We start from the raw sequence: 56,706 nt of genomic DNA on the forward strand, positions 1-56,706 counted from the left end.
CGCATCCATCCCGAGGACCGCGCACGCATCGACGCGTCGCTCCATGGGGTCATCGACGGCGACGGCGCGACCTGGACGGACGAGTACCGCTTCCGGCGCGCCGATGGCTCCTACGCGCACGTGCTCGACCGTGGCCACGTGCTGCGCGGCGAGGACGGGCGCGCCTGCCGCATGATCGGCGCGATGCTCGACCTGACCGCGCGCAAGCGGTCGGAGGATGCCCTGCGCACGAGCGAGCGCCAGCTTGGGCTTGAGCGCGGCCTGTTGGAGGCGATCTTCCGGCAGGCCCCGGTCGGCATATCCATCGCCGGGGCCGAAGCCGGCATGCCGTCGTCCCTGAACGCCAAGGCCGAGGAACTCCTCGGCCACGGGATCGGGACGGAGGGGGACGCCCGCTACGTCTCCTACGGCGCCCTGCATCCGGACGGTCGCCCGTACGAGCCGGCCGAGTACCCCACCCTTCGCGCCCTGCGGAAGGGCGAGACGGTTCGCGGTGAGGAGATGCGATACCGCATCCCCGGGACGGGTGAGGTCCGCCTTCTGGAGGTGTCGAGCGGCCCCGTGCGCGATGACGAGGGCACGATCCAGGCCGCGGTGACCGTGCTGGTCGACGTCGGGGACCAGCGTCGGGCCGATGCCGAGGCGCGCCGTCTCGCCGCCCTGGTCGAGCAGAGCCAGGATTTCATCGGCTTGGCGGCCCCCGACGGGAGCGTCGATTTCGTGAACGAGGCCGGCCGGCGTCTCATCGGCCTGCCCGACCGCGCCGCGGCCCGGGCGATGCCCATCGTGGACTACTTCGTGCCGGAGGAGCGTGCGCGCGTCCTTGCGGAGGTGCTGCCGGCGGTCGAGCGCGACGGTTTCTGGGAAGGCGAGCTGAACTTCCGGCACGTGGTCACCGGGGCGGCGGTCCCGGTCCTCTACAATCTTTTCCCCGTGCGCGGTGCCGACGGGCGCAGGCTCGCCTACGGCACCGTCACGCGAGACCTCACGGAGCAGAAGCGGGCGCGCCAGGCCCTGCAAGCCAGCGAGGCGTCGCTCCGGGCGGTCCTCGATACCGTGCCGGTCGGCATCCTGTTCGCGGCGGCGCCGTCCGGCCGCATCATCGGCGGCAACCGGCGGCTGGAGGATATCTTCCGCCACCCGGTTCTACCCTCGCCCGACGTCGACAGCTACGGCGAGTGGGTCGCCTTCCATGAGGATGGACGCCGGGTCGAAACCGACGAGTATCCCCTCAGCCGCATCATCCGCGAGGGCTTGGAGCAAGCCGAACTGCGGTGCGAGTACCAGCGCGGCGACGGCAGCCGCCTCTGGATCGAGATCGTCGGCGTGCCGATGCGCGACGAGGCGGGGACAATGGTCGGCGCGGTCGTGGCGGTCGCGGACATCGACGTCCGCCATCGGGCTGAGGAACGGCAGGAACTGCTCAATCAGGAACTCTCGCACCGCATGAAGAACCTGCTGGCGATGGTGCAGGCCATTGCCGCCTCGACCCTCCGCGGCGCCACCGACATGGACGCGGCGCGCGAGGTGCTCGGCAGCCGGCTGGTCGCGCTCGGCAAGGCGCACGACGTGCTGCTCGGGGGGGCCGCCGAGAGCGCCCCCCTGGCCGCGGTGGTCCGGGAGGGTGTCGGCGTTCAGGAATCGGCCGGTCGTCGCGTCGCGTTCGAGGGGCCGGTCGTCGAGATCGGCGGCAAGGCCGCGCTGTCCCTGGCGCTGACCCTGCACGAACTGACGACAAACGCGGTCAAGTACGGCTCGTTGTCGGTTCCCGACGGTGCGGTGGCGGTGACGGCCTCGCTCGTCGGGCCGGATGAGGAGCCGCGGCTGCGCATCGCCTGGATCGAGCGCGGTGGCCCGCAGGTCGTACCGCCATCGCGAAAAGGGTTCGGGTCGCGGCTGATCGAGCGCGGGCTGACGGCGCAGGTCAACGCCAGCCTCTCCCTCGATTATCGCCCGGAGGGCGTGGTGTGCGTCATGGAGGCGTTGCTGGCCGATTTCCAGGCGGTCGCTTGAGGGGGCGGGGCAACGATGGGTCGGGCGGCCCGCTGCCGCTCGCCATGACCGATGCCCCGAACGCGGAGACGGCCCCGGTGGTCGAGGACGGGATGCTGGTCCGCATGGACGCCCGCCACGTCCTGTAAGCGGATGGCTCTCAGCCTTTGTGTTGACGCGCGCTCTTGCGCCGAACCGGTGTCCACTTCGGCGCAGAGCGCTCTCGATCTATGCGGCCCTCGGTCCCCTGTGACCACGCCTCAGGGCGCAACAGGCATGATGGACACGTGGGCGGACACCACCTTCCAGCCGAGGTCGGGCAAGCGCATCCAGGTCTGGCTCTGACGCCCGATGCCGGCCTTGCCGCGCGGCTTGAATTCCAGATTCACGGTGGCGAAGTCGCGCCCGATCGTGAGGATCTCCAGCCGGATCCGAGCCTCTTTGGTCCCGCCCGCAGGTGGATCGGCCGCCACGCGGGCGGCATGCACCTCGGCGAAACCGTAGCAGTTCTCGTTGAGGGCGTAGCGGATCGTGTGCGGACTGTCCCAGAAGGTCGCGTCGAGGGTTGAGACGTCCTTCTCGACGAGCGCCTGCTCGTAACGCTCGAACAAAGCCGCGACCTCGGCCACGACCTCGGGGCGGTTCACCGTCACGTCCATTCAACCCTCCAGGGCGACCGCGAGGCGGATCAGATCGAGGTCGGTCCCGCGCGCACCGAGGATCGACAGGCCGACCGGAGCGCCGTCGACGTGGGCGCCCGGCAGATTGACCTGCGGGACGCCGGTGAGCCCGCCATGGCTCGTCAGGCAGGCAATGCGCTCGCGCAGGGGATGCAGCGCGCCGAGCGGCAGCCCGCGCGGGGGCGCCGGGAACGGCGTGGTCGGGAGGCACAGGATCGTGCCGGGGGGCAGAAGCCGGGCGAGGCGCGCCCGGGCTTCGATCCGCATCAGGCTGGCGGCGCTGCGCTCGGCGTCGGTCATCATCGAGCCCTGGATCAGCGAGCGGGCGACCGAGAAGGCCATGCGTGGATTGCAGGCATCGAGCCAGGGCTCGAAGGTCTGCCACGCCTCGCTGCTCTGCAGGACGCGCTGCGCCCGCTGCCAGACCGCGAGGCCCTGCGGCGCCAGCGTCACGTCGCGCCGGTTGCCGATCAGGGCGGCCAGACGGTCGATCTGCGGGGCCAGCGCCTCCTGCACAGAAGCGTCGGCGAAGCCGAGCGCGTCGGCGGCCACGAGCAGCGTGTGCGGCGGGCGGTCCGGCATCGCCTGGCCGAACAGCACCTTGCCGACCCGCGCGAAGGTGCGAGCATCCCGGGCGAACCAGCCGCAGGTATCCGAACTCGGCGCCTGGACGCAGATCCCGGAGAACTCGATCCGGCCGTGCGTCGGCCGGATGCCGTAGAGGCCGCAGAAGCTCGCCGGCACGCGCACGGAGCCGCCGGTATCGGTGCCCAGGGCGAAGTCGCAGGCGCCCGCGGCCACCGCGGAGGCCGAGCCGCTGGACGAGCCGCCGGGCACCCGATCGGGCGCTGCGGGATTGAGCGGCGTCCCGTCATGCGCGTTCTCGCCGAGGATCCCCAGCGAGACCTCGTCGGTGACCGTCTTGCCCACCACCGAGGCGCCCGAATCGAGCAGCCTCTCGACCACGCCGGCATGGCGGGTCGGCGTCGGGTAGACGCGCGGCCAGTCCGGGTTGCCGCCCCCCGTGGGGACGTCGGCGACGTCGATCAGGTCCTTGACGGCGAAGGTGAGGCCGGCGAGCGGCCCCGTCGCGGATCCGGCGACGCGCACGCGCGGCCCGGGCAGGAACGGGTCCGTCGAGAGGGGCTGTGCGACTGTCATGCGGGGATCGGTTCCTGCCAGTGGGCGCCGGGCACGGCGGCGAACAGCGCCTTCGTGTAGGGGTGCTTCGGCGCGAAGAAGATCTCGGAGGTCGGCGCGACCTCGACCACCTGCCCGGACCGCATCACCGCGATCCGGTCGCAGACCTGCAAAGCGACCCGGAGATCGTGGGTCACGAACAGCATGCTGAGGTGCAGCCGCGCCTTGATGTCGGCGAGCAGCGCCAGGACCTGCGCCTGAACCGAGACGTCCAGGGCCGAGACCGGCTCGTCGGCCACCAGGATCTCGGGCTTCATGGCGGGCGCCCGGGCGATGCCGATGCGCTGGCGCTGGCCGCCGCTGAACTCGTGCGGGTAGCGCTGCGCCGCCGCGGGATCGAGGCCGACCAAAGCCAGCATCTCGCAGGCCTGGACCCGCGCGATCCCGGGTTCGGTGCCGTGGATGATCGGCCCCTCGGCGACGATGTCGACCACGCGCTGGCGCGGATCGAGGGAGCCGTAGGGGTCCTGGAACACCATCTGCACGCGCCGGCGGTGCGGGCGCATTTGGCGGCGGCTCAGCGCGGCGACGCTGTGGCCGGCCAGCAGGATCTCGCCGCCATCGACCGGCATCAGCCGGGTGATCGCCCGCGCCAGCGTGCTCTTGCCCGAGCCGCTCTCGCCGACGAGGCCCAGGGTCTCGCCCCGCCGCAGCGTGACGTCCACCCCGTCGAGGGCCCGGGTGACGCGGCCGCCGAACAGGCCGCGGGCACCGTAGGTCTTCTCGACCTGTCGCGCCTCCACCACCAGGGGTGCGGTGCTGACGGGGCGCCGCGGCGGCGGGCCGAGCTTCGGCACGGCGGCGATGAGCGCGCGCGTGTAGCCATGCTTCGGGGCGCCCAGCACCGAGGCCGCCGGCCCCTGCTCGACCAGGACGCCCTTCTGCAGGACCGCGACCGTGTCGGCGATGTCGGCCACGACGCCGAAATCGTGCGTGATGAACAGGACGCTCGTGCCGTGCTCGCGCTGCAGCTCGCGGATCAGGTGGAGGATCTGCGCCTGCGTGGTGACGTCGAGCGCCGTGGTCGGCTCGTCGGCGATGAGCAGCCGCGGGTTCAGCGCCAGCGCCATGGCGATCATCGCCCGCTGGCGCTGGCCCCCCGAGAGCTGGTGCGGGTAGGAGCGCAGCAGCCGGGCCGGGTCCGGGAGGTGGACGCTGTCGAGCAGCGCCAGGATGCGCGCCCGGCGGTCGGCGCGCCCGAGCGTCGTATGGATGCGCAGGACCTCGTCGATCTGCCGCCCGATCGTGTGGAGCGGGTTCAGGGCCGTCATGGGCTCCTGGAAGATCATCGCGATGCGCGCACCCCGGACCTTGCGCATCTGACGCGGGGTGATCGCGGCGAGATCCGCGCCCTCGAACAGGATGCGCCCGCCGGCCACGCGCACCCGTGGCCCCGGGAGCAGGCCGAGGATCGCGCGCGCCACCATCGACTTGCCCGATCCGCTCTCGCCGATCAGGCAGGTGACCGCGCCGGGCCGCAGGACGAGATCCAGATCGGTGACGGCATTCGGCCGGTCCGCGCCGGGCGGCAGCGTGATCGTCAGATTCTCGATCTCGAGGACGGCGTCGCTCATCGCTCTCGGAGCCTCGGGTTCAGGACCTCGTTCAGGCCATCCCCGACGAGGTTGATGGCGAGGACGGTCAGCAGGATCGCCAGCCCGGGGAAGGTGCAGATCCACCACGCCGACCGGAGGACCGCGCGGCCCGAGCTGATGATCAGGCCCCAGCTCATCACGTTGGGATCGCCGAGGCCCAGGAAGGCGAGCCCCGCCTCGATCAGGATTGCCGTGCCGATCAGGAGCGTGCCGACCGCGATGATCGCCGCAGTGCAGTTCGGCAGCATGTGGCGGAAGACGATGCGGGCGTCGCCCGCCCCGAGGCCGTCGCAGGCCAGCACGAACTCGCGGCCTCCGAGCGCCACGAACTCTCCGCGCACGAGCCGGGCGATGCCCGGCCAGGAGACCGCCACGATGGCCACGACCTCGCTGAAGAGCGACGGCGACAGGATCGCCACGATCAGGATCGCCAGCACGAAGGCGGAGATCGTCTGGAAGAACTCCGTCAGCCGCATCAGCGCGACCTCGACGCCGCCCCGGTAGTAGCCGGCGAGCCCGCCGATCAGGGTCCCGAGCAGGATCGCCGCCCCGGTCGCGCTGAGGCCGATGATCAGGGAGGTGCGGGCGCCGTACGCGATCTCGGCGGCGACGTCCCGGCCCAGCGTGTCGGTGCCGAGCAGAAACGGGCCGCCTGGCGGCTGGAGGGCCGGGCCGACGAGGGCGAACGGATCGCCCGGATAGAGGAGCGGCGTCAGCGCCACGAGGACGACCAGCCCGAGGAGAACCGCCGCCCCCGCGAGCGCGAGGCGGTTGCGCGCGAACCGCGCCAAGCCCATGCGCATCGCTAGAGCTCCAGCCGCGGATCGAGGCAGACGTAGACGAGGTCGACCGCGAGATTGATCACGACCACGAGGCAGGCCGAGACGAAGAAGATGCCGAGGAGCAGGTTCAGGTCGCGCGACTGGAGCGCGTTGAAGGCCAGCGTGCCGACCCCGGGCCAGCCGAACACCGTCTCGACCACGATCGAGCCGCCGATCAGGTTACCGGCCTGCACGCCCGCCATGGTGACCACCGGCAGCAGCGCGTTGCGCAGGACGTGCCCGGTCATCACCCGGGCCTCGGTCTGGCCCTTGGCGCGGGCGGTGGTGACGTAGTCCATGCCGACCTGTTCCAGCACGGAGGCACGCATCACCCGGGCGTAGACGGCGAGGTAGAACAGCGCGAGCGCGACGGCCGGCATGACGAGGTGGCGGCCGACGTCCCAGACCTCGTCCCAGCCCTCATTGTCGGCGCCGACCGTGTCGTAGCCGCTGGTGGGCAGCCAGCCGAGGCGGATGGCGAAGACCACGATCATCATCAGCCCGAGCCAGAAGCCCGGGGTCGCGTAGGCCACGAGGCTGATGAGGGAGATCACCGCGTCGCGCCAGGCATTGCGCCCGGTCGCCGCCACGAGGCCCAGCAGCGTGCCGATCAGCAACGCGGCCGCGAAGGCGGTGAGCATCAGCAGCCCGGTGGGCCAGAGCCGGTCGACGATCAGGCTCCCCACCGGGCTGTCGTTGCGGAACGAGTAGCCGAGATCGAGGTGGAGCATGTTCAGCAGGTAGACGCCGAACTGCGTGGCGAGCGGCTGGTCGAGGCCGAACTTGTGGCGCAGCTGCTCCATGTATTCGGGGCTGGCCGCCCCGCTCTCGCCCGCCAGCACGGAGGCCGCATCGCCGGGGGCGAGGTGGATCAGGAAGAAGTTGAGCACGACGATGCCGAGCACCACCGGGATCGCCAGCAGCAACCGGTAACCGAGGAAACGCGCGAGCCGCACGGGACTACTTGTCCATCCAGGCCCGCTCGAAGGCTTGCTGGGTTCCGAGGGGGCCGGTCGTGTGGTCCTTGAGGCGGCGGTTGAAGACGCTGACGTATTGCACGTCGATGAGCCAGATCATCGGGCTGTCTTCCGCCAGGATCTGCTGGACCTTCTTGTAGAGCGCGGCGCGCTTCTCCGGGTCCGGCTCGCGCGCGCCCTCGCCGAGCATGCGGTCGACCTCGGGATTGCTGTAGAAGGTGTCGTTGACGAAGGTCACGCCCTTGCGGATCTGGCTGGTGAGGAACTGCTTGTTCAGCCCGTAGACCGGGTCGACGCCCTGGCTGAGGAAGGGCTCGTTCAGGTCGTAATCGTAGTTCGTGTAGACGCGCCGCAGCCAGGTCGCGGTGTCCTCGGAGCGGAGCGTCACGGCGATGCCCACGATGGCGAGCGCCTGCTTCAGGTACTCGGCCTGCCGCAGCCACTGCTCGCCGAAGGAATTGACCTCCAGGTGCAGGGCGAAGCGGGTTCCGTCCGCGCCGCGCGGGGCGCCGGCCTGATCGAGCAGCTTGTTGGCGATGTCCAGCCGGTCCGGCACGTCGTACTGGCGCACGTCGTCGGTGTAGAGGCCGGCGGTCTTGAATTTGCGGCTGAGCGGGCCGGTGGCGGGCTGGCCGTAGCCGAACATCACGTCCTTGAGGATGACCTTGCGGTCGATGGCGTAGGCGATCGCCTGGCGCACGTCCTTCTTCTGGAGATGCGGGTGACGGCCGTTCAGCTCCAGGACGCTCTGGGCCGGCGTCATCTCGTAGCCCTTGGTCGTCAGGTCGAGGATCGGGTTGGTCTTCATCCGCGCGAGGTCGGCGTAGTTCACCGCGCTGTAGCCGGCGAAATGCGCCTCCCCCGCCTCCATGGCGGCCGAGCGCGTGGCCGCGTCCGGGATGAACCGGGCGACGATCCGGTTGAGATACGGCAGGCCGGGCTTCCAATAATTCTCGTTGCGATCGAGGCGCACGAACTGGCCGCGTTCCCAGCTCGTGAACTTGAACGGGCCGGTGCCGATCGGCTTGTTGGCGCTGGGGTTCTGCAGGACGTCCGTGCCCTCGAAGACCGAGCGGCACAGGATCGGCAGGTCGCGCCCGGACAGCGCCTTCATGATGTAGGGCGCGGGATTGGCCAGCCGCAGCACCGCGGTCATCGGGTCCGGCGTGTCGACGGCGACCAGCTCCGCGAGCATGACCGGCGCGATCGGATTGTACTTCTTCAGGATCTCCATGAAGGAATACTGGACGTCGGCGCTGGTGAACGGCTTGCCGTTGTGGAAGGTCACGCCGTCCTGAAGCTTGAACGTGATGGTCTTGCCGTCGGGCGCGACCTCCCACGACTTCGCGAGGTTCGGCTGCGGGTTCTGGTCCCAGTCGTAGGTGCACAGACCCTCGTAGACCTGCGTGGCGATCGGCGGGATGTTGCCCGCCGACACCGCGTAATGGGCCAGGGTCGAGGGTTCCGGATGGACGATCATCACCATCGTGCCCCCGCGCTTCGGCTCGGCGGCCTGTGCGCCGCTCGCGGCCACCGCCAGGCCGAGGGGAAGCGCCAGAACCGTGCGGCGGGAAAGATCAGTCGCGTCGAACGTGCGGGACAAGCCAGAGGACTCCTGAAGCGTCCAGCCCGTTCGCAACACGCGTGCCATACAGATGCGATGGAGACGAATCCGTTACGTCGCAAGAGTGTGGGTATTATTTCGCGCAACAGTCGCTTGCGCTGAAAGATCAAGCACATCATCGAACCGACTGTGCTCGATACGGGGGTCATGATGGCCAGTTCGGCCGACCGGCGGCGGGCCGGCACGACGCCATCCCGACGATCAGGCGGCGCGCATCCGAATGCGAGACGGGCGCATGCCTAAGAACCGGGGAAACGCCACCGCCACGGGTTCAATACGATCACGTCCGCGCCTCCCGCATCCGCCGCGCGAGGTTCTCGCCGATCATCACGCAGGTGAAGTGCAGGTTGGCCCGGCAATCGCTCGGCATGATGGAGGCATCGCACACCCGCAGCCCGTCGAGTCCCCGGACCTTGAGGTCGGGATCGACGACACCGGACGCGTCCTGCCAGCCGGTCATCCGGCACGTGCCGGCGGCGTGCTGGATGTCCCCGGCCTCGGCGAGCATCAGGGCGTCGAGCTCATCGTCAGGGAGGCGCGCGGCGTCGCCGATCGGAAGCGGGCTCTCGCCGAACCGGATCGCCGTCGCGAGACCGGCCAGGGCCGGATGCTGCGACAGGCCCGCGAGGCGGCGCACCGCGTCGCGCATCCGCAGGCGGTCCCGCGGGTCGTCGAGCATGTTCTCCTCGATGACCGGGTTGGCCTCCGGATCGGCCGCGGTGAGGTGCAGCGTCCCGCGCGAGAACGCGTCGTAGAGGCCGACGCCGATCGCGCCCTGCGGCGTCGGCTCCGGGCCGGTCAGGGTCCGGTGGTTGTAGGAGACGAAGATCATGTCGCGCTCCCCACCGCCCGCGAGGCCGCTCGAATAGGTAACGCAGCAATTGGTGTGGCGCGCATCCAGGCCGAGGGCCCGGTGTTCCGGCTTCAGATCGAGGGTCGCCCGCAGGATCGGATGGTCCATGAAGTTGCGGCCCACTGCCTCCTGCGCCTGCCGGACCGGGATGCCGAGGGCCCGCAGCGGCTCGGCCGGTCCGATCCCGGACCGCATCAGGATGGCCGGGGAGTGGACGGCTCCGGCGCACAGGACGATCTTCCGGCCCCGGATCTCGGTCCAGGGCTCCGTGCCGAAGCGGACGCGCAGGCCGACCGCCCGGCTTCCCTCGAACAGGACGTGGTCGACCAGGGCTTCGCAGCGGATCTCGAGATTCGGCCGGTCGCGCGCCGGTTCCAGGTAGCCGTCATTGGTGGTGACCCGGTGACCGTCGCGGCTGTTGATCGGGTTGCACGAGGCGCCCTCGCCCGTCGGCGCATTGAGGTCCGCCTTCCAGGGATGGCCGGCCGCCAGGGCGGCCGCACGTAGCCCCAGATCCACGGCGCCCCAGGCCTCCGGCCTGGCGCGGTAGACCGGGAGCGGACCGCCGCGCCGGGCGCCGTCCGCGGTGCCGAACTCGGCATCGTCCTCGATCCGGTCGAACAGGGGCATCACATCCGCGGCCGACCAGCCGGTGCAGCCCTGCGCCGCCCAGGCGTCGAAGGCCGCGGGCACGCCGCGGATCGCGATCTGGGCGTTGACCGTCGAGCTGCCGCCGAGCGCGCGGCCGCGCCAGTAGAAGCGGGGCTCCTGCACGCGGGTCCGCCGGCTCATCAGCCCCGGCCATTGCCAGTCCGCCTGATGGGCCAGGTCATACATGAACGGGATGATGTTGGCGGAGCGCAGCGCCGGCGGCGCATCGGCGGAGCGCCAGTCGCGCCCGGCCTCCAGCAGGAGCACCCGGCGGTGCGGATCCTCCGAGAGGCGGGCTGCCAGAGCCGCCCCGGCGGAGCCGGCGCCGACCACGATGACATCGTACGGGGCTGCGCTCATGGCTTGGCGACGTTCCAGAAGAGCGGGATGGCGGAGGGGATCAGCCCGGTGAGCGACGTCCGGTAGGCTGCGGGCTGCGCGAACTGGCCGAACGGGACGACCAGCCCCTCGCCGTAGACGATGGTCTGGATCTCGCCCGCGATGGCGCGCCGTCTGTCGAGATCCGGCTCGCGGGCGAAGCGGTCGAACAGGGCGACCATACGCGGGTCGCACATGAAGCCGGAACTCGCCGCGTCCTTGCAGTTGAAGTTGATCGCGGAATTCGTCAGCGGCGAGCTCAGGTCGAGGCCCAGCGCGTGGATGCCGAAGAGGCTCCAGCCGGTCTTCTTGGTGCGCCGGGCGAGCAGGGCTGCCCAATCCATGACCTGCAGGTCCACGGTGAAGCCGGCCTGCTTCAGCCGGTCGGCCAGGATGGTCGAGGATACGCGCGCCGCCTCGAGATCGTTGGCCACCATCACGATCACCGGCTCGCCCTTGTAGGCGGTCGCCTTCAGGGCAGCCCGGGCCGCCGCCACCGAGGGGTCGTGCAGGAGCTCCGTCCCGACATGGGTCTCGTAGGGCGAGCCGCAGATGAAGAAGGCGTCGCAGGTCTGGGAGAAGCGGGGGTCGAGGCCGAACCCGTCCAGAACCTCGCGCTGATCGACGAGCCGCAGCAGCACGCGCCGGATCGCCGGATCGTCGAAGGGCTTGGACGCCGTGTTGATGCGATAGTGGCCCGTGAACCTGTGCGGGCCGGTGAAGTTCATCACCGCCAAGCTCGTATTGGCCTCGATCTGACCGATCAGGTCGAACGGCGCGTACTGCATGTAGTCGATCTCGCCCGCGCCGAGGGCGCCCGTCGCCGTGGCCCCGTCGGGGATGACGCGGATGTCGAGGGCGTCGACCTTCACGACCTTGCCGCCCGCGAGGAAGTCGGCCGGCTCGGGACGCGGCCGATAGTCAGGGTTCCGGCGCAGCCGCATGTGGTCGCCGGGGATGTGGGCCGCGCGGTCGTAGACGAACGGACCGGATCCCACGACCTCCGTGAGCTGCGTCGTGGGGGGCGTCGCGGCAAGCCGCGCCGGCATGATGAACGGCGTGGGGCTCGACGTCGTACCGAGCGTGTCGAGGACGAGGCCGTAGGGCTCCCGCAGCGTCAGCACGAGGGTCCGGTCGTCCGCGGCCTCAAGGCTGGCGGTCACGTCCATGAGCCGGCCGCCCAGCGCGCTGCGGGCCGCCCAGCGCTTCAGTGAGGCGACGCAGTCGGCGGCCCGGACCGGCGCGCCGTCGTGGAAGCGCAGCCCGTCGCGCAGGGTGAAGCGCCACGTCAGCCGGTCATCCGACACCGACCACGTGTCGACCATCTGCGGCCGGAACACGCCCGCCGCATCCGGCGCGAACAGCGTGTCGTACACCATGTAGCCGAAGGTCCGCGTGATGTAGGCCGTGGTGAAGTAGGGATCGAGGGTGACGATCTCGGCTTCCAGCACCGCCTTCACCGTCGTTTCCGCGCGGCCGGAGACCGGCGCAAGCAGCGCCACGGCCGCGAGAAGGCCGGAAAACCAAGATCGTCGCATTTTGCATTCACCCTTTGCCTGGGCCGTATAGGCAAACCGGATACCAAGCCGATCCCGCGTGTCGGCTCGTGATCGGCGGCTTCGGCATGGATGATGCAGAGCCCTTACGGTTTCGAGGTGCGCGCACGATCCAGGGGAAGGCATGGCCTCCGCGAGCGGACGAATTCTTACTGGGGCCGAGGTGAAAGCGCTGTCGCAGCGCTCGGACGGGCGCGGTGCCGTCCGCCTCGGCGCGCATCTCCTCATGCTGGCCGGATCCGGCTGGCTGGTCTGGCGCGCGGGGCCCTGGACGCTGCTGCCCGCCATGCTGCTGCTGGGCATCGTGCAATCGGCCCTGTTCGCGCCCATCCACGAGACCATCCACCTGACCGCCTTCCGCGCGCGCAGGGCCAATGCGGTCGTCGGCTGGCTGGTGGCCTGCCCGTCGCTGCTGAACTGGCACTTCTACACGGCCTTCCACCTCGCCCATCATCGCCACACCCAGGATCCCGCGCACGACCCGGAACTGGCGCTGATGCCGCCCTCCACCTTGGACGCCTATGTCTGGCGCGTGCTGGCGCTGCCCTACTGGCGAACCCGCCTGCAGGTGGCCGCAGCGGGCCTGCGCGGCGATCTGTCTGCCTACCCGTTCATCACCGATCGCGCCGCGCCGCGGATCATCCGCTCGATCCGGGCGATGTGCGCGGTCCTGCTCGTCGGGGCGGCCCTCGCCGCGGTTCTGGTCGGCTGGTGGGCGCCCCTGGTCTTCTGGATCGGGCCGCAACTCCTCGGGCAGCCGTTCCTGCGGCTCTACCTGCTCACCGAGCACACGCTCTGCACGATGGACGACAACGGCCTGACCAACACGCGCACGACCTTGACCAACGGCCTCATGCGGCTCCTCATGTGGAACATGCCCTTCCACACCGAGCACCACCTCTACCCGTCGATCCCGTTCCACCGCCTCCCGGATGCCCACGCGGCGATGCGCGCGCGCCTCGGCGTGCTGCAGCGGGGCTACGCCCGCTGGCATGTGGGCTTCGTGCGGACATTGCGCCCGTGAGCGGCTGGGCGACGGCCACCGGAACCTTCGAACTCGGCGACCTGACGCTTCAGTCGGGGTTGATGCTGCCGGGCGCGCAGCTGCGCTGGAAGACGCACGGCACCCTGTCGCCCGGGCGCGACAATGTCGTGCTCTACCCGACGAGCTACGGGGCCCAGCATCCGGACCTCGAATGGCTGATCGGCCCCGACGGGGTGCTGGATCCCGGCCGCTGGTTCATCGTCATCCCCGACATGTTCGGCAACGGGCTGTCGTCGAGCCCGTCGAACACGCCCGACTGGCCCGCCCTCGTCACCGCCTGGGACAACGTCCACGCGCAACGTCGCCTGCTCGCCGAGATGTGGGGGATCGAACGCCTGCACGCCGTCTACGGCTGGTCCATGGGGGCGCAGCAGGCCTATCATTGGGCGGCCCTGTTCCCCGGGCAGGTGGCCCGCGCGGTGATCAATTGCGGCAGCGCCCGCACCGCCACCCACAACCGCGTGTTCCTGAAGGGCCTCATGGCGGTGCTGGAAGCGGCGCCGGAGCATCGCGGCGGGGGCCGCTTCTCGGCCGAGCCATCCGCTGCCCTCCGGGCCTTCGGGCGCATCTATGCGGGCTGGGCGCTCAGCCAGGACTTCTACCGGGCGGACCTCCACCGCACCGCGCTCGGCGCCCCGGACCTCGACAGCTTCCTGCGCACCGACTGGGAGGAGCGTTTCGCCCGCCGCCCCGCGGCCGATCTCCACGCGCAGCTCTGCACCTGGGAGGCGGGCGACATCAGCCGCGATCCGCGCTACGGCGGCGACCTCACCCGGGCGCTCAACGCGATCACGGCCCGGCTGCTGCTGATGCCGGGCGAGACGGATCTCTACTTCCGCGTCGCCGACAACGCCGCCGAACTGCCGCACCTGCGCGACGCCGTCCTGCGGCCGATCCCGAGCCTCTGGGGCCATCGCGCCGGCAACCCGTCGACCAACCCGGCCGATGCCGCCTTTCTCCGCGACACCGTGCGGACTTTTCTCGCCACGGCCGAAGCGGGCGCGGCCTGACCGGGCCCATCTCCGTCAGACCCACGCGTCGCGCAGAATCCCGGGCACCGGTTGCCACCGGCATCAAGGCTCGGGCGTGGCGCGCGTCAGACCGCTTCCCGGTTGAGCCGAACGACGAGCTGATCGGCAAACTTCGCCGCCGCGACGGAGAGCGATCGCCCGCGCAACTGCGCGAGGATCAGGGTCATCGGCGTCAGGTCGCGGAGGTCGATCGGGCGGCTGTGCAGGCGCGGATCCTGGGGAATCCCGCTCGGGATCTGCAGGCTGACGAGATCCTCCCGCAGGACGAGGTTGCGCAAGAATTCCAGCGAGCCCGACTCGACGACCGGCCGGAGCTCGACCCCGCGCCGGGCCAAAGCGTGCTCGATGTGATGGCGGATGGCGAGCGAGTGGTCGGGCAGGGCCAGGGCATGGCCGAGGCATTCGCGCAGCCGCACCGGCCCGCTCTCCGACGCCAGCGGATGCCCTGTGCGCATCAGCGCGCAGAGGATCTGGTGTCCGGAGAAGAGCGGATGCAGCTCCGCCGAGGGCGGTGGTTGCAGGATCAGGGCGAGATCGGCCTCGAAGGCCGCCAGGGCCGTCACGGCCTGCGCGTGATCGCGGACCTGGACCATGAAGCCGACCTGGGGAAACCGGGCCCGGTACGCCTCGACCTCCTCGGGCACCACCTGCGTCACGAAGGCTTGGCTGCAGGCGAGCGACACGTGACCGCGGCGCACCCCCGACAGATCGGCGATCTGCGAGCGCACCCGGTCGAGATCCGCCACTTGGTCGCGGATGTGCCGGGCGAAGAGCTCGCCGGCCGCGTTGAGCCGCATGCCCTGCGGCAGGCGCTCGAAGATCGGCGTGCCGAGTTCGTATTCGAGGTCCTGGATCTGCCGCGTCAGGGCCGAGGGCGTCAGATTCAACCGCTCCGCGGCGCGCCGGATCGAGCCGGCACGGGCGACCTCGGCGACGTAGGTGACGGTGCGCAGATGCTTCACACCGGCATCCTGCGGACCCGTTGCTGTAAATGCAACGACATGCTCAGAAAATAGCACTTCCATGCAACAGGGGGTGCCCCTAGCGTTCGGAGCATCGGGACTCGTCTGGAGCCGTTCGATGATCAGCCGCCGCACCCTCCTGGCCGGTCTCGGGACCGGCCTCGCCCTCGGTCCCCTATCCCGGGCCCACGCTGCGGGCGCGCCCGTCACGATCCGGATGGGCTCGCTGAAGCTGATCCACTCGATCGCGCCGAGCTTCTACGAGCGCTTCACCCCCGCGGGCGTGACGGTCGAGGTGGTGCCCTTCGAGAGCCCGACCGAGTGCAAGAACGCCGTGGTCACCAAGTCGGTGGATTTCGGCACCTTCGGGATCGCCGCCGCGACGCTGGGCGCCGCCGCCGGCGAGCCGCTCGTGGTGATCGCCTCCACCTGCAATCGCGGCATGGCGGTGATCGCCAAAAAGGGCTCCGACATCCACGCCATCAAGGACCTGCGCGGCAAGCGCGTCGCGATCTGGCCCGGCAGCACCCAGGAGGTCTTCGTCCTGGAGCGGATGCGCATGGAGGGGCTGTCCGTGAAGGACATCACCCCGGTGCGGGTCTCCTTCTCGGAGATGCACATCGCGCTCGCCCGCGGCGACGTCGACGCCTATGTCGGCGCCGAGCCGGGGCCCGGCGTCAGCCTCGCCTCGGGCGTCGGCCAGCTCGTCGAATACCCCTACGGCACCGAGATGGGATCGCTGAACATGGTGTTCGGCGCCCACCGCGACACGCTGGCCGAGCGGCCCGATCTCGTCCGGACCATGCTGGAGATCCACCGCAAGGCGACCGACTTCGCGGCCGGCGACCGCAACGCGATGATCGCCATGGCGGTGGCCAAGCTCGGCCAGAAGCGCGAGGCGCTGGAACTCTCGGCCCCGAACGTCGAGCTGACCTGGCGCCTGGGCCCGGACGAGGTCCGGCAGGCCGGGGCCTATGCGCAGCACATGTTGGCGCTCAAGCAGATCAAGCGCCTGCCGGAGCCGGGCTTCATCGATACCCGCTTCGTCGACGCGATGGGGCGGGCGTGAGCACGGGGATCGAGGCCGGTGCCCTGCCGGTCGCGGCGCCGGTGACTTCGCCGGTGACTTCGCCGGTGACACCGGCCCCGGCCCGCGGGGCCGGGGCGGGGCTCGCCCATCTGCGCCGGCTGGCGCTCGCCTGCGTGGTGCCGGCCGCGCTCGTCGCGGTCTGGCAGGTCACCACCGCGGGCCGGCCCTACAGCCTGATCCCGCCGCCCGCGGAGGTCTGGGCCGAACTGCGGGATCTCGCCGTCGGCGGCGTCAACGACGACGCCTTCAGCGGCACCCTCTGGACCCATCTCGCGGCCTCGCTCGGCCGGGTCTATGGCGGCTTCGCGCTGGCGGCCGCCGCCGCCCTGCCGCTCGGCCTGATGATCGGCCGCGTGCCCCTGATCCGGGCGCTCCTCGACCCCGTCCTGCAGGTGCTGCGGCCAGTCCCGGTCACCGCGTGGCTGCCGCTCGCCATGATCCTGTTCGGCCTGGGACCCCGCTCGGCCTTCTTCCTCGTGTTCCTCGGGGCGTTCTACCCGATCCTGGTCAACACCGTGTTCGGGGTCCGCTCGGTGGAGCCGCGCCTGTTCGAGGCGGCCGCGATGCTGGGCTGCACCGGGCCGGCGCAATTCGTCCGCGTCGTGCTGCCGGCGGCGCTGCCGTCGATCTTCACCGGCCTGCGGCTCGGCCTCGGCTTCGCCTGGGTGGTGATCGTGGTCGGCGAGATGACCGGCGTCCAGACCGGCCTCGGCGCGATCATCATGGAGGCGCGCCAGCTCTCGCGCACCGAGATCGTGATCTGCGGCATGGCGGTGATCGGGGTCGCGGGCTTCGTCTCCGACTGGCTGGTCATGCAGCTCGGCCGCCGGCTGCTCGCCTGGAGCCCCAATCATGGCTGACCCGACGATCCCGATCCTCGACATGCGGGCGGTCTCCAAGACCTACACGGCGGGCGGGCGCCGGACCGAGGCCCTGCGCGAGGCGAACCTCACCGTGTCGCGCGGCGCGTTCGTCTGCCTGCTCGGCGCCTCGGGTTGCGGGAAGTCGACGCTGCTGCGGGTCGCCGCCGGCTTCGAGGCCCCAACCGCCGGGGAGGCCCTGATGTGGGGCAAGCCGATCGCCGGGCCGGGGCCGAGCCGCGGCATGGTCTTCCAGGATTACGGCCTGTTCCCGTGGCTCACCGTGCGCGACAATATCGGCTTCGGTCCAAAGGCGCGTGGGCGGCCCGCCCTCGAGGTGCGCGACACCGCCGAACGCTACATCGCGCTCGTCGGCCTCCAGGCTTTCGCCGACGCCTACCCGCACCAGCTCTCGGGCGGGATGAAGCAGCGGGTCGCCATCGCCCGGGTGCTCGCCAACGAGGCCGAGGTGGTGCTGATGGACGAGCCCTTCGGGGCGCTCGATGCCATGACCCGCGAACGCCTGCAGGACGAACTGCTCGACCTCTGGTCGCGCACCGGGCTGACGATCCTGTTCGTCACCCATGCCATCGAGGAGGCGATTTTTCTGGCCGACCGCATCGTGATGATGTCGCCCGGACCGGGCCGGATCGAGGCGATCCATCCGGTCGAGCTGCCGCGGCGCCGCGACGTGTCGAGCCCGGCCTTCAACGACCTCCGCCGGATGCTGGCGGCCCAGCTCCACAGCCACCACGCCCCGCGGGCCGCCGCCTGATGGACATCGCCTTCGACGATCCCCGCCGGCCGGAGAACCGGCTCGCCTACCGCGCCACCGTGGACCGGCCGCGCCTGGCGCTGCCCGGGGGCAGGCACGTCGCCGTCTGGCCCGTGGTCAATGTCGAGCACTGGCTGATCGACCATCCGATGCCGCGCCAGATCCTGGTGCCGCCGACCGCCGCGAGCCTGCTGCCCGATCTCCCGAACTGGGCGTGGCACGAGTACGGCATGCGCGTCGGCTTCTGGCGCTTCCTCGAAGCCTTCGCCAGCCGCGGCATCCGCCCGACCCTGTCGATCAACGGCTCGGTCTGCACCGCCTATCCCCGCATCGCCGAGGCCGCCCACGCGGCCGGCTGGGAGTTCATGGCCCACGGCTTTCATCAAGTGCCGACCCACCGGGTCGAGGACCAGCCGGGGATGATCGCCCGCACGGTCGCGGCGATCACCGCGACCACGGGGCACCCGCCGCGCGGGTGGCTGGGGCCCGGCCTCACCGAGACCCTCGACACGCCCGACCACCTGCACGCGGCCGGCATCGACTATGTCGGCGACTTCGTGGTCGACGACCGCCCCTGCCGCGTGGCGACGCGCACGGGGCCGCTCGTCGCCCTCCCCTACTCGGTCGAGCTGAACGACATCCCGCTGCTCGCCATCCAGCACCACCGGGCCGACGAGTTCGTGGAGCGGGCGCTCGCCAACCTCGACCGCCTCGCCGCCGAGGCCGCGGGCCCCGGACCGCTGGGCGGCGCCAAGGTGATGAGCTTCGCGATCCACCCCTACATCACCGGCGTCCCGCACCGGATCGGCCTGCTGGAGCGGCTGCTCGACGCCATCCTGGCCCGCCGCGACGCGGTCTTCATGCAGGGGACCGAGATCCTCGACTGGTACCGCGCCTCCGGCGACGCATCCTGAGCGGGATTGCGAGGAATGACCGTGCCCCCCTTCCCGACGATCCCCGTGCTGCACGCCGCCTATGCAGCGGGCCAGGACCCGGGCACCGTCGTGGCCGAGGCCTACCGCCGGCTCGCCGCAATCGACGATCCCGGCATCTTCCTCGCGCTCGTGCCGGAGGCGGTGGCGCAGGCTGCCGCGGCGGCGCTCCCGCCCTTCGACCCCGGGGCGATGCCGCTCTGGGGCGTGCCGTTTGCCGTCAAGGACAACATCGACGTCGCCGGCCTGCCGACCACGGCGGCCTGCCCGGATTTCGCCCATACGCCGGCCGAGACCGCGCCCGCGGTGGCCCGTTTGCAGGCGGCCGGCGCGATCCTGATCGGCAAGACCAACCTCGACCAGTTCGCCACCGGTCTCGTCGGCCTGCGCACCCCTGGCCCGGCCCCGCGCAACGCGATCGACCCGACCTACGTGCCCGGCGGCTCCAGCAGCGGCTCGGCCGTCGCGGTGGCCCACGGGATCGTATCCTTCGCCCTCGGGACCGACACGGCGGGATCGGGCCGGGTGCCGGCGGCGCTCAACAACGTCGTCGGGTTGAAGCCCTCCCTGGGGGCGGTCTCCAGCCGCGGGATGCTGCCGGCCTGCCGGACCCTCGACACGCTCTCGGTCTTCGCCGGCACCGTCGGCGACGCCGACGCGGCCCTCCGGGTCATGCTGGGCTTCGACGGCGCCGATCCCTGGTCGCGGGCCTTGCCGGTGCCGCCAGCACCGGCCGCCCTTCCGCCGGGCCTGCGCCTGGGGCTACCGGATGCGGCGAGTTTGCGCTTCGGCGGCGACGGCCTCTCGGAGGCGGCCTTCGCGGCGTCGGCCGCCGACCTCGAAACCCTCGCCGGGGCGGCGGCGGCGGTCGATCTCGCGCCGATGTTCGCCGTCGCGGCCCTGCTCTATGACGGGCCCTGGGTCGCCGAGCGCTACGCGGCGATCCGGCCGATCATGGAAACGCGCCCCGAAATCCTGCACCCGACGACGCGGGCGGTGATCGCCGCCGCCGGGCGCTACAGCGCCGCCGATGCCTTCGCGGGCCTCTACAGCCTCGCGGAGCTGCGCCGGCACGTGGACGCGCTCTGGGACCGGATCGACGTGCTCGCCGTGCCGACCTATCCGCGTCCGCAGACCTGCGCGGGGGTGCTCGCCGACCCGATCGGCGCGAACAGCGAGCTCGGCACCTACACCAACTTCGTCAACCTGCTCGACTGGTGTGCCCTCGCGGTCCCGGGGCGGCCCCGGGCCGACGGCTTTCCGTCCGGGATCACCCTCCTCGCGCCGCGCGGCTCCGACGGGCTCCTCGCCGCCCTGGGTGCGCGCCTGCACGCGGCCGCGGCCGGACGGATCGGCGCGGGGGTGTCGCCGGTGCCGGCCGTGGTGCCGGGTCCGGCCCGCGCACGGCCCGGCGAGATCGAATTGGCGGTGGTCGGGGCGCATCTGTCGGGCCTGCCCCTGAACCGCGAACTCGCCGCGCACGGCGCCCGGTATCTGCGGACGGTGGCAACCCGATCGGAGTACCGCCTCTACGCCTTGCCCGGCGGACCGCCGCATCGTCCCGGCCTCCTCCGGGTGACCGCCGATGACGGTGGCGCGATCGAAACGGAGGTCTGGGCGCTGTCGCCCGCCGCCTTCGGGGCCTTCGTGGCCGCCATCCCGGAACCCCTCGGGATCGGCACCCTGCGGCTCGCCGACGGAACCGCGCCGAAAGGCTTTCTGGTCGAGGCGGCGGGCGTCGCGGATGCGGTCGACATCACGCGGTTCGGCGGCTGGCGCCGCTACGTGGCCGGCCGTGAAGCGGCCTGACGGATTGGCCGATACCGCCACGCGGACACCTCCCCGCCGTGTACAGGAAGCCCTGCTCGGCCCCGCCCGCGTGGCGTATCGGTCCGGACACCGGAGCCCGCACGCCGCTCAGTGCAGCTCGGCCTCGAGCAGCCGGTTCGTGTCGGTGAGCTTGCCGGCCAGTTCCAGGATCAGGAAGCGCTGGACGTGCAGCGCGAGGCCGGGGCGCTCCCGTTCCATGCGGGCGAGGCCGTCCCGGTCGATGCCGGCGACCCGGCAGGGGCTCTCGGCGATGGCCGTGGCGGTCCGCTCGCCCCCCTGCGCCAGCGCGACCTCGCCGATCACCGTGCCCGCCGTGGTGGTGCGCAGGCGCAGGTGCGGACGCCCCGGCACCGTGATCTCGACCGAGACGACGCCCTGTTCGAGGAAATACAGGGCGTCGGCCGGCTCGCCCTGGCGCATCAGCACCGCGCCGGCCTCCAGGGCGCGGACGGTCACGTAGGGCGCGAGGTCGCCGGGCTCGATCGTGCAGCCCAGCTGCTCCGACAGGTGCCGGGCGAAGGGCGCGGCTGCGCCGGACCCGGCGATCCCCGCCTCCGAGAGCAGCGTCGCCTCCGCGTCCCGCAGGGCCTCGTCGAGGGTCGGCCGGACACGGATCCGGGGTCCGGTGGTGAGGCCGTTGCGGGTGAACTGCCGGAGCATCGTCGGCCCGGGATGGGCCAGGAGCACGTCGAAGCCGCGCGCCTCGGCGAGCTGCCCGATCTTGCGGAACGCCACCAGGGCCGAGCTGTCGAGGCCGACGCAGTCGCGGACATCCAGGATGAGCACGCGCAGGGTCCCGGCCTCCGCGGCGACCCGCCGGTAGATCGCCTGGCCGTTCAGGAAGAACAGGAAGCCCTGCAGCGTGTAGATCCGCGTGCGGGTTCCGGCCGCGCGCAGCCGGGCGGCGGTGTCGGGGTCGCGGATGATGCTGCTGCGCCGCTCCGCCCCGGACAGCGCCCGGCGGATGGTCGGGATCTGGGCGTACTGGACCGCGAAGATCAGCATCGCCATCAGGATGCCGGTCAGGAAGCCCGCTGTCGCCCCGAACAGGGCGGTCGCCGCGCAGACGGAAGCCGCCACCGCGACCTCCCAGGGCAGCAGGGTCCGATGGGCGCGGGAGAGGTTGACGAGGTGCCCCAGCGCGATGGCGATCAGCGCCCCGCCGGCCAGCGGGCGCGGCAGCAGGCCCAGGGCACTGGCCCCGCAGGCCAGCAGGGCGGCCATGACGGCCAGCGTCAGCCATCGGCCCAGCCACTGCCCGCCGCCGATGTTGTGCAGATACAGCGTCGAGGTCCGGTCGAAGCCCATGACGGGGCTGCCGAACAGGCTGCCGAGGACGTTCATCCAGCCCGAGGCGACGAAGACCCGGTCGATGTCGAACGTGCGCCGCAGGTCCAGCTCGACGCTGACGACATAGAGGATCTGGATGATCACCGCGACCAGGATCTCGGTGGCGATCTTCGGCAGGACCGGCAGCAGCAGGGCGGGATCGAAGGCTGGAAGGCGGCCGATCGCCGGGGCCCGGAGCAGGGGCCCCGGCGGCAGCGGATCGATCAGCCAGCCGGCGGCCTGCGCGGCGGCCGTGTCGAGGCCCTGCGCGGACAATCCGAGATGCACCAGCGCGAAGCTGGCGATGACGATGGCCGGGAAGGTGCCCCAGTGCGGGAAGCGCCGGGGCAGGTAGAAGGCGCAGGTGCCGATGCCGAGGGTCAGCGCGATGCGCCCGAGCGTGCCGGGATCGATCGGGCTCGGCGTCGCCGGATCGAAGAGGGCGAGCACCGCCGCAACCGCGTCGTCGATATGGGCGCCGATCTGCACGCCGCTGCGCAGGAGCAGCAGGCCGACGCCGGCGAGGAAGCCGGTGAGGATCGGATAGGGCAGGAGCTGGGCCACCAGCGAGGCGCGCAGGGTCCCGAGCAGGACGAAGACGAGGCCCGTCAGCAGGGTCGTCACGCCGCAGACGAGCAGGACGACCTGCACGACCGCGTCCGGATCGGTCACGCCCGCCGCGTGCAGCTGCCCGGCGACCGTGGCGGCGATCGCCGCCTGCACGATCGCCGCCGCCCCGAAGAACGACAGGGAGACCACCACGTCCCGCTTGAGCGCCGCGAAGACGAGGCCGCCCAGGAGGTAGGCCGGGAGCATCGCCGCCACCCCGGCGGTGCGGTTCTCGGCGAGCGGGCCCGAGAAGATGAGCTGCGAGAACACGATGAGATCGAGCCCGATCATCATGGTGGCCACGCAGCCGCCCAGGATCGTCCGCGACACGCGCGCCGACGCGGCACGCACCGCACGTCCGGCGGAGGTCATGTCGGTGGTGGTCATCGGCGCGGGATCCGGGTCAACGAAGCTCCGACGGGCCCGGGCGACAGGTCCCGCGCGGCCGCGCGGGACCGATGGAATCGGGCTTGTCTGAACTAACGCCTTGCCATGGCGGCCGCACGCTTAAAATTTCGTGATGATCGCGGGTTTAGGCCAGATCTCGTGGCTCTGCCCATGCGGATAAATCTGGATGCGGTTCAGAAAAACGGGTTCAGATCTGAAAGATGAATTGATATTGGCAGCGTAAACTAATAATAAACTGTCTATCTATCTGAGAACAGTATCGCATCCTGTGATTTCAGAGAAATGCCGAATTTGGCGCCTTGACATACGCGACGCCCCCTCGCGCCCGGTGCGGGGAGCTGGCGGCTTCGCACGTCCCGGTCTGACCCACAGATCGTGCAACGGGCGCGCTTTCCCCTCCCCCATGGGGAGGGGCTGGGTCAGGATCGAGGGGCCGGTGCCGTCTGCATCACCGCGAACGCCTGCCCACGAGGGCTGCGGGCGACACAGGCCCGCGATCCCAGCGGCCTCGCCCACCAGCGTGACGGAGGAGCGCGCGTCGGCGCAGCTGTGTGACCACCGTGGCCCGCACGGGCGAGGCACGCCGAACGGCCGCCGGGTGTCGCGGGTGGCGCGACCGCTCAGCGCGCTTCGCTGACCCGCTTGGTCGCCCGCTGTTCCTTCTTGTAGGCGGTGATCGCCGCCGAGCAGCCGGCGGAGAGGTTCTTCATGTTGGCCTTGAAGCAAGCCTCGACCTCCGGTCCACCCGGCGCGTAGGCGCTGCAGTAATCCATGTAGTCGCCGGTGCAATGTTGCTTGAGCGCTTCCCGGGCGGGGGATTGCTCGGCGAAGGCCGCCATGGGGCTGAAGATGGGGCCGAGGCACAGGGCGATGGCCAACAGGGCCGTCTTGGTCGAAGTCATGGACATCCTTCACGCGTCCAAGCCGCGCGAGCGTGTCGCGCGGCGATGGGTGGGTCGGATGAACGCCAAGGATGGCCTCACCATGACCTTCGGGTGACACGAATGCAGATCAGCCATGCCCGATACTGAAGGGCATGGCTGATTCCCGGGGTCAATGCGCCCCGACGCGCCGGGCCGGCACGAGGTCGTTGGCGATGATCTCGCCGAACGGGCCGTCGTTGCGGACGTTGCTGGCCGGGCGGCCGGTGGTGGCGCGCAAGGGCAGCTTCGGGAAGACCAGTTCGGCGAAGCGGTAGGCCTCCTCCAGGTGCGGGTAGCCCGAGAGGATGAAGCGGTCGATCCCGAGATCGATATACTCCTTCATCCGGTCGGCGACCTGATCGGCCGAGCCGACGAGCGCCGTCCCGGCCCCGCCGCGCACGAGGCCGACGCCGGCCCAGAGGTTCGGCGAGACCACGAGCCTGTCGCGCCGGCCCCCATGGAGCGCCATCATGCGGCTCTGGCCGACGGAATCCTGGCGCTTCAGGGTCTCCTGCGCCTTGGCGATGGTGGCGTCGTCGAGCCGGGAGATCAGCGTCTCGGCCGCCTCCCAGGCCTCGGCTTCCGTCTCCCGGGCGATCACGTGCAGGCGGATGCCGTACGAGAAGGTCTTGCCCTTCGCTTCGGCGGCCTGGCGGGCGATGGCGATCTTCTCGGCGACCTGGGCCGGGGGCTCGCCCCAGGTGAGGTAGACGTCGCAATGCTCGGCTGCCACCGCGATGCCGGGCGCCGACGACCCCCCGAAATAGAGCGGCGGATAGGGCTTCTGCACCGGCGGGTAGATCAGCCGGCCGTTCTCGGCGCGCAGGTGCTGGCCCTGGTAGGTCACGGTCTCGCCCGCGAGCAGGCCGCGCCAGATCGTCAGGAACTCGTCGGTGACGGCGTAGCGCTCGTCGTGGGACAGGAACACGCCGTCGCCGGCGAGCTCCACCGGGTCGCCGCCGGTGACGACGTTGATCAGCAGGCGCCCGTCCGAGATCCGGTCGAGGGTCGCGGTCATGCGGGCCGCCGCGGAGGGCTCCATCAGGCCCGGCCGGACCGCCACGAGGAAGCGCAGGTTCTTCGTCAGCGGCGCCAGCGCCGAGGCGACGATCCAGGAATCCTCGCAGGAACGCCCGGTCGGCAGCAGCACGCCGTAATAGCCGAGGTCGTCCGCGCCCTGCGCGATCTGGCGCAGATAGGAGAGCGAGACCTCCCGGGCGCCCTCCTGGGCACCGAGATAGCGGCCATCGCCGTGGGTCGGCAGGAACCAGAGGACGTCGGCGCGCCCATCGTTTGGTGCGGTCATCGGGGTTGTCCTTGTTGATCAAAAATCAGGTTTCAAAAGGTCTTCGACCTTTTGCGGGTGCAGGGCGGAGCCTGCTGGGCTCGGGCAAAGCCCGATATCGGGGCTCCACCCCGATACCCCGCCAAAGGGCTCGCCCTTTGGGAACCCGTCACGCCGTCGTCTCGGAGCCGCCGAGCAGATGGTCGAGGATACGGCCTTCGAGGCGCGCGAGATCGAGGTCCCCGCGGCGGCGCGGACGGGGCACGTCGACCCTCAGGTCGAGGGCGATGCGGCCTGCCTCGACCACGAGGATCCGGTCGGCGAGCGCCACCGCCTCGGCGACGTCGTGGGTCACGAGGAGCGCCGTGAACCCTTGCGCCCGCCAGATCCGCTCGATCAGGTCCTGCATGCCGATGCGGGTCAGGGCGTCCAGCGCCCCGAGGGGCTCGTCGAGGGCCAGCAGGCCCGGCCGGCTCACCAGCGCCCGGGCCAGCGCCACCCGCTGGCGCTGGCCACCCGAGAGCGTCGCGGGCCATTGCCCCGCCTTGTCGGACAGGCCGACCTCGGCGAGCGCGGCCAAAGCCCGCTCCCGGCGCGCGGCCCGGCTGCCCTGGCCCGACAGGCCAACCGCCACATTGTCGACGACCCGCGCCCAGGGCAGCAGCCGCGGCTCCTGGAACATGATCCGCCGCGGCGGCTCGGACCGGCGGGGGCTGCCGGCCGGACCCTCCAGATCGATCCGGCCGCCGGTCGGCGTCTCCAGGCCGAGGATCAGGCGCAGCAGGGTGCTCTTGCCGCAGCCGGACCGGCCGACCACCGCGGTGAACCCGCCCGCCGGCAGGAACAGGTTCAGGCCTTCGATGACCGGAGGGCCGTCGAAGCTCTTGTGCAGGTCGCGGACGGTGACGGCGACCCCGCGCTGGCCGGGCTCGGCGAGCGGACGCGGGATCGCCGCTACGCCCGCCTGTCGGGGCTCGGTGCCGGTATCGGGGAGCGCTTCGCGGCGGGCGGCGTCGAGCAGCATCAGGCGCTCCTGTAGGCGGGGTTCCAGGCGAGGCAGGCGCGCTCGAGCTGGCGGGTCAGGGCGTCGGCGAGCTTGCCGAGGGCGGCGTAGATCAGGATCGCCAGCACGACGACGTCGACCAGCATGAACTCGCGGGCCTGCATGGCCATGTAGCCGAGCCCGGACGAGGCCGAGATCGTCTCGGCGACGATCAGGGTGAGCCACATGATGCCGAGCGCGTAGCGCAGGCCCACGAAGATCGACGGCAGGGCGCCGGGCAGCACCACCCGGGTGAACAGCGCCGTGCGCGACATGCCGTAGACCCGGCCCATCTCGACGAGGCCCGGATCCACCGAGCGGATGCCGTGCAGGGTGTTGGCGTAGATCGGGAAGAACACGCCGAGCGCCACGAGGAACAGCTTGGCCTCCTCGCCGATGCCGAACCACAGGATCACCAGCGGGATCAGCGACAGGTGGGGCACGTTGCGCACCATCTGCACCGAGGTGTCGGTCAGCCGCTCCGACAGGCGCGACAGGCCGTTGGCGAGGCCGAGCGCGAAGCCGATCCCCCCACCGACCACGAACCCCGCCAGCGCCCGCAGGGTGCTGACCCCGAGATTGGTCCAGAGCTCCCCGGTCCGCCCGGCCTCCCAGCCGGCCCGGGCCACATCGAGGGGCGCCGGCATGAACCGGTTGGACACGAGCCCGGCCGAGACCGCGGCCTGCCAGCCGAGAATGATGATGGCCGGCAGGAACCAGGGGATGGCGGTGTCGCGCAGACGGTCGCGCTTGGATGCGGGCATCAGCGGTTGGCTCCCTGGGCCTCGGCCCGGCGCTCGGGGGGCGTCCAGACCGCGTCGGCGACCCGGATCGGTTTCGGCAGGAGGCCGAGGCCGTGGAAGGCGTCGGCGACCTTCTGCTGGTCGGCGATCACCGCCGCATCGAGGGGCGCGACCCCGTAGGACAGGCGGCCGAGCGCGACGCTCAGGATCGGGGCCGGGATGCCCACCGAGGGGGCGAGTTCCGCCGCCACGGTGTCGGCATGGCCCTCGGCCCAGGCATCGATGGCGCCGATCGCCGTCAGCACCGCCGAGACCACCTCCGGGCTCGCATCCGTGAAGCCGCGCCGGGACAGGTAGAATTGGCGGTTCGGGGCGATCCCGGTCCCGTCCGCCAGGACCCGGGCGCCGGTCGCCCGCTCGGCGGCGGCCAGGAACGGGTCCCAGATCGCCCAGGCATCGACGGAGCCACGCACGAAGGCGGCGTTGGCATCGGCCGGCGCCAGGAAGGCGAGCTTCACCGCGTCATACGGTATGCCGGCCTGCTCCAGGGCGCGGACCAGCAGGTAATGGACGTTCGAGCCCTTGTTGAGGGCGATGCTCCTGCCGCGCAGGTCGGCGACGCTGCGGATCGGGCTGTCCTTCGGCACGAGGATCGCCTCGCCCCTTGGGGCCGGCGGCTCGGCGGCGACGTAGCGCAGCTCCGCGCTCGCGCCTTGTGCGAAGATCGGCGGGGCCTCGCCGGCCGATCCGAAATCCACCGCGCCGGCGTTGAGTGCCTCCATCAGCGGCGGCCCGGACGGAAATTCCGACCACGACACCGTGACGCCCAGCGGCTGGAGCGCCGTCTCCAGGGTGCCGCGGCCCTTCAGCAGCACGAGGGAACCGTATTTCTGATAGCCGATCCGGATGCTGCCGGCCGCCCGGGCCGGGCGCAGCAGCGTGGCCGCCGCGAGGCCGAGCCCGGCCGACAGGAGCAGCCGGCGGTTCGGGGCGGGGCCGGCTGGGGACGGCAGGGCCAGGGCGCGGGGCGTTCGGTCGGTCATGGGGCTCAGCCGTTGCGGGCGGGGGGTACCCAGACCGCGTCGGCGATCCGGACCGGTTTCGGGATCAGCTTCAGGGCGTGGAACCGGTCGGCGACCTGCTGCTGCGCGGCGATCACGCGCGCGGTCATCGGCCCGATCACGTACGCGGTCCGGTCCACCGCCCGGCGGGTGGCCGCGAGCGGAACGCCGGTCCCCTGCGACAGGAGCTCGGCCACCGCGCCGCGGTTCTGCGTGCACCACGCCGCCACCTCGGCGAGGGCCTCGATGGTGGCGGCGAGTACGGCAGCCCGGCCCTCCGCGAAGGGACGGCTCGCCAGGAAGAAGTTGGTCTGCGGGGCGATCTCGGTGGCGGTCGCCAGGACGCGCACCCCCTCCCCCGCCTCCGCGATGGCGAAGTACGGGTCCCAGATCGTCCAGGCATCGATGCTGCCCCGGGAAAAGGCCGCCGCCGCGTCGGCGGGCGCCAGGGTCACCGGCTCGATGTCGGCGTAGGTCAGGCCGGCCTTCTCCAGGGCCGCGAGGGTCAGGTTGTGGGCGCTCGACGCCTTGGCGAAGGCGACGCGCTTGCCCTTGAGCTCGGCGAGGCTGCGGATCCCCGAGCCCTTCGGCAGCAGGATCCCGGCTCCGGACCCGCCCGCCTCCTGGGCGGCCGCGTAGACGAGGTTCGACCGCGCGGCCTGCGCGAAGATCGGCGGCGCGTCCCCGGTCTGCCCGAAATCGATCCCGTCGAGCGACAGGGCCTCCAGCAGCGGCGGCCCGAACGAGAACTCGACCCAGCGCACCGTATGACCGAGGGGCTCCAGCCGGCGCTCGATGATCTTCTGCTGCTTGGCCACCACCAGGATGCCGTTCTTCTGGTAGCCGATCCGGAGCACGCCCGGCTCGGCCGCCCGGGCGCTCCGGGCTGCGAAGCCCGCCGGAAGGGCAGCCCATGCGGCGAGCAGGGCGCGGCGGTCGAGCATCGGGGGGCTCACTCGGCGGCCGCGAGCGTGAGCGGGGCCGACGCGGTGCGGTGGACGAGGAGCGCGGCGAGCTGGGCGCCCGCCTCCGCGGCCCGGGCCTGCACGCCGGCCTCGGTGAGCACGCCCGCGCGAAAATCCGCGTCCGAGGCGTAGACCGCAGTGGGGATCTGGAGCGCGCCGAAGAAGCCGAACAGTGGCCGGAAGGCGTGCTCCACCACGAGGGCGTGGCGCGCCCCGCCGCCCGTGGCCACGATGGCCACCGGCTTGCCGGCGAGCGCCTGCGGATCGACGAGATCGAACAGGTGCTTGAACAGGCCGGTATAGGCGCCCTTGTAGACCGGCGAGCCGACCACCAGCCCGTCCGCTGCCTCGATCGCGTCGAGCACCGACCGGCCGGCCGGGGGAAGCTGATCGCGGGTCCAGGCCGCCCCCAGGCCGGGGCCGGCATCGACGAAGTCCAAGATGCGGACATCGAGGTCGGCCCGTGCGCCGGCCTCGCCCAGCACCGCATCGACCAGGGCGCGGGTCTTGGACGGCCGCTGCACGTTCGCGCTCAGCCCGACGAGTCTCGGTCGTGTCATGCTCTGGTGCCTTGCTCAGGTGGCCTCGGGTGGGCCGGTGCGACAGGCCGGTCGGAACGCGACGGTGCCGCCGCCGTGCATCCGGACGAGGCGCTAGAATTGATGGCCCGCCTGTCGCAGGTCAATGAAACACTTTTCCCTATTCGTTGGGTCGAGAAAAACATTGTCCCGTAATCTGCGCCCGATGGTGAAGTTCTATCCCGCGGGCGAGCGCAGTTTTTCGCGATGAATCGAGCGATGGCGTCCGGGCAAGGCTTTGAGCGCCGGTCAGATCTACCGGTCACCCTCAGAGGAGGTCGATTTTATCGCCGGAGGCGGCCTCCGGAGAAGGTTCTCATTTGGATGCAGGCCGTCTACGGCGGGCGCCCGACTACGCCGTCGGGGGTGGAATCGGGCAGGCTCCGCCGGCGGATCGGCCGGTCCGGCGAGCCCCCCGGACCTATCGCTCCGGACCACCCCGCCCGAAGGCCAGGGACCCATGTCTGGTCTTCGACCCTTGACTTCCAGATTATAGTTGTTCTAATTTGCAACAGAGCGGCACGGCGCCGATCCTCATCGGGAGATACGTGACATGGCCAACGCCCATTGCGAGAGCTGCAAGTTCTTTGACGAGCACACCGGTAACGGTGCGGCGCCCCAGGCCGATGCCGGCCTGTGCCGGTTCAACCCCCCGGTCAGCCAGCCGGAGCCGGAGTCCAAGGGCCTGTGGCCGGTGGTCTCCACGAGCGACTGGTGCGGCCACTTCACCGCCGAGATGACCGCGGCCGAGTGAGGCCTGCGGAAGCCGCCGCGTCACGGCGGGGGTCGAACGACCGGGGTCAGCCATCGCGGCTGGCCCTTTTCCGTGCGCGGCTCCGGCCGGCCGAAAACGAGAACGGCCGCGCGGAGACCCGCGCGGCCGTGTCGTTCGATGATCCGCGCACCGGCCAGGGTTGGCGCGCTTCGCGGGGGCCTCAGAGGCTCCCGGGGCCCTTGGCGAGGCCCGCCAGGGTGAACAGGTCCACCGACAGCTTGGCGCCGACCACGAAGGCGTCGGGCACCCGCTTCGGCTGAGCGAAGTAGCGCTCCTGCAGCTGCGGGTTGATGACGTATTGCAGGTTCGGCATCAGGCGGACCGCCGGGGTCAGCTGGATGCCGTAGCTCAGCTCCAGGATGGTCTGTGTCGAGGAGACGCCACCGTAGCCCAGGCCGACCTTGGCGCGCGCGGCCCGGATGTTGGCGAGGCCGATCGGCGAGAAGTGCTCCAGCGCGAAGGAGACGCCCAGCGTGTCGTAGGGCCGGCCCGGGAAGGGGCCGGTGAGGACGGCGCCGCCGTTGAAGAAGTAATCCTCGAACTGGCGGCCACCGGTCCCGGCCATCGCGACCCCGAACAGGCTCAGGCCCTGGACGCCGGTCGGATCCGGACGCCAGACCATCTGGTCGAACCGGGCGAAGACCGCCGACCGGCCGAACCGCGTCAGCGGGTCGAGGCCGCTCAGCAGGTAGGCGCCCCGGCCGACATCCTGAACCGGATCGGTGTAGTCCGACTGGTCGATGATCGCGCCGACGCTGTAGTTGCGGGGCAGCGGGTCGTTGCCGAAATTGGTGGAGTAGCCGGCCTCGATCGGCACCACGACGCCGGTGGCGCCCCGGGTCGACCAGTCGATCCCGTTCTGGTTGTCCTGCTGATCGCGCGGATTCACCTCGTAGACGCCGGCATGCACGAACACCTTGTCGGTGAGCCAGGCCTTGGCATGGGCACCCCAGGTAGCGATCGGCCACCAGGTGATGTTCGTCATCTTGAAGGCACCCTTCGGGTTGCCGCAGAGGCCGTTGTTCTGGAAGTTGCAGTAGAGGGGCGAGCCCAGGAAGTTGACGGTGGCCAGGAGCCGGCCGGCCTCGATGTCGAGGCGGTTGTCGAACAGCTTCTGCTCGTAGGACAGCAGCGAGAGATGCGCCGTCTGACCGCCGCCGTAGATCTCCTGCACGCTGGTGGTGTTGCCGATGTCGTCCTGCGCGAGGCTGCGGCCGTGGCGCTGGGTGACGATGGTGTGCACCGAGCCGCCCTCGATCCCGGCGAGGCGGCCGAGATCGGCGTCGAGGCCGAAGAACACTTGGCCGGCATAGGCCGAGCCCTGGCGCCGGCCGCCGGACGGATTCGCGGCGAACTCGCCCGTGTAGTTCAGCATCAGGGTGATGCCGTTGCCGAGGTCGAGGGCACCGGGCGGCAGCGACGGCGCGGACGCGGTCACGCCCTGCACGATGCTCGACGCCGCCGCGCTGTTCGCGCCCGCGGCGCTCCGGGCCTCCCGGATCGTCCGCCGCCGGGCGCGGTTCGCCTTGTACTGGGCCTTGCGTGCCGGACTTGCCTTCGGACCCGGATTGACCAGGCTCGGCCCCCCGTCCGGCGCCGTAGCCGCGACCTGAGCCTCGGCTGCGCTCACGCCAGCCGTCATCGTTGCGGCGCACAGCGCGAACGCTGCCCACCGAGTCTGCTTCCTTGCCATAATGACTCCCCCTTAACCGCGCGGCCCTGTCGGGCTCTGTCGCGTTCGTGTCCCGCAGGGGGCCTCCCCGGTCAGTCCGTGAAGGCCGCCACGCTGCGGCGCTCGCCGCGCAGGAAAGCGTCGGCGGCGTGGATCAGTGGATTCAGGTCGACGTCGCTGGCGCCGGAGCGGACCAGGGCGGCGAATCGGTCGTAGAGGCCGCGATACTCGGCCTCGGGCGGCAGCGGCTGGTCGCGACCGGTGAGGGTCAGGACCGCGCCGCCCTTCGACAGGACCAGGGTCCCGTCCTCGGTCTCGACGCGGATGTCCCAGGTCTGCGGACCGGTCTGGCGCCAGTCGAACACGGCGTGGATCGGGGTGCCGGCGGCGTCGGTGAAGCGCAGGTCGGCGGCGATCGGCGCCTGCCGGTTCTCCGGAACCTCCAGGGTCGCGCCGGTCAGGAAGAACGGCGGCAGGATGTGGGTCGCGATCGACAGGGCGTTGATCCCCGGATCGAACACGCCCATCCCGCCGGCTTCCCAGATCCAGTCCTGGCCCGGATGCCAGTGCCGCACATCCTCCATCCAGGCGATCGAGACCGACCGGATCCGGCGCCTGGACAGCCATTGGCGCGCGGGCTCGACCCCGGGCGCGAACCTGGAATGCCAGCTCGCGAACAGGCTCACCCCCCGCCGGCGCGCGGCCTCGGCGAGGAGCCCGACCTCGGCCAGGGTCGCCCCCGGGGGCTTTTCCAAAAACACGTGCAGCCCCGCCTCGATCGCCGCCAGGGCAGCTTCGAACCGCGCCTGCGGCGGCTGGCACAGGGCGACCGCCTGGAGATCGCCCTGCCCCGCCAGCATCTCGGACAGCGTCCGGTAATTGGGCACGCCCTCGTGCCCGCCCTGACGACTCGCCACCGCCACCAGCGTGTAGTCCGGCGAGGCCTCGATCACCGGCAGATGCTGGTCCCGGGCGATCTTGCCGACGCCGACCAGCCCGATGCGGATCGGATCCGTCATGTCAGAGCCCCCGCGCGGCGACGCCGGCGGCCGAGGCGACCGCCAGGGGATCGCGCAGGGCACGCGTGACGGCAGCGGCGCGGTCCGGCAGGACAGACACATCGTCGCCCACCCCGAGCACCGCGCGTGCCGGCTCGATCACGCTGCGGTCGCCCCGCCGCCGAATCGGGTCCGGGACTTGTAGGAGCAATCGTGCCATCGTGTTTCCCCCCAAGGGCGGCCTCTGCGGGCCGTCCCGATGCGCGGCCGAAGCGAGCCGCGCGGCGGCCCGTCAGCGGCCGGATTGCGGTTCGAGGACGCCGTCGATCCGGCGCGCGAGATGCCAGGGATTGTCCGGGCGCAGGGACGGCGGCAGCAGCGCCTCGGGCAGATCCTGGTAGCAGACCGGGCGCAGGAACCGCTCGATCGCCAGGGTGCCGACCGAGGTGATGCGGCCGTCCGAAGTCGCCGGGAACGGGCCGCCATGCACCATCGCGTGGCAGACCTCCACGCCGGTCGGCCAGCCGTTGGCGAGGACCCGGCCGGCCTTGCGCGCCAGCAGCGGCACCAGAGCGGCGGCCAGGGGCTCGTCCGCCGGATCGAGCTGCAGCGTCGCGGTGAGCTGCCCCCCGAGGGACGCGATCACCCGGGTGACCTCCGCCGCGTCGGCGGCCGCCACCAGGATCCCCGCGGGGCCGAACATCTCCTCGGTCAGCGACGGATCGGCCAGCAGGTGGCGCGCCTCCGTGCGCAGCAGCGCGGCGGGCGCGCCCCCCGGCCCGGCCTTCGCGCCGCGGGCCGCCACCGTCACCCCCGGGCGCTCCGCCATCGCGGCGACGGCGCCCTCGAACCGGGTGCGGATCTCGGCCGTCAGCATCGTGTGCGGCGCGCTCTCCCGGATCGCCGCCCCGGCGGCCTCCGCGAAGGCGTCGAGTTCGGGCCCGGCGATCCCGATCAGCAGGCCCGGATTGGTGCAGAACTGCCCCGCCCCCAGCGTGAGCGACTGCACGAAGCCCGCCGCCAGGGCCGCGCCCCGGGCCCGCAGGGCCGCGGGCAGGAGCAGGACGGGATTGACCGCGCTCATCTCGGCATAGACCGGGATCGGCTCGGGCCGGGCGGCCGCCACGCGCATCAGCGCCAGCCCGCCCCCGCGGGAGCCGGTGAAGCCCACGGCCTTGATCCGCGGATCCGCCACCAGAGCGGTGCCGAGTTCGTTCGACGGCCCCGGCAGGTAGGAGAACACGCCCGCGGGCAGGCCGCTCGCGGCGACCGCGGACCGCACGGCCCGGGCCACCAGCTCCCCGGTGCCGGGATGGGCCGGGTGCCCCTTCACCACCACCGGGCAGCCCGCCGCCAGCGCCGAGGCGGTGTCGCCCCCCGCCACCGAGAAGGCCAGCGGGAAGTTCGACGCTCCGAACACCGCCACCGGCCCGAGGGCGACGTGGCGCCGGCGCAGGTCCGGCCGGGGCAGCGGCTGGCGCTTGTGCTGCGCCGGATCGATCGTCGCCTGCACCCATTCGCCCGACCGGACGAGGTTCGCGAACAGGCGCAGCTGCCCGATCGTGCGGCCGCGCTCGCCCTCCAGGCGCGCCTGGGGCAGCCCGGTCTCGGCCATCGCCCGCTCGATCAGGGCCGGGCCGAGATCGGCGATGGCCGCGGCCACCGCATCGAGGAAATCCGCCCGCGTCTCCGGATCGGTCTCCGAGAAGCCCGGGAACGCCGCCTCCGCCAGCGCGCAGGCGGCCTCGACCTCCCCGGCGCCCGCGGATGCGAAGGCCGGATCCAGGGCCGCGCCGGTCGCCGCATCGACGGCCCGGAACGTCTCCGACGTGGTCACATCCGTCTCGCCGATCAGGGCGGTGCCGCGGATTGCCGCATTGCCGTGAAGTTGTTTACTCATACAAATAAGCTAGATCGTTTCGATCTGAGCCGCAAGCGCCTCATCCATATCGCTTATGGGTGCTGGCGCTTGCGCTCATACAACTTCCGGGTACGATCTTCGGATCCTGGCCCGTCCCGTGGCTCGGGCTGGAGGTCGTGGGTGAGACAGGATCGCGGACACGAGGATATCAGGCTCCCGCTTGCGTCAGGCTCGCGTCGCATCCACGGCTCGGTGGCGCGCGATCTGGGGGTGGCGATCCTGGGGGGGCGCTACATGCCGGGCGACGTGCTGCCCGGGGAAATCGAATTCTCGGAGCAACTCAAGGTTTCCAGAACAGCCTATCGCGAGGCGATTCGGATCCTGAGCGCCAAGGGACTCGTGGAGAGTCGCCCGCGCACCGGGACGCGGGTGAGCCAGCGCAGCCGCTGGAATCTGCTCGATCCGGACATCCTGGCCTGGACCTTCGAATCGGAGCCGAGCGAGACGTTCATCCGCGACCTGTTCGAGCTGCGGATGATCGTGGAGCCGGCCGCGGCGGCGCTCGCGGCCGAGCGGCGCTCGGGCCTCGACCTCGCCCGGATGGGCCATGCGCTGGAGGAGATGGGCCGCCACGGCCTCAGCACCGATGACGGCCGGGCCGCCGATCAGGCCTTCCACACCGCGATCCTGGAGGCCGCCCGCAACGGGCCGCTGATCGCCCTGTCGAGTTCCATCGCGGCGGCCGTCACGTGGACGACGATCTTCAAGCATCGCCGCCAGGGCATGCCCCGGGACCCGATGCCCGATCACCGCGCCCTCTACGAGGCGATCGTGGCGGGCGACCCGGAGGCCGCCCGCCGGACCATGACCGAACTGGTCCGCCTCGCCCTGGCCGACACCGAGCTGGCGCTGCGGCCGTAAAAGTCCGGGATCCCAAAGGGCGAGCCCTTTGGCGGGGTATCGGGGCGGAGCCCCGATATCGGGTTTCGCCCGAGCCCATCAAGGCTCCGCCCTGAACCCGCGAAAGGTCTCGGACCTTTCGAATCCGGTCAGTGGTTGTCGCGCGGCAGGCCGCTGGTCTGCGCGATGCGCTGGAAGCGTTCGGCGCCCTCCAGGATCGCGCCGGTATGCATCTGCCCCACCGTGGCGCGCTGCATCGCCTGCCAGGGGGTCTGCGAGGCTGGGTAGGCGTAGCCGCCCGCCGCCTCCAGGGCCTTCCGGCGGCGCTCCAGCTCATCCGCGTCCACCAGCATGTCGGCGGTGCCCCGGCGCAGGTCGACCCGCACCCGATCGCCGGTGCGCAGCAGCGCGAGCCCGCCGCCGGCCGCCGCCTCGGGTGAGGCGTTGAGGATCGACGGCGAGGCCGAGGTGCCGGATTGCCGCCCGTCGCCGAGGCAGGGCAGCGCGTGCACGCCGGCTTTGATCAGGTCCGCGGGCGGGCGCATGTTCACCACCTCGGCCGCGCCGGGATAGCCCACCGGCCCGGCCCCCCGCATCACCAGCAGGGTCTCGTCGGTGATCCCGAGGCTCGGGTCGTCGATCCGGTGGTGGTAATCCTCCGGCCCGTCGAACACCACGACCGGGCCCTCGAAGGCGTCCGGATCCTCGGGGTTCGACAGGTAGCGGTTGCGGAATTCGTCGCCGATCACGCTGGTCTTCATCACCGCGGCCTCGAACAGGTTGCCGCGCAGCACGAGGAAGCCGGCCGCCTCCCTCAGGGGCTTGTCGATCGGCCGGATCACGTCCTCGTCCTCGATCGTCGCGCCGCGGCAATTGTCGCCGATCGTGCGGCCGTTGACCGTCAGCGCGTCCTCGCGGATCAGGCCGCGGCTCATGAGCTGGGCCACCACGGCGGGCAGGCTGCCGGCGCGGTAGTAATCCTCGCCGAGATAGGCGCCGGCCGGCTGCAGGTTGACGAGCAGCGGCACGTCGAGCCCGTAGGTCTGCCAATCGGTGATGTCGAGCTCGACGCCCATGTGCCGGGCGATCGCCGCGAGGTGGATCGGCGCGTTGGTCGAGCCGCCGATCGCCGAGTTGACCACGATGGCGTTGAGGAAGGCGTCGCGGGTCAGGATCTCGGAGGGCTTCAGATCCTCCGCCACCATCTCGACGATGCGCTTGCCGGTCCGGTAGGCGACCTCCTGCCGGTCGCGGTAGGGCGCCGGGATCGCCGCCGAGCCCGGCAGCATCATGCCGAGCGCCTCGGCCAGCGTGTTCATCGTGGTCGCCGTGCCCATCGTGTTGCAGAAGCCGGTCGAGGGCGCCGACGAGGTGACGAGCTTGATGAAGCCGTCATGGTCGATCTCGCCCGCCGCCAGCATCTCGCGGGCCTTCCAGACGATCGTGCCCGAGCCCGTGCGCTGGCCCTTGAACCAGCCGTTGAGCATCGGCCCGACCGAGAGGGCGATGGCCGGGATGTTCACGGTTGCGGCCGCCATCAGGCAGGCCGGGGTGGTCTTGTCGCAGCCCGTGGTCAGCACCACCCCGTCGAGCGGGTAGCCGTAGAGCAGCTCCACGAGGCCGAGATAGGCGAGGTTCCGGTCGAGCCCCGCGGTCGGCCGCTTGCCGGTCTCCTGGATCGGGTGGACCGGGAATTCGAGCACGATGCCGCCGGCCTCGCGGATGCCCTCGCGGACCCGCTCCGCCAGGACGAGGTGGTGGCGGTTGCACGGCGACAGGTCGGAGCCCGTCTGGGCGATGCCGATGATCGGCTTGCCCGAGCGCAGCTCCTCCAGGCTGAGGCCGAAATTTAGGTAGCGCTCGAGATAGAGCGCCGTCATGTCGATATTGTCGGGGTTGTCGAACCAGGCGCGGGAGCGCAGCGGGCGGGCGGTCTCGGGACGGGCGGTCTCGGGACGGGCGGTCTTGGGGTCGGTCATTTGTGGGTCCGATGGGCGGGGCTGGTCGAGAAGCGGTAGGTGATCACGTTCCGGTAGGTCTGGCTGGGATCGAGCCGGGCGGAGCCGAAGGCCGGCTGGTTCGGCGTGTCGGGAAGAGCTCCGGCTCCAGGGCGAAGGCGTCCGACTGCCGGTAGGCGAGGCCGGATTTACCCACCGCGGTCGCGTCGAGGAAGTTGCCCGCGTAAAACTGCACCCCCGGCTGGTTGCTGGCAATCTCCAGTATTCGTCCCGATTCCGGGTCCTCGACCAGCGCCACTTGGTGCGGCTCAGCGGTGGGCGCATCGGTCACGACCCAATTGTGGTCGTAGCCGCGGCCGCGGACGATCTGTGCGTCCCGCCCGTCGCGGATGCGCGCGCCGATCGCGGTGGGCGTGCGGAAGTCGAAGGGCGTGCCCGCCACCGGACGGTGTTCCCCGGTCGGGATCAGGGTGGCGTCGACCGGCGTGTAGCGCTCGGCCGGGATGGTCAGGACGTGATCGAGGATCGAGCGGCCGGAGCCCTCGCCCGCGAGGTTGAAGAAGCTGTGGTTGGTCAGGTTGACGATGGTCGGCCGGTCGGTGGTCGCCTCGTAGGTGACCGTCAGCGTGTTGGTGTCATCCAGCCGGTAGGTGGCGGTCGCCGTCAGCGTGCCGGGATAGCCCTCCTCGCCGTCCGGGCTGACGTAGCGCAGGCTCACCGCGGGGGCGGCCCCGCCGGTCACCGCGGTGATCGTCCAGAGCCGCTTGTCGAAGCCGGCGGCGCCGCCGTGCAGGGCGTTCGGTCCGTCGTTGGTGGCCAACCGGTAGGTCCGCCCGTCGAGGCTGAAGCGGGCCGCCCGGATGCGGTTGGCGTAGCGGCCGACGCTCGCGCCGAAATAGTTGGGCTTAGCGAGGTAGTCCGCGAGATCGTTGTAGCCGAGCACGATATCCGCCGGCCTGCCGGCTCGGTCCGGCACGTCGAGGGTCCGCAGGAGCGCCCCCCAGGACAGGATCCGCGCCGTGACGCCGTGGCCGTTGGTCAGCGTCACCTCCTCGACCGTCCGGCCATCGGGCAAGGTGCCGAACACCGTCCGGACCGGCTCGGCCGCCTGAGCCAGGGCCGGGATCAGCGCACCGGCGCAGAGCATCACAGGTCCCACGCCGCGCATCGTGTCCTCCCCGGATGGATCCCCGCCCCGACCATACACCGGCACACGCGGGTGGGCGCGGTTGACCTCCGCGAATGCGGTATATACTCAGACAAATGTAACGGGCAATACGGTGCACCGGTCCGGTGGCCTGCAGGGAGAGGACACGCGGGATGGCAGCACCGATCGCGAGCGTCGGACCGGCGGCGGACCGGACGGACGCGGCCGGCGTGCAGGGGCGGGGGAGCTACCGCCCGGCCCTGTCGCTGCTCGCCAGCCTCTTCTTCATGTGGGGCTTCATCACGGTGATCAACAACACGCTGCTGCCGCACCTGCGCAGCGTGTTCGACCTCGACTACACCCAGACCACGCTGATTGAATCGGTCTGGTTCATCGCGTATTTCGTGGCCTCGATCCCGGCGGCGAAGCTGATCGCGCGGGTCGGCTACCAGCGCGCCCTGGTGATCGGCCTCGGCATCATGGCGGCCGGTACCTTCGGGATGGTGCTGGCCTCCCGGGAGGTCTCCTACGCGATCACCCTGACGGCCCTGTTCGTGATCGCGAGCGGCATCACCCTGCTGCAGGTCGCCGCCAACCCCTACGTGGCGGTGATCGGCCCGGCCGAGAGCGCCTCGGCGCGGCTCAACCTCGTCCAGGCCTTCAACTCCCTGGGGGCCACCCTGGCGCCGCTGTTCGGCGGCACCCTGATCCTCGGCCGCTCCACCTCGGGCAACGCCGCGGCGGGCACCGTCCTGACGCCCGCCGAGCGGCTGGCCGACGCGCAGTCGGTGCAGCTGCCCTACCTGATCGTGGCGGCGGTGCTGATCGGGCTCGCCGTGGTGATCGCCCGGTTCCCGCTGCCGGCCATCGGCGGGGCATCGGCCGCAAGGGCTGCGCCCGCGGGCGGGTCGCTCTGGCGCCACCGCAACCTCGTCTTCGGCGTGCCGGCGATCTTCATCTACCTGATCGCCGAGATCGGGGTGTCGAACCTGTTCATCAGCTTCGTGTCGCAGCCCGAGATCGGCGACCTGACCCATGCCCAGGCCGCGCGCTACCTGTTCCTGCTCTGGGGCGGGATGATGATCGGCCGCTTCGTCGGCAGCTACCTGATGCAGAGACGGCCGGCCGAGGCGGTGCTTGCCGGGGCGGCGATCGGCGCCGGTGCGGTGATGCTGGTGGCGGCCTTCGCCACCGGATCCCTGGCGCTATGGGCGCTGATCTCCGTGGGGCTGTTCCACGCGATCATGTTCCCGACGATCTTCACCCTCGGCATCCGCGGCCTCGGGCCGCTCACCGAGAAGGGCGCGGGGCTGCTGATCATGGCGATCGCGGGCGGCTCCCTGGTGGTGGTGCAGGGCTGGGCGGCGGACCGGTTCGGGCTGCAGCATTCCTTCCTGATCACCGTGGCCTGCGAACTCTACGTGCTGTTCTACGCCGTCTGGGGCTGCCGGGCCCCGCGGGCGGCCTGACCGAAAGGCGAAGCCATGGATGCAGGGATCCGCATCGTCGCCCGTTCCGGAAGCCAGACCGGGCGCGACCGGCTGGGCGAGGGGCCCATCTGGGTCCCGGAGCGGAATACGCTGTTTTGGGTCGACATCGAGGCCCCGGCCCTGAACTGGCTCGACCTCGCCCGCGGCGAGACCGGCCGGCGGCCCTTCCCGGAGCCTTTGGGCTGGATCATCCCGCGCGCCGGCCGGCGGGACTTCATCGTCGGGCTCAAGAGCGGCTTCGCGACCTACGATCTCGAGGCCGACCGGATCGTGCCGATCGGCGACCCGGAGCCGGACTACCCCGACAACCGCCTGAACGACGCCAAGGTCGATTTCGCCGGCCGGATCTGGGCCGGGAGCATGCACCAGGCCGAGACCGCAATCTCGGGCTCCCTGCACCGGCTCGACCCCGACCTGACCTGGCAGCGGATGGACGGTGAATACGGGGTCGCCAACGGCCCGACCTTCAGCCTCGACGGCCGGATCATCTATCACAGCGACAGCGCCGCCCGGACGGTCTACGCCTTCGACCTCGCCGTGGACGGGACGCTCTCGGGCAAGCGGCCGTTCCTGCGCTTCCCGGATGAGTGGGGCTGGCCCGACGGGATGACCACCGATGCGGAGGGCTGCCTCTGGATCGCCCATTGGGGCGGCGGCCGGATCAGCCGCGTCGATCCCGAGGGGCGCCTGATGCGGGCGGTCGCGCTGCCCGCCCCCAACATCACGAGCTGCGCCTTCGCGGGCGCGGGGCTCGACCGCCTGTTCGTCACCTCGGCGGCGCGGGGCGCCGAGCAGGTGCCGGAGGCGGGGGCCCTGTTCGAGGTGGAGGTCGGCATGCGGGGCCTGCCGCCGCAGGCCTTCGGGGGCTGACTGGCCGCTTCCGGTCCGATCGGCTTGGCGCATCGTCATCGCGCGCAGCGATGCGGTCGATGTGTGGACAGCCCCGTTCGAGAGGCGTGCTGCAGCGGGCCGAGACGCCGGATCACGCGGTCCTGGAGCGGTCGCAGGATCGTGTGCCGGCCTCACCCGGATGGGGGATGCGCCGCGTCCCCACGCCGGCTACGGCTTGGCGTACTCCGAGACGAGATCACCTTCAGCCCGCCCGGCCCGGCCGTGGCGGGTTTCTTGTCGGGCGGAAGGCCGCGGCTCTGGAGCGTTCTCCGTGATCGCTCGGCACACAGGGACGGCCACCGTTCCAAGCCGCGCCGGAACCGCCATATAGGAAGCGTTCCGCCACCCGAACGCCGCCGCCGGGATGCTTTATCGCGACGGCCCGTTGGGCTAACGCCACCCGACATCGCCCCTGACGCGCCCGGCGGGATCCCCGCGAAAGACCTGATGGCCAAGCCGCAACCGAAGCCCCCCGCCCCCGCAGCCAAACAGCAGGTCGCGCGCTTCGCGCTGCCGAAATCCTCCGCGCTCGCCCGGGCGATCGACGCGCTCAAGCGCGGCGACAGTCCGGTGCTCGCGAGTGCCCCGGAGGGGTTCGACGCGCTCGCCCTCGCCGACCTCGCCCGCGCCCTGGCGCCGACCGTCGACGCGCCGGCGGTGCTGGTCCACGTGGCGCGCGATTCCGGCCGCTCGGCCTCGTTCCAGGCGGCCCTCGGCTTCGTCGCGCCCGAGATGGACGTGATGAGCCTGCCGGCCTGGGACTGCCAGCCCTACGACCGGGTCTCGCCGACGACCGCCGTCGCCGCCGCCCGGATGACGGCGCTCGCCCGCCTCGCCCGCACCCGCTCGGCCGAGGACCGGCCGCGCATCCTCTGCACCACGGTCAACGCCCTGGTGCAGCGGGTCCCGCCCCGCGCCCACATCGCCCGGGAGGCGTTCTCGGCGGCGATCGGCAATGTCGTGGCGATGGACGACGTGGTCGCCTGGGTCGAGGCCAACGGCTTCCTGCGCACCGGCACCGTGCGCGACACCGGCGAATACGCGGTCCGCGGCGGCATCCTCGACCTGTCGCCCCCGGGCTTGGCGGCGCCGATCCGCCTCGACTTCTTCGGCGACACGCTGGAATCGATCCGCGCCTTTGACCCGGAGACCCAGCGCACCACCGGTCAGCTCCGCTCGCTGGACCTGATGCCGATGAGCGAGGTCCAGCTCACCACGGAAACGATCCGGCGCTTTCGCCAGAACTACATCCAGAGTTTTGGCGCGGCGACCCGGGACGACCGGCTCTACGAGACCGTGAGCGAGGGGCGGCGCTATGCCGGCCTCGAGCATTGGATGCCGCTGTTCTACGACCACCTCGACACGCTGTTCGACTATCTCGGCGGCGTGCCGCTGGTCTTCGACCCGCAGGTGGAGGACGCGGCCGCCGAGCGGATCAGCCTCGTCCAGGATTATTACCAGGCCCGCGAGGGCGCGATGAAGACGCCGCAGCCCGGCGTCGCCCCCTACAAGCCCCTGCCGCCCCGGGCCCTCTACCTGACGCCGAACGAGCTCAAGGAACGGATCACCACCGCCACCGTGGCGCGGCTGACGCCTTTCGCGCAGCCGGAATCTCCTGAGCGCGCGGTAATTGATTGCGGCGCGAAATCGGGAAGAAACTTCGCCCCCGAGCGGGCCGACGAGAACGCCAGCGTGTTCGACGCCGCGGTGGCGCATATCCGCGACCTCCAGGGATCCGGTCATCACGTGATCCTGGGCGCGTGGTCCGACGGCTCCCGCGACCGGCTCTGCGGCGTGCTCACCGATCACGGCCTGAAGAAGCCGGTGGCGATCACCCGGCTCACCGACGTCTACGCGCTCAAGCGCGGCACCGACGCGGCGGTGGCGGTCTGGGGCCTGGAGGCGGGCTTCACGGCGGGGGAGCTCGCCGTCGTTTCCGAGGGCGACATCCTGGGCGACCGGCTGGTCCGCCAGAAGCGCAAGGCCAAGCGGCCCCAGGACGTGATCCTGGAGGTGCAGGCGCTCCAGCCCGGCGACATCGTGGTCCATGCCGACCACGGCATCGGCCGGTTCGTCGGGCTCAAGACGATCCACGCCGCCGGCGCCCCGCACGATTGCCTGGAACTGCAATATACCGGCGGCCTGCTCCTCCTGCCGGTGGAGAACATCGAGCTCCTGACCCGCTACGGCTCGGAGGATGCCGAGGTCGCCCTCGACCGGCTCGGCGGCGGCGCGTGGCAGGCCCGCAAGGCCAAGATGAAGCGCCGCATCCTCGAGATGGCGGGCGAATTGATCAAGGTCGCGGCGCAGCGCTTCGTCCGGAAGGCGCCGTCCCTCAAGGCGCCGGAGGGGCTCTACGGAGAGTTCGCCGCCCGCTTCCCCTTCGAGGAGACCGAGGACCAGGCCAACGCCATCGACGCGGTGCTGGACGACCTCAATGCCGGCCGGCCGATGGACCGGTTGGTCTGCGGCGATGTCGGATTCGGCAAGACCGAGGTGGCGCTGCGCGCCGCCTTCGCGGCGGCGATCTCCGGCAAGCAGGTGGCGGTGATCGTCCCCACGACCCTGCTGGCCCGCCAGCACTTCCGGACCTTCGCGGAGCGTTTCAAGGGCCTGCCGATTCAGGTGGCGCAGCTCTCCCGCTTCGCCTCCGCGGCGGAGATGAAGCAGACCCGGGCGGGGCTCATCGCCGGCACGGTGGACATCGTGGTCGGCACCCACGCGCTGCTCGCCAAGAACATCGCCTTCAAGGATCTCGGCCTCATCATCGTGGACGAGGAGCAGCATTTCGGCGTCGCCCACAAGGAGCGGCTGAAGGCGCTCCAGGCGGATGTCCACGTGCTGACGCTCTCGGCGACGCCGATCCCGCGCACGCTCCAGCTCGCCATGACCGGCGTGCGCGAGCTCTCGATCATCGCGACGCCGCCGGTGGACCGGCTGGTGGTGCGCACCTTCGTGATGCCGTTCGACCCGCTGACCATCCGGGAGGCTTTGCTGCGCGAGCGCTACCGCGGCGGCCAGTCGTTCTACGTGGTGCCCAGGATCGAGGATCTGGCGGAGGTCAAGAAATTCCTCGACGCCGAGATGCCCGAGATCAAGGTCGCGGTGGCCCACGGCCAGATGGCGGCGGGCCAGCTGGAAGACGTGATGACGGCCTTCTACGAGGGCAAGTTCGACGTGCTGCTCTCGACCACGATCGTCGAATCGGGCCTCGACATCCCCACCGCCAACACGCTGATCGTCCACCGGGCCGACATGTTCGGTCTGGCCCAGCTCTACCAGCTGCGCGGCCGGGTCGGCCGGTCGAAGGCGCGCGCCTACGCGCTGTTCACGACGCCGGCGAACCGTCAGCTCACCGCCCAGGCCGAGCAGCGCCTCAAGGTGCTCCAGAGCCTCGACACGCTGGGCGCGGGCTTCCAGCTCGCCTCCCACGACCTCGACATCCGCGGCGCCGGCAACCTTCTGGGCGACGCCCAGTCCGGCCACATCAAGGAGGTCGGCTACGAGCTCTACCAGCAGATGCTGGAGGACGCGGTCACCGCGCTGAAGGCCGGCATCGAGGACGTGCCCGAGGAGGCGTGGTCACCCACCATCGCGCTCGGCGCACCCGTGACGATTCCGGAGGATTACGTCGAGGATCTCGGGGTGCGGCTCGCCCTCTACCGGCGGCTCGCCACCCTCCAGGACGATGCCGAGATGGAGAGTTTCGGCGCCGAGATGATCGACCGGTTCGGGCCGCTGCCGCCGGAGGTGGAGCAGCTCCTCAAGATCGGCACGATCAAGATCCTCTGCCTCAAGGCGAATGTCGAGAAGGTCGAGGCCGGGCCGAAGGGCGTGGTGGTCCATTTCCGCGACCGGTCCTACGCCAACCCGCAGGGGCTCGTGGCCTATGTCGCCGAGCAGGCGTCGTTCGCGAAGGTGCGGCCCGACATGAGCGTCGTGTTCGTGCGCGAGCTGACCACCATCCCGGCCCGGCTCAAGACCGCCACCGAGGTGCTGCGCAGCTTGGTGAAGATCGCCGAGCGGGGGAAGAAGGCGGCGTGAGGGTCGGCGCCTTCTGACGCGGGCTGGGGGCGACAGGGCCGGTGACGCGCCGATCCGCGCCGCCGGCGGTCGGCACAGGGAGGCGGCCGGTCATTTCCGTTTGATCGCCTCTCTAAAGCTCAAACCCGAGTTGCATCGGCCCCTCATCCTCGCCCTGCGCGAAGCCCGACAGCGACACGCCGACCAGCCGCGCGCTGCGCCGTAGCGGGAACAGGCCGGTTAGCAGGTCGAGGCCGATCCGTTCCAGGCTCGCCCGGTCCGGCACGGGGGCGATGAGCGACTTCGCCCGGGTGACCTGGGCGAAATCCGAGAACTTGAGCTTCAGGGTCACGGTCCGGCCGCGCATGCCCTTGGCGGCGGCCCCGGCCCAGACCTTGTCGAACAGGGGCGCGAGCCGCGCCGCCAGGACCTCGAAGGCGGCGGTGTCGTCCGAGAAGGTGGTCTCGGCCCCGATCGACTTGCGCACCCGGTGGGCGCGGACCGGCCGCGCGTCGATGCCGCGGGCGACCGCGTGGTAGTAGCTGCCCGCCGAGCCGAAGGTCTCGCGCAGGCGCTCCGGCGTCCAGGCGCGCAGATCGGCGCCGGTATGGATCCCGAGCCGCTTCATCTTGGCCTCGGTGACCGGACCAACCCCGTGGAACCGGCCGATCGGCAGCTCCGCCACGAAGTCCGGCCCCATCGCGGGGGTGATGACGAACAGGGCGTTCGGCTTCTTGTGGTCCGACGCCACCTTGGCCAGGAACTTGTTGTACGAGACCCCGGCCGAGGCGATGAGCCCGGTACGCTCCAGGATCTCGGCCCGGATCGCCTTGGCCACGGCGGTGGCGGTGGGCAGCCCCAGAAGATTCTCGGTGACGTCGAGATAGGCCTCGTCGAGGGCCACCGGCTCGATGAGGGGCGTATGCCGGGCGAAGATCGCGCGGATCTCCTCCGAGACGCCCCGGTAGACCTCGAAGCGGGGCTTTACGAACAGCAGGTCCGGGCAGAGCCGCCGCGCGGTGGCCGACGGCATGGCCGAGCGGACGCCGAAGGTCCGCGCCTCGTAGCTCGCCGCCGCCACGACCCCGCGCTCCTTCGAGCCGCCCACCGCCAGCGGCCGGCCGCGCAAGGCGGGGTTATCGCGCTGCTCCACGGAGGCGTAGAACGCATCCATGTCGATGTGGATGATTTTTCGGAGCGCGACCTCCGGATCCATCGCTGCCTCGAAGTCCTGGTTCGGGTTCCTGATCTGTTCCGAAAGACCGCGCCGGCGCGGCGGGGTCAAGCCGGGTCGATCGGACCCTCAACAGGGATATCCGGCCCGCCCAGCGGGCGTCGCACGATCGTTGCGTCGCCCGCCCAACTCTGCTCTCTCCCGTCCGGAGGTTCAGGAGACGCGTGGATGGCAAACCCGGCGCAGGTCACCGGCGCGCCCGAGCCGGTGAAGGCAGCGACAGGCGCCTTCCTCACGCCCCTGTTCACCGACCGGCGGGTCGCCGCGGTGCTCGGGCTCGGCTTCGCGCAGGGCATCCCGTTCCTGCTCGTCTACGCGACCCAGTCGGCCTGGCTCGTCCAGGCGAAGGTGCCGCTCGCCACGATCGGGCTGATGAGCGAGCTGACCATCGCCTACAAGCTCAAGTTCCTCTGGGCGCCGTTCCTCGACCGGCACGACGCGCCGCTTCTGGGCCCCTGGCTCGGGCGGCGGCGCGGCTGGATCGTCGCCACGCAGATTCTGGTGGCTCTGGCGCTCGCAGGCGTCGCCTTCGGTGATCCGGCCCATTGGCTCGCCTGGACGGTGGCGTTCTCGCTGGCCCTCGGCGTCGCGGGCGCCACCCAGGACGTGGTGATCGACGGCTGGCGCATCACCGCCGCGCCCCCGGAGCAGCAGGCGCTGATGTCGTCGTGGTCGGAGATCGGCTACCGGGTCGGCAACCTCGCGGCGGGGGCGGGCGCCCTCTACCTGTCCGACGCGTATGGCTGGCGCGCCGCCTACCTGTGCATGGCCGCGCTGATGGCCCCCGGCACGATCGCGGCACTCCTCGCTCCCGAGCCCCCCGCCCCCGAGACGCCGGCGACGGGCGGCTTCGTCGAGACCGTCTGGGCGCCGATCCGCGACCTCCTCACCCGTCTCGGGCCGCTGGCCGTGCCGGTGCTGGCGCTGGTCGCGGGCTTCCGGATGCCCGGCTACGTCTCGAGCGCCATGGCGATCCCGCTGTTCAAGACGCTCGGCTATTCCAACACCGACATCGCCACGGTGACCAAGCTGTTCGGCTTCTGGATCGCGCTTGGCGGCACCTTCCTCGCCAGCGCCATCATCCCGCGGATCGGCATGATGGCGAGCCTGCTCATCGGCACCGTGACGGCCTCGGCCTCGCACCTCGCCCTGGCCTATCTCGCGTGGCACGGCGGCCATGGCGGGGCGGCGTTCTGGACCTTCGCGGCGACCGTCGGCATCGACGGCTTCGCCTATGCCTTCGCGTCGATCGTGCTGATCACCTACATGTCCCGGCTCTCGGCCACCGCCCATGCGGCGAGCCAGTACGCCCTGCTGACCTCGCTCTGCGCCCTGCCGGGCAGCCTGCTCGCCGGGTTCTCGGGCTTCGTGATCGAGTGGACCGGGTTCCCATGGTTCTTCGTCGGCACCGCCCTGATCGGCGTGCCGGTGGCGCTGCTCTGCCTGTTCGTCGCGCATCGGCACGGCCCGATGGAGGCGCCCGAACAGGCGTCCTGAACGCGTATTCGCGACGGCGGGCGCGTCTTCAGCAAGACTTAACCATAAGGCCGCTTAATGGGGCGGACGGTTGATGTCCTTCCCAGATGGGCAACCCAGGCCACGTGCGCGGAAACGGCTTCCGCGGGCGAACGGCGGCGGCTGCCCACGGGGAAGACCGTACGCGAGTTCCCCGAATGGCCCAGGCAGCGTTGTCCCGAACTGCGTACCGCGTGGCGGAGCCCATCCGGACGGCGCCCCAGCGCATCGTCTACGTGGAGACCCCCTACGACCCGGTCGCCCGCACCCGGGCGCCCTACCCCAGCGCCATGCGGCGCGCCCGCCGCCGGGCCCGGCTGACGGGCCTCATCGGCCTGACGGCCGTGACCCTGGCCGGATGGGCGATCCTCAGCCAGCCGCAGGCCCCTGCCCCCGCCGAAGCCCCCGCGCTGCGGCCTGCTTTGGCCAACGCCCCGCACGCCGCGCCGCAGCCGAACATCGCCTGGATGCTCGATCCGAGCCCCGCCCTGGGCTCGGCCGCCGCGACCGATTTCGGCAGCGCGGCGCTGCCGACCGCGTTCCAGGTTGCGGTCTCCGAGCCGTCCCCGGCGGTCCGCGAGATCGCCCGGCAGGTCGCCAAGGCCGAGCAGGTGAAGGCCGAGCGGATCCGGATCGCGCAGGTTGCGAACACGCCGGCCGCGCCCAAGGCGGATCCGGCGCCCACACCCCTGCGGCTCGCCGCCGCCGAGCCGACGCCCGCCGCGCTCGCGCCCGCCCTGGTGCCGCTGCCGGTGGCGCGCCCGGCCGAGTTGCGGCCGCAGCCCGCCGCACCGCGCATCGCCCCGCCCGCCCGGGTCGCGGCCCGCGCCCTGCCCCGCACCCGCGACGTGTTCCGCGCCGCCATGGCGGAGGAGCCGTCCTTCTTCGAGAAGCTGTTCGGCGTCGGTGCCGCCGCGCCCCGCGAGCAGCCCCGTCAGGCCCTGGCCTATGCCAGCCCCGATACCCTGCCGCAGGCGGCCCCCCGCACCCGGATCAGCCCGGAGCCCGATTCCGTCGCCGGCACGGCCGTCTACGACATCACCGCCCGGACGGTGACGCTCCCCTCCGGCGAGGTGCTGGAGGCCCATTCCGGCCTCGGCGAGGCCATGGACAGCCCGCGCTTCGTCCACCTGCGCATGCGCGGCTCGACGCCGCCGGGCACCTACATGCTGACCGAGCGCGAGCGCCTGTTCCACGGGGTGCGCGCCATCCGCCTGACCCCGGTGGGCGGCAGCGGGTCGATCCACGGCCGCGACGGGCTGCTCGCCCACACCTACATGCTGCGCCAGCCGGGCGCCTCGAACGGCTGCGTCTCGTTCCGCGACTACAACCGCTTCCTGCAGGCCTTCCTGCGGGGCGAGGTCCGTCGCCTCGTGGTGGTGGCCGGCGACGGCGGCCTGTTCGGCCGGGTCGGCATGAGCGAGCGCGGCGGCGGCCGAGGCTGATGGGTTCCCAAAGGGACAAGTCCCTTGGGTGGGGTGTCGGGGTGAAACCCCGACGAACGGATCCTTCACCCCCTTGGAGGGGGTGAAGGATCCGTTCCGCAGGGCGCTGCCCTGCACCCGCCAAAGGACATGTCCTTTGGAATCCCGCATTGGGTCCAATTGCAATGCGATCGGGATCGGCTCTAACGAAAGTTGGACGCCAGCCCCCGATAAGAGGCCCCGATGAAACTGCCCCGCCGCTTCTTCCAGCCGCTCGCCACCGGCGCGCCGCCCCCGTTCCGCGAGCTGCCGGTGCGGCTGGAGCGGATGATCCACTTCGTGCCGCCCCACAACGACAAGGTCCGCGCCCGGGTGCCGGAGTTGGCCGGCACGGTCGACGTGGTGCTGGGCAACCTGGAGGATGCGGTCCCCGCCGACCAGAAGGAGGCGGCCCGGAAGGGCTTCGTCGCCATGGCGCAGGCGACCGACTTCGCCGCCACCGGCACCGGCCTCTGGACCCGGATCAACGCCCTCAACTCCCCCTGGATCTTGGACGACCTGTTCACGATCGTGGCCGAGGTCGGGGACAAGCTCGACGTGGTGATGGTGCCCAAGGTCGAGGGCCCGTGGGACATCCACTACATCGACCAGCTGCTCGCCCAGCTCGAGGCGCGCCACGGCGTCACCAAGCCGATCCTGGTCCACGCGATCCTGGAGACCGCCGAGGGCGTGGCCAATGTCGACGCCATCGCGTCGGCCTCGCCGCGGATGCACGGCATGAGCCTCGGGCCGGCGGATCTCGCGGCCTCCCGCGGTATGAAGACCACCCGGGTCGGCGGCGGCCATCCGGATTACCGGGTGCTCAGCGATCCCTCCGGTGACGCCCCCCGGGCCACCGCCCAGCAGGATCTCTGGCACTACACGATCGCCAAGATGGTCGATGCCTGCATGGCCAACGGCATCAAGGCGTTCTACGGCCCGTTCGGCGACTTCTCCGATGGCGATGCCTGCGAGGCGCAGTTCCGCAACGCCTTCCTGATGGGCTGCGCCGGCGCGTGGACGCTGCACCCGAGCCAAGTCACGATCGCCAAGAAGGTCTTCGCGCCGGACCCGGCCGAGGTGGCCTTCGCGGCCCGGATCGTGGCGGCGATGCCGGACGGCACCGGCGCCGTGATGCTCGACGGCAAGATGCAGGACGACGCCACCTGGAAGCAGGCCAAGGTCATCGTGGATCTGGCCAAGCTCGTCGCCGCCAAGGATCCGGAGCTGGCGGCGGTGTATCAGCTGGGGTGACTCCTTACGCCCCGAACCGCGCCCGGTACTCCTGCGGCGTCGCCGCGACATGCCTTAAAAAGCTCCGCCGCATCGTCTCCTCGGAGCCGAAGCCGCAGACCTGAGCGATGCGCTTGACCGGCTGCGCGGTCTCGGCCAGCGCCCGCCGGGCCGCCTCGACTCGCAGGCGCTCCACGGCCTTGGCCGGGGTGAGGCCGGTCGCCGTTTGGTAGTGCCGGCTGAGGCTGCGTTCGCTCATCCCCGCCGCCGCGGCGAGTGCCGGCAGCGAGAGATCCCCCGACAGGTTCTCGGCGATGTGGGCGTGCAGCCGCCCGAACCGCTCTTCCCCCGCCTGCAGGGCCAGCGCCGCGCTGAACTGCGCTTGTCCCCCCGGACGCTTCAGGAACATCACGAGGTGGCGCGCCACCGCCAGGGCGAGGGGGCGACCCAGATCCGCCTCGACCAGCGCCAGCGCCAGATCGATCCCCGCCGTGACCCCCGCCGAGGACCAGACCGGGCCGTCGCGCACGAAGATCGGGTCCGGCTCGACCCGGACGCGGGGATAGCGCGCCGCCAGCGCCGCGCAATGCGTCCAGTGGGTTACGGCCCGCCGCCCGTCGAGGAGCCCGGCCGCGCCCAGCAGGAACGCCCCGGTGCAGACCGAGGCGACCCGGCGCGCCCGTCCGGCCCGCGCCCGCACCCAGGCGACGAGGTCCGCGTCATCGCAGGCTGCCAGCACGCCGGGGCCGCCCGCGATGACCAGCGTGTCCACCGGTGTGTCGTCGCCCGGCAGTGGCTCGGCCACCAGCCGCAGGCCCGCCGAGGCGGTGAGCGTCGGCTCGCCCGCTGCGATCACCCGTGGCGCGTAGGGTTGGCCGAGCCCACCCCGCTCGTTGGCGGTGGCGAAGACCTGGAGCGGCCCCGCCACGTCGAGGAGCTGCACGGCGGGGAAGGCCAGCACCTCCACGGGCCGCGGGGCATCTGGCGAGAAGCGAGGGCTCTTTGTCATTCGCGCCAGAGCGTGGCGCGGTAGGGTCGCCCTGTCCACCCCGGAGGCCCCGGCATGATTCCCCCCGACACCCACCTGCAGATCGGCTCGCTCCTGTTCGAGGGGCTCGACCAGATCGACCTCACCGGCCCGTTCGAGATCCTGGCCCGGATCCCGAACAGCACCTACCGGATCTACGCCGCCGCCCCCGATCCGGTGCGCGACGTGCGCGGCCTGCGGATCCTGCCGGACGCGACCCTCGGCGAGGCGCCCCGGCTCGACGTGCTCCACGTGCCGGGCGGCCAGGGCCAGGAGGCGCTGATGCGCGATCCGGCCGTGCTCGGCTGGATCCGGCAGCAGGCCATGGGCGCCTCCCACGTCCTCTCGGTCTGCACCGGCGCGCTCCTCCTCGGGGCGGCGGGCCTCCTGGTCGGGCGGCGGGCCACGACCTACTGGAACGCGGTTCCCCTGCTGCCCTTCTTCGGCGCCGAGCCGGTGGATGCCCGGGTGGTGATCGACCGCGATGCGGAGAGCCGCACCTGGGTGTTCGCGGCCGGCGTCACCGCGGGGATCGACGGGGCTCTGCGCCTCGCCGCCGCCTTGCGGGGTGACGAGGCCGCGCAGGGGATCCAGCTCGGGATGCAATACGCCCCCGAGCCGCCCTTCGACAGCGGCACCCCCCGGACCGCCCCGGCCGCCCTCGTGGAGGCGATCCGGGCGCGCACCGCCGACCTCACCGCCCGGCGGGAGGCCACCGCGCGGGCGATCGCAGCCGAGCTCGGCATCCGTCCTCCCGGACCCGAGACCGCGAACCGCGGCGGATGACAGGCTCCGTCATCATGCCTATCTGTCCCGTCAGGACGGACTGGACCATGACGGACGTAACCCTGAAAACCGCGAAATTCGCGATCGGCGCCGTGGTGCGCCACCGGATCTACCCCTTTCGGGGGGTCGTGTTCGACGTCGACCCGGTCTTCGACAACACCGAGGAATGGTGGCTGTCGATCCCCGAGGAGGTCCGGCCGCGCAAGGACCAGCCCTTCTACCACCTGCTCGCCGAGAACGCCGAGACCGAGTACGTCGCCTACGTGTCGGAGCAGAATCTCCTGCCCGACACGTCGGGCGAGGCCCTGCGCCATGCCGGCATCGCCGAGATGTTCGTGCGCGACGATGCCGGTGCCTATCGGATGCGCGCCCGGGCGACGAACTGAGCGGGCTCGGCCCCCGTAAGCTCCCGGCAAGAGCGCCGGGGTAGCCTCGCGCGACGGCCGGTGCCGTCGGACGAGTCCGCCGCCATGGTCGCCCCATCCCGAGCCGTTGCTGCCCTGCTCCTCGCCGCCGGCCTGCTCAGCGCCCCGGCGCGGGCCAACGACAGCGCCTCCGAGCTCGATGCCGGCGGGCTGATCCTCGTGCCGGAGCCCGGCATTGCGCTGGCGAGCGAGGATCTGTCGATCAGCCTCGCGCGGATCGACGTGGCCTACGTGTTCCGCAGTCAGGTGAACGAACCGCGCATGGTGCGGATCGCCTTCCCGCTCCCGCCGATCGACGGGCGCGGGCTCAGCTTTTCCGCCCTCAAGCTGCCGCAGCCGGAGCGGGCGAACTTCGTCGGCTTCACCGTCACGGTCGACGGCCGTCCCATCGAGCCGGAGCTGGAGGAGCGCGCCTTCGTGGGCGAGCGCGAGGTGACCGACCTGCTGCGCCGCCACGGCCTGCCGCTCAATCCGCTGCGCTTCGGTGCGCTGGCGGCGGCCCAGGAGCGGATCGACAAGGCCACCTGGGCGGAGCTGGTCAAGGCCGGCCTCTTCCCCGACGCCGAGGGCATGACCGAGGGGCTCTGGCGGAGCGAGGCGAAGTTCCACTGGTTGCAGACCTTCCCGCCGGGGAAGGAGGTCCGGATCGCGCACAGCTACGCCCCGGTGAGCGGGTTCCACTTCCTCGATCTGAAGGAAGCGTCCCGCGACAGCTACCGCGCGACCTACTGCCTGGACGATCCGGGGCTCGCCACGGTCCGGCGTCTGCACGCCAAGGTGCCGAGCGAGAGCGGCCACCTGCGGGCCTTCGTGGTGCCCTACATCGTGACCACGGCGCGCAACTGGGCGTCGCCGATCGGGCGTTTCACCCTGACGGTGGACAAGGGGAATCCGGAGGCGGTCGTCAGCTTCTGCCGCACGGGTATCCGGAAGATCGGGCCGACCACGTTCCGCTGGGAGGCGCAGGATTACGTGCCGGACCAGGATCTACGGGTCCTGTTCGTCCTGCCCGGGCCGGGCCCGATGGGGATCCGGTAGGGCGCCCTGCCACGCCTCTCCCTGCGCAGAGCCCTGGTGAACGTATCAGGGCCAGCGATCTCAGGGCCAGCGATCTCAGGGCTCCGCCCTGAGCACCCGCCAAAGGGCTGAAGCCCTTTGGAAACCCGGGATCCAGGCGTGCGAAGGGCCGGACCTCGCGGCCCGGCCCTCCGGAAAGTCGATGATTCTGCGGCCGGCTTACTTCGCGGCCGGCGTCGCGCCTGCCGCCGGGGCCGCGCCGCCCTGCTGCTCGAGCTTCTTGCGCATGTCCTCGGAGCGCTTCTCGAGCTCCGCCTGGAGCTTCTTCTGCTGCTCCTCCAGCACCTTGGGGTCGATCGCCGGGCCGTCGAAGGCCTTGCCGAAGCCGGCCAGCGGCACCGCGAAGGTGACCTCGCGCTGGGTCTGGTTCTGGACCGAGACGTTCAGCGTCGTGCCCTTCTTCATCGCCGCCACGACACCGGCATCGACGCCCCCGGCCTCGGCGAAGCAGCCGTTCGGGAAGCAGACCGCGAAGCGGCCGGCGGTCGCCGCCTGGCCGTCGACGCTGAAGCGGATGCCCGGCTGCAGCAGCAGGCCGAGCGGCAGCAGGTAGCGCACCACGCGCACCTCCTGCTTCTGGGCGGGGTTCTTCATCTCGTAGACCGCCACCGCCAGCACCGGCTGGCCCTGGTCGGACACGAAGTCGCGGGTCGTGTAGCAGATGTCGGTGCCCGAACCCTGGTCCTTGCCGCAGACCTTGGTCCAGTCGGCCTGGCTCGGCTCGGACTTCACCGTCACGATCTGCGGGCCGGTCTGGGCCGCCGTGTTGGCGGCGGGGGTGCCGGGCGCGGTCGGCGCCGGTGCGGCCGGAGCGGGGGCCGCGGGCTTCTTGGGCTGCGCCAGGGCCGGGGCGGCCACGAGGCCGAGGCCCGCGAGACCGAGGAGGGCGGCGCGCGCGAGCGTCGCGGAGCGGGTGAAGGACATCGGCTCTGACCCCTTAGGAAGCGATACGGTGTGACGGGTTGATGCGGAGTCGACCTGACGGCCGGCCCGCCGGACCGTCCGGACGCGCGCCGCAACGGCGTGCCCCCCGGAGCTCCGGATGAAACGGTCCGGCCATCGGAGGGGACGGGCGCCTGACTGCGCGCATCTCCCGCCCCGGCGACCGGGCGGCCTGCCTTTCCCCTGGAATGAGGCGAAGGCATGACACCGCGGCTTGACTCCGCGACCTGACGGGCAGGTGATCACCCTCCGGGCCGCGGCCGGCCCCCGATAGGCTCCCGCCCGCCTCGCCGCAAGCGCGACGTCGCAAGAGCGCGTGATCGGCGCGCGAGGTCGGCTCGGTGGGGCCAAGGGGGCCGGGCATTGCCCGAGGGTCTTAGCGATCGGTTAACCGTAATCGGCCGACCATGCCGGCGGTTCTGCAGTATCGGTCGGGGGGCGACGGGTTGAACGCGTTCGCGGTGGCGGAGAGGGCGGTCGTGGCCGCACCGGACGCGTCTGCGCGGTCCGGCGGCCTGTCCGGCTGCCTGTTCGCGGTGGCGCGGGCCGCACCGCAGCGCACGGCCCTGCGTGATTCGGGCGACCGGGCCGCGTGGTGCGGGCGCCCCGCGATCACCTGGACCTACGCGGCCGCCGCCGAGATCGTCGGCCGTCTCGCCCGGGGGATCGGCGCGTGGCGGCTCCCGGCCGGCAGCCGGATCGGCCTGTGGTTCTCCGGCGGCGCGGAGGCGGCCCTGGCCCACCTCGCCGTCGAGGCCGCCGGACACCTGCCCTGCGCGATGCCGGCCGCCTGGGATCCCGACCAGCTCGCCGCCGGGATCGAGGCCGCCAACCTCCTGGGCGTGCTCACCGAGGGCCGCCGCGGGCCGCGCAGGCCCGCCGAAGAACTCACCCACGTGGCCATGCGGCAGTTCAGCCTGCGCTATCTCGCCGCCTTCGGCCCCGGCGTGCCCGACGGCGTGATCAGCCTCGACGCGATGGCGCTGGAGCGCGGCGTGGCCGAGCCGGTCGCCAGCCGCGGCCTCGTGACCTTCGCGGGCCGCGATCCCGAGCGGCCGGTCTACCGCAGCGCGGAGGCACTCGACGCCGCCATCGCGGCCCATTGCGACGCCCTGCCGCTCTCCGCGGACGAGCGGGTCCTGACGCTCCTGCCTGCCCATGACCTGCGCGGGCTTGTGACCGGCCTCGGGGCAGCCCTCGCCGTGGGGGCCGGCCTGGAGACGGTGATTCCCTTCGAGGAGGCCGGTTTCCGGACCGCCCTGCTGCGGCCTGTGCCGACCCGGCTCGTCGTCCCCGCCCTGATCGAGCCGGCGCTGGCCGCCCTGCCCCTGCCCTGGACCGTGCGGGCCCTCAACGTGGTGCATCGCGCCCCCGCGACCCTGACCCGGCCCACCGGGGCGGATGGCGGGAAACACCGCCTCGATTCGCTGGTCCTCGGTGAGACGGCGATCGTCACCCGCCCCGGCTTGACCGACCTCGCCGCGACCCTGGCCC

The 56,706-nt window shown here is 71.5% G+C and carries 46 protein-coding genes and 1 pseudogene (2 of these 47 only partly in view); 21 read left to right on the top strand and 26 right to left on the bottom strand.

The features are described from left to right. Positions 1-2,013 carry the 3' portion of a PAS domain S-box protein gene (locus tag MKK88_RS18420; RefSeq protein ID WP_244002226.1) on the top strand. The gene continues 1,566 nt to the left of window position 1, outside the view, so the window shows 2,013 of its 3,579 coding nt (coding positions 1,567-3,579); the start codon falls outside the window, past its left edge; the stop codon is at positions 2,011-2,013. Next, positions 2,010-2,141, top strand: coding sequence for a hypothetical protein (locus MKK88_RS33890; protein ID WP_279602397.1), 132 nt, complete (start codon positions 2,010-2,012; stop codon positions 2,139-2,141). The genes MKK88_RS18420 and MKK88_RS33890 overlap by 4 nt, the downstream gene beginning before the upstream one ends. A gap of 111 nt (positions 2,142-2,252) precedes the next feature. Here MKK88_RS33890 and hpxZ read toward each other — a convergent pair whose 3' ends face one another. The 8 genes from hpxZ to MKK88_RS18460 form a co-directional block, all read right to left on the bottom strand. Continuing rightward, on the bottom strand, positions 2,253-2,651 hold the full coding sequence (gene hpxZ, locus MKK88_RS18425; protein ID WP_279602398.1) for an oxalurate catabolism protein HpxZ: 399 nt from the start codon (positions 2,649-2,651) through the stop codon (positions 2,253-2,255). Beyond that, positions 2,652-3,833, bottom strand: coding sequence for an amidase (locus tag MKK88_RS18430; protein WP_244002228.1), 1,182 nt, complete (start codon positions 3,831-3,833; stop codon positions 2,652-2,654). Continuing rightward, positions 3,830-5,446, bottom strand: a complete 1,617-nt coding sequence (locus MKK88_RS18435; protein ID WP_244002230.1) for an ABC transporter ATP-binding protein — start codon at positions 5,444-5,446, stop codon at positions 3,830-3,832. Before MKK88_RS18435 ends, MKK88_RS18430 begins: the two co-directional genes overlap by 4 nt. After that, a complete protein-coding gene (locus MKK88_RS18440; RefSeq protein WP_313902328.1) occupies positions 5,443-6,270 on the bottom strand; it encodes an ABC transporter permease in 828 nt (275 codons plus the stop codon). Before MKK88_RS18440 ends, MKK88_RS18435 begins: the two co-directional genes overlap by 4 nt. A 2-nt stretch (positions 6,271-6,272) precedes the next feature. Then, on the bottom strand, positions 6,273-7,244 hold the full coding sequence (locus tag MKK88_RS18445) for an ABC transporter permease (protein ID WP_244002231.1): 972 nt from the start codon (positions 7,242-7,244) through the stop codon (positions 6,273-6,275). A 4-nt stretch (positions 7,245-7,248) separates the two neighbouring features. Beyond that, positions 7,249-8,868, bottom strand: coding sequence for an ABC transporter substrate-binding protein (locus MKK88_RS18450; RefSeq protein ID WP_244002233.1), 1,620 nt, complete (start codon positions 8,866-8,868; stop codon positions 7,249-7,251). 301 nt (positions 8,869-9,169) lie between these two features. Continuing rightward, positions 9,170-10,753 (bottom strand): GMC family oxidoreductase, encoded by a 1,584-nt coding sequence (locus MKK88_RS18455; RefSeq protein WP_244002235.1) that lies wholly within the window; start codon positions 10,751-10,753, stop codon positions 9,170-9,172. Beyond that, positions 10,750-12,309: an ABC transporter substrate-binding protein gene (locus MKK88_RS18460; protein ID WP_244002237.1), complete on the bottom strand. Its 1,560-nt coding sequence runs from the start codon at positions 12,307-12,309 to the stop codon at positions 10,750-10,752. Before MKK88_RS18460 ends, MKK88_RS18455 begins: the two co-directional genes overlap by 4 nt. Before the next feature lie 142 nt (positions 12,310-12,451). Between MKK88_RS18460 and MKK88_RS18465 the strand changes: the two genes are divergently transcribed. Together MKK88_RS18465 and MKK88_RS18470 are read left to right on the top strand one after the other, a co-directional pair. After that, positions 12,452-13,351 carry a fatty acid desaturase gene (locus tag MKK88_RS18465; RefSeq protein WP_244002239.1) on the top strand — a complete coding sequence of 300 codons (900 nt, stop codon included), beginning with the start codon at positions 12,452-12,454 and terminating at the stop codon, positions 13,349-13,351. Continuing rightward, positions 13,348-14,382: an alpha/beta fold hydrolase gene (locus tag MKK88_RS18470; protein ID WP_244002241.1), complete on the top strand. Its 1,035-nt coding sequence runs from the start codon at positions 13,348-13,350 to the stop codon at positions 14,380-14,382. Before MKK88_RS18465 ends, MKK88_RS18470 begins: the two co-directional genes overlap by 4 nt. A gap of 86 nt (positions 14,383-14,468) precedes the next feature. Here MKK88_RS18470 and MKK88_RS18475 read toward each other — a convergent pair whose 3' ends face one another. Beyond that, on the bottom strand, positions 14,469-15,365 hold the full coding sequence (locus tag MKK88_RS18475; RefSeq protein ID WP_244002243.1) for a LysR family transcriptional regulator: 897 nt from the start codon (positions 15,363-15,365) through the stop codon (positions 14,469-14,471). Positions 15,366-15,483: 118 nt separating this feature from the next. Here MKK88_RS18475 and MKK88_RS18480 point away from each other — a divergent pair, with 118 nt between their 5' ends. The 5 genes from MKK88_RS18480 to atzF are packed head-to-tail and all read left to right on the top strand — an operon-like array spanning position 15,484 to position 20,831. Further along, a complete protein-coding gene (locus MKK88_RS18480) occupies positions 15,484-16,434 on the top strand; it encodes an ABC transporter substrate-binding protein (RefSeq protein ID WP_244002245.1) in 951 nt (316 codons plus the stop codon). Then, entirely contained in the window at positions 16,431-17,315 is an 885-nt protein-coding gene (locus MKK88_RS18485) for an ABC transporter permease (protein WP_244002247.1), read from the top strand. The genes MKK88_RS18480 and MKK88_RS18485 overlap by 4 nt, the downstream gene beginning before the upstream one ends. After that, complete coding sequence (locus MKK88_RS18490) at positions 17,308-18,090, top strand: ABC transporter ATP-binding protein (RefSeq protein WP_244002248.1); 783 nt, start codon at positions 17,308-17,310, stop codon at positions 18,088-18,090. The genes MKK88_RS18485 and MKK88_RS18490 overlap by 8 nt, the downstream gene beginning before the upstream one ends. After that, positions 18,090-19,004, top strand: a complete 915-nt coding sequence (locus MKK88_RS18495; protein ID WP_244002250.1) for a polysaccharide deacetylase family protein — start codon at positions 18,090-18,092, stop codon at positions 19,002-19,004. The genes MKK88_RS18490 and MKK88_RS18495 overlap by 1 nt, the downstream gene beginning before the upstream one ends. Before the next feature lie 15 nt (positions 19,005-19,019). Next, the gene (gene atzF, locus MKK88_RS18500; protein WP_244002252.1) at positions 19,020-20,831 is read left to right on the top strand and encodes an allophanate hydrolase; all 1,812 of its coding nucleotides are present in this window, start codon (positions 19,020-19,022) and stop codon (positions 20,829-20,831) included. Between the two features lie 108 nt (positions 20,832-20,939). Here atzF and MKK88_RS18505 read toward each other — a convergent pair whose 3' ends face one another. The 8 genes from MKK88_RS18505 to msuE all read right to left on the bottom strand — a co-directional run bounded on the left by MKK88_RS18505 (position 20,940) and on the right by msuE (position 29,777). Further along, complete coding sequence (locus MKK88_RS18505) at positions 20,940-23,177, bottom strand: cyclic nucleotide-binding domain-containing protein (RefSeq protein WP_244002254.1); 2,238 nt, start codon at positions 23,175-23,177, stop codon at positions 20,940-20,942. A gap of 641 nt (positions 23,178-23,818) precedes the next feature. Continuing rightward, positions 23,819-24,100 carry a hypothetical protein gene (locus MKK88_RS18510; protein ID WP_244002256.1) on the bottom strand — a complete coding sequence of 94 codons (282 nt, stop codon included), beginning with the start codon at positions 24,098-24,100 and terminating at the stop codon, positions 23,819-23,821. 151 nt (positions 24,101-24,251) lie between these two features. After that, complete coding sequence (gene ssuD / locus MKK88_RS18515) at positions 24,252-25,427, bottom strand: FMNH2-dependent alkanesulfonate monooxygenase (RefSeq protein WP_244002258.1); 1,176 nt, start codon at positions 25,425-25,427, stop codon at positions 24,252-24,254. 148 nt (positions 25,428-25,575) lie between these two features. After that, positions 25,576-26,430, bottom strand: a complete 855-nt coding sequence (locus MKK88_RS18520) for an ATP-binding cassette domain-containing protein (protein WP_244002260.1) — start codon at positions 26,428-26,430, stop codon at positions 25,576-25,578. Then, on the bottom strand, positions 26,430-27,212 hold the full coding sequence (gene ssuC, locus MKK88_RS18525; RefSeq protein WP_244002262.1) for an aliphatic sulfonate ABC transporter permease SsuC: 783 nt from the start codon (positions 27,210-27,212) through the stop codon (positions 26,430-26,432). Before ssuC ends, MKK88_RS18520 begins: the two co-directional genes overlap by 1 nt. Beyond that, positions 27,212-28,234 carry a sulfonate ABC transporter substrate-binding protein gene (locus MKK88_RS18530; protein ID WP_244002264.1) on the bottom strand — a complete coding sequence of 341 codons (1,023 nt, stop codon included), beginning with the start codon at positions 28,232-28,234 and terminating at the stop codon, positions 27,212-27,214. The genes ssuC and MKK88_RS18530 overlap by 1 nt, the downstream gene beginning before the upstream one ends. Positions 28,235-28,239: 5 nt before the next feature. Beyond that, positions 28,240-29,196 carry an aliphatic sulfonate ABC transporter substrate-binding protein gene (locus MKK88_RS18535; protein ID WP_244002266.1) on the bottom strand — a complete coding sequence of 319 codons (957 nt, stop codon included), beginning with the start codon at positions 29,194-29,196 and terminating at the stop codon, positions 28,240-28,242. Positions 29,197-29,204: 8 nt separating this feature from the next. Then, positions 29,205-29,777 (bottom strand): FMN reductase, encoded by a 573-nt coding sequence (gene msuE / locus MKK88_RS18540; RefSeq protein ID WP_244002268.1) that lies wholly within the window; start codon positions 29,775-29,777, stop codon positions 29,205-29,207. Between the two features lie 571 nt (positions 29,778-30,348). Here msuE and MKK88_RS18545 point away from each other — a divergent pair. Beyond that, on the top strand, positions 30,349-30,549 hold the full coding sequence (locus tag MKK88_RS18545) for a hypothetical protein (RefSeq protein ID WP_091717880.1): 201 nt from the start codon (positions 30,349-30,351) through the stop codon (positions 30,547-30,549). Positions 30,550-30,730: 181 nt separating this feature from the next. Here the strand turns inward: MKK88_RS18545 and MKK88_RS18550 are convergent, their stop codons facing one another. From MKK88_RS18550 to MKK88_RS18565, 4 genes are all read right to left on the bottom strand, one after another. Then, positions 30,731-32,263: a carbohydrate porin gene (locus MKK88_RS18550; RefSeq protein WP_244002270.1), complete on the bottom strand. Its 1,533-nt coding sequence runs from the start codon at positions 32,261-32,263 to the stop codon at positions 30,731-30,733. A 71-nt stretch (positions 32,264-32,334) separates the two neighbouring features. Further along, a complete protein-coding gene (locus MKK88_RS18555; protein WP_244002272.1) occupies positions 32,335-33,261 on the bottom strand; it encodes a Gfo/Idh/MocA family protein in 927 nt (308 codons plus the stop codon). A gap of 1 nt (position 33,262) precedes the next feature. Beyond that, positions 33,263-33,460 carry a hypothetical protein gene (locus tag MKK88_RS18560; RefSeq protein WP_244002274.1) on the bottom strand — a complete coding sequence of 66 codons (198 nt, stop codon included), beginning with the start codon at positions 33,458-33,460 and terminating at the stop codon, positions 33,263-33,265. Positions 33,461-33,532: 72 nt separating this feature from the next. Beyond that, entirely contained in the window at positions 33,533-35,140 is a 1,608-nt protein-coding gene (locus tag MKK88_RS18565) for an aldehyde dehydrogenase (NADP(+)) (protein WP_244002276.1), read from the bottom strand. A gap of 213 nt (positions 35,141-35,353) precedes the next feature. Here MKK88_RS18565 and MKK88_RS18570 point away from each other — a divergent pair, with 213 nt between their 5' ends. Continuing rightward, complete coding sequence (locus MKK88_RS18570; protein ID WP_244002278.1) at positions 35,354-36,022, top strand: FadR/GntR family transcriptional regulator; 669 nt, start codon at positions 35,354-35,356, stop codon at positions 36,020-36,022. 128 nt (positions 36,023-36,150) lie between these two features. Here the strand turns inward: MKK88_RS18570 and MKK88_RS18575 are convergent, their stop codons facing one another. Continuing rightward, complete coding sequence (locus tag MKK88_RS18575) at positions 36,151-37,980, bottom strand: IlvD/Edd family dehydratase (RefSeq protein WP_244002280.1); 1,830 nt, start codon at positions 37,978-37,980, stop codon at positions 36,151-36,153. Then, positions 37,977-39,127, bottom strand: a pseudogene (locus MKK88_RS18580) (aldose epimerase family protein). Before MKK88_RS18580 ends, MKK88_RS18575 begins: the two are co-directional and overlap by 4 nt. A gap of 152 nt (positions 39,128-39,279) precedes the next feature. Here MKK88_RS18580 and MKK88_RS18585 point away from each other — a divergent pair. The 3 genes from MKK88_RS18585 to mfd all read left to right on the top strand — a co-directional run bounded on the left by MKK88_RS18585 (position 39,280) and on the right by mfd (position 45,531). Beyond that, positions 39,280-40,575, top strand: a complete 1,296-nt coding sequence (locus tag MKK88_RS18585) for a sugar MFS transporter (RefSeq protein ID WP_244002282.1) — start codon at positions 39,280-39,282, stop codon at positions 40,573-40,575. A 15-nt stretch (positions 40,576-40,590) separates the two neighbouring features. After that, on the top strand, positions 40,591-41,466 hold the full coding sequence (locus tag MKK88_RS18590) for an SMP-30/gluconolactonase/LRE family protein (RefSeq protein WP_244002284.1): 876 nt from the start codon (positions 40,591-40,593) through the stop codon (positions 41,464-41,466). Positions 41,467-41,934: 468 nt separating this feature from the next. Continuing rightward, positions 41,935-45,531 carry a transcription-repair coupling factor gene (mfd, locus tag MKK88_RS18595; RefSeq protein ID WP_244002285.1) on the top strand — a complete coding sequence of 1,199 codons (3,597 nt, stop codon included), beginning with the start codon at positions 41,935-41,937 and terminating at the stop codon, positions 45,529-45,531. A 112-nt stretch (positions 45,532-45,643) separates the two neighbouring features. Here the strand turns inward: mfd and dinB are convergent, their stop codons facing one another. Further along, positions 45,644-46,726, bottom strand: coding sequence for a DNA polymerase IV (gene dinB, locus MKK88_RS18600; protein WP_244002287.1), 1,083 nt, complete (start codon positions 46,724-46,726; stop codon positions 45,644-45,646). Positions 46,727-46,912: 186 nt separating this feature from the next. Between dinB and MKK88_RS18605 the strand changes: the two genes are divergently transcribed. The 3 genes from MKK88_RS18605 (at position 46,913) to MKK88_RS18615 (ending at position 50,976) form a co-directional block, all read left to right on the top strand. Beyond that, positions 46,913-48,241 (top strand): AmpG family muropeptide MFS transporter, encoded by a 1,329-nt coding sequence (locus tag MKK88_RS18605; RefSeq protein ID WP_244002289.1) that lies wholly within the window; start codon positions 46,913-46,915, stop codon positions 48,239-48,241. 176 nt (positions 48,242-48,417) lie between these two features. Then, complete coding sequence (locus tag MKK88_RS18610) at positions 48,418-49,704, top strand: DUF2778 domain-containing protein (RefSeq protein ID WP_244002291.1); 1,287 nt, start codon at positions 48,418-48,420, stop codon at positions 49,702-49,704. Positions 49,705-49,926: 222 nt separating this feature from the next. Further along, positions 49,927-50,976 (top strand): HpcH/HpaI aldolase/citrate lyase family protein, encoded by a 1,050-nt coding sequence (locus MKK88_RS18615; protein WP_244002293.1) that lies wholly within the window; start codon positions 49,927-49,929, stop codon positions 50,974-50,976. A 4-nt stretch (positions 50,977-50,980) separates the two neighbouring features. Here MKK88_RS18615 and MKK88_RS18620 read toward each other — a convergent pair whose 3' ends face one another. Beyond that, the gene (locus MKK88_RS18620) at positions 50,981-51,964 is read right to left on the bottom strand and encodes a GlxA family transcriptional regulator (protein ID WP_244002295.1); all 984 of its coding nucleotides are present in this window, start codon (positions 51,962-51,964) and stop codon (positions 50,981-50,983) included. A gap of 54 nt (positions 51,965-52,018) precedes the next feature. Between MKK88_RS18620 and MKK88_RS18625 the strand changes: the two genes are divergently transcribed. The 3 genes from MKK88_RS18625 (at position 52,019) to MKK88_RS18635 (ending at position 54,231) form a co-directional block, all read left to right on the top strand. Next, positions 52,019-52,768 (top strand): DJ-1/PfpI family protein, encoded by a 750-nt coding sequence (locus MKK88_RS18625; protein ID WP_244002297.1) that lies wholly within the window; start codon positions 52,019-52,021, stop codon positions 52,766-52,768. A gap of 47 nt (positions 52,769-52,815) precedes the next feature. Beyond that, positions 52,816-53,154 carry a heat shock protein HspQ gene (gene hspQ / locus MKK88_RS18630; RefSeq protein ID WP_244002299.1) on the top strand — a complete coding sequence of 113 codons (339 nt, stop codon included), beginning with the start codon at positions 52,816-52,818 and terminating at the stop codon, positions 53,152-53,154. A gap of 84 nt (positions 53,155-53,238) precedes the next feature. After that, positions 53,239-54,231: a DUF4424 domain-containing protein gene (locus tag MKK88_RS18635; RefSeq protein WP_244002301.1), complete on the top strand. Its 993-nt coding sequence runs from the start codon at positions 53,239-53,241 to the stop codon at positions 54,229-54,231. A gap of 198 nt (positions 54,232-54,429) precedes the next feature. Here the strand turns inward: MKK88_RS18635 and MKK88_RS18640 are convergent, their stop codons facing one another. Continuing rightward, positions 54,430-55,194 carry an invasion associated locus B family protein gene (locus MKK88_RS18640; RefSeq protein ID WP_244002303.1) on the bottom strand — a complete coding sequence of 255 codons (765 nt, stop codon included), beginning with the start codon at positions 55,192-55,194 and terminating at the stop codon, positions 54,430-54,432. A gap of 425 nt (positions 55,195-55,619) precedes the next feature. Between MKK88_RS18640 and MKK88_RS18645 the strand changes: the two genes are divergently transcribed. Further along, positions 55,620-56,706, top strand: the 5' portion of a protein-coding gene (locus MKK88_RS18645) for an acyl-CoA synthetase (protein WP_244002304.1). The gene runs 203 nt beyond the window's last position; 1,087 of the gene's 1,290 nt are visible here — the first part of the coding sequence; its start codon is at positions 55,620-55,622; its stop codon lies beyond the right edge, outside the window.

It is taken from the genome of Methylobacterium sp. E-005 (assembly GCF_022829725.1).
Classification (GTDB): domain Bacteria; phylum Pseudomonadota; class Alphaproteobacteria; order Rhizobiales; family Beijerinckiaceae; genus Methylobacterium.

Bases quoted from the DNA above. Each gene is read 5' to 3' on its own strand.
- msuE (WP_244002268.1), bottom strand. From the start codon at position 29,777: ATGACACGACCGAGACTCGTCGGGCTGAGCGCGAACGTGCAGCGGCCG.
- MKK88_RS18640 (WP_244002303.1), bottom strand. From the start codon at position 55,194: ATGTCCTTCACCCGCTCCGCGACGCTCGCGCGCGCCGCCCTCCTCGGT.
- MKK88_RS18435 (WP_244002230.1), bottom strand. From the start codon at position 5,446: ATGAGCGACGCCGTCCTCGAGATCGAGAATCTGACGATCACGCTGCCG.
- MKK88_RS18575 (WP_244002280.1), bottom strand. From the start codon at position 37,980: ATGACCGACCCCAAGACCGCCCGTCCCGAGACCGCCCGTCCCGAGACC.
- MKK88_RS18615 (WP_244002293.1), top strand. From the start codon at position 49,927: ATGAAACTGCCCCGCCGCTTCTTCCAGCCGCTCGCCACCGGCGCGCCG.
- atzF (WP_244002252.1), top strand. From the start codon at position 19,020: ATGACCGTGCCCCCCTTCCCGACGATCCCCGTGCTGCACGCCGCCTAT.
- MKK88_RS18635 (WP_244002301.1), top strand. From the start codon at position 53,239: ATGGTCGCCCCATCCCGAGCCGTTGCTGCCCTGCTCCTCGCCGCCGGC.
- MKK88_RS18430 (WP_244002228.1), bottom strand. From the start codon at position 3,833: ATGACAGTCGCACAGCCCCTCTCGACGGACCCGTTCCTGCCCGGGCCG.
- MKK88_RS18520 (WP_244002260.1), bottom strand. From the start codon at position 26,430: ATGCTGCTCGACGCCGCCCGCCGCGAAGCGCTCCCCGATACCGGCACC.
- MKK88_RS18620 (WP_244002295.1), bottom strand. From the start codon at position 51,964: ATGACAAAGAGCCCTCGCTTCTCGCCAGATGCCCCGCGGCCCGTGGAG.
- MKK88_RS18550 (WP_244002270.1), bottom strand. From the start codon at position 32,263: ATGGCAAGGAAGCAGACTCGGTGGGCAGCGTTCGCGCTGTGCGCCGCA.
- MKK88_RS18440 (WP_313902328.1), bottom strand. From the start codon at position 6,270: ATGCGCATGGGCTTGGCGCGGTTCGCGCGCAACCGCCTCGCGCTCGCG.
- MKK88_RS18605 (WP_244002289.1), top strand. From the start codon at position 46,913: ATGGCAAACCCGGCGCAGGTCACCGGCGCGCCCGAGCCGGTGAAGGCA.
- MKK88_RS18565 (WP_244002276.1), bottom strand. From the start codon at position 35,140: ATGAGTAAACAACTTCACGGCAATGCGGCAATCCGCGGCACCGCCCTG.
- MKK88_RS18495 (WP_244002250.1), top strand. From the start codon at position 18,090: ATGGACATCGCCTTCGACGATCCCCGCCGGCCGGAGAACCGGCTCGCC.
- MKK88_RS18465 (WP_244002239.1), top strand. From the start codon at position 12,452: ATGGCCTCCGCGAGCGGACGAATTCTTACTGGGGCCGAGGTGAAAGCG.
- MKK88_RS18555 (WP_244002272.1), bottom strand. From the start codon at position 33,261: ATGACGGATCCGATCCGCATCGGGCTGGTCGGCGTCGGCAAGATCGCC.
- MKK88_RS18585 (WP_244002282.1), top strand. From the start codon at position 39,280: ATGGCAGCACCGATCGCGAGCGTCGGACCGGCGGCGGACCGGACGGAC.
- MKK88_RS18545 (WP_091717880.1), top strand. From the start codon at position 30,349: ATGGCCAACGCCCATTGCGAGAGCTGCAAGTTCTTTGACGAGCACACC.
- dinB (WP_244002287.1), bottom strand. From the start codon at position 46,726: ATGGATCCGGAGGTCGCGCTCCGAAAAATCATCCACATCGACATGGAT.
- MKK88_RS18505 (WP_244002254.1), bottom strand. From the start codon at position 23,177: ATGACCACCACCGACATGACCTCCGCCGGACGTGCGGTGCGTGCCGCG.
- MKK88_RS18510 (WP_244002256.1), bottom strand. From the start codon at position 24,100: ATGACTTCGACCAAGACGGCCCTGTTGGCCATCGCCCTGTGCCTCGGC.
- MKK88_RS18530 (WP_244002264.1), bottom strand. From the start codon at position 28,234: ATGACCGACCGAACGCCCCGCGCCCTGGCCCTGCCGTCCCCAGCCGGC.
- mfd (WP_244002285.1), top strand. From the start codon at position 41,935: ATGGCCAAGCCGCAACCGAAGCCCCCCGCCCCCGCAGCCAAACAGCAG.
- MKK88_RS18460 (WP_244002237.1), bottom strand. From the start codon at position 12,309: ATGCGACGATCTTGGTTTTCCGGCCTTCTCGCGGCCGTGGCGCTGCTT.
- MKK88_RS18490 (WP_244002248.1), top strand. From the start codon at position 17,308: ATGGCTGACCCGACGATCCCGATCCTCGACATGCGGGCGGTCTCCAAG.
- ssuD (WP_244002258.1), bottom strand. From the start codon at position 25,427: ATGACCGCACCAAACGATGGGCGCGCCGACGTCCTCTGGTTCCTGCCG.
- MKK88_RS18480 (WP_244002245.1), top strand. From the start codon at position 15,484: ATGATCAGCCGCCGCACCCTCCTGGCCGGTCTCGGGACCGGCCTCGCC.
- MKK88_RS18535 (WP_244002266.1), bottom strand. From the start codon at position 29,196: ATGCTCGACCGCCGCGCCCTGCTCGCCGCATGGGCTGCCCTTCCGGCG.
- hspQ (WP_244002299.1), top strand. From the start codon at position 52,816: ATGACGGACGTAACCCTGAAAACCGCGAAATTCGCGATCGGCGCCGTG.
- MKK88_RS18590 (WP_244002284.1), top strand. From the start codon at position 40,591: ATGGATGCAGGGATCCGCATCGTCGCCCGTTCCGGAAGCCAGACCGGG.
- MKK88_RS18625 (WP_244002297.1), top strand. From the start codon at position 52,019: ATGATTCCCCCCGACACCCACCTGCAGATCGGCTCGCTCCTGTTCGAG.
- MKK88_RS18455 (WP_244002235.1), bottom strand. From the start codon at position 10,753: ATGAGCGCAGCCCCGTACGATGTCATCGTGGTCGGCGCCGGCTCCGCC.
- ssuC (WP_244002262.1), bottom strand. From the start codon at position 27,212: ATGCCCGCATCCAAGCGCGACCGTCTGCGCGACACCGCCATCCCCTGG.
- MKK88_RS18560 (WP_244002274.1), bottom strand. From the start codon at position 33,460: ATGGCACGATTGCTCCTACAAGTCCCGGACCCGATTCGGCGGCGGGGC.
- hpxZ (WP_279602398.1), bottom strand. From the start codon at position 2,651: ATGGACGTGACGGTGAACCGCCCCGAGGTCGTGGCCGAGGTCGCGGCT.
- MKK88_RS18610 (WP_244002291.1), top strand. From the start codon at position 48,418: ATGGCCCAGGCAGCGTTGTCCCGAACTGCGTACCGCGTGGCGGAGCCC.